Annotated in this window: 55 protein-coding genes and 1 tRNA gene (1 of these 56 running past the window's edge); 28 read left to right on the forward strand and 28 right to left on the reverse strand. The window is 39.5% G+C overall.

Annotation, left to right across the window (positions count from 1 at the left end; translation table 11 throughout):
* Positions 1–258 (reverse strand): hypothetical protein (locus JWR61_RS20265; RefSeq protein WP_301929544.1); only part of this gene is annotated, 258 nt, incomplete at its 3' end.
* A gap of 16 nt (positions 259–274) precedes the next feature.
* The gene (locus JWR61_RS20270; protein ID WP_301929545.1) at positions 275–610 is read right to left on the reverse strand and encodes a hypothetical protein; all 336 of its coding nucleotides are present in this window, start codon (positions 608–610) and stop codon (positions 275–277) included.
* 84 nt (positions 611–694) lie between these two features.
* Between JWR61_RS20270 and JWR61_RS20275 the strand changes: the two genes are divergently transcribed.
* Positions 695–1,597 carry a hypothetical protein gene (locus JWR61_RS20275; protein WP_301929546.1) on the forward strand — a complete coding sequence of 301 codons (903 nt, stop codon included), beginning with the start codon at positions 695–697 and terminating at the stop codon, positions 1,595–1,597.
* Positions 1,598–1,667: 70 nt separating this feature from the next.
* On the opposite strand, the gene JWR61_RS20280 is transcribed toward JWR61_RS20275, so the two are convergent.
* Both JWR61_RS20280 and JWR61_RS20285 read right to left on the reverse strand, forming a co-directional pair.
* Positions 1,668–2,213 (reverse strand): YceI family protein, encoded by a 546-nt coding sequence (locus tag JWR61_RS20280; protein WP_290338906.1) that lies wholly within the window; start codon positions 2,211–2,213, stop codon positions 1,668–1,670.
* Between the two features lie 30 nt (positions 2,214–2,243).
* Positions 2,244–2,693 carry a hypothetical protein gene (locus JWR61_RS20285; protein WP_301929547.1) on the reverse strand — a complete coding sequence of 150 codons (450 nt, stop codon included), beginning with the start codon at positions 2,691–2,693 and terminating at the stop codon, positions 2,244–2,246.
* A 325-nt stretch (positions 2,694–3,018) separates the two neighbouring features.
* On the opposite strand from JWR61_RS20285, the gene JWR61_RS20290 reads away from it, so the two are divergent.
* Positions 3,019–4,020, forward strand: a complete 1,002-nt coding sequence (locus JWR61_RS20290; RefSeq protein WP_290338904.1) for a fatty acid desaturase — start codon at positions 3,019–3,021, stop codon at positions 4,018–4,020.
* 74 nt (positions 4,021–4,094) lie between these two features.
* A complete protein-coding gene (locus JWR61_RS20295) occupies positions 4,095–4,322 on the forward strand; it encodes a CDGSH iron-sulfur domain-containing protein (RefSeq protein ID WP_290338903.1) in 228 nt (75 codons plus the stop codon).
* Positions 4,323–4,327: 5 nt separating this feature from the next.
* Here JWR61_RS20295 and JWR61_RS20300 read toward each other — a convergent pair whose 3' ends face one another.
* Positions 4,328–4,921 (reverse strand): pentapeptide repeat-containing protein, encoded by a 594-nt coding sequence (locus tag JWR61_RS20300; RefSeq protein ID WP_301929548.1) that lies wholly within the window; start codon positions 4,919–4,921, stop codon positions 4,328–4,330.
* A gap of 19 nt (positions 4,922–4,940) precedes the next feature.
* Positions 4,941–6,269, reverse strand: coding sequence for a DEAD/DEAH box helicase (locus JWR61_RS20305; protein WP_301929549.1), 1,329 nt, complete (start codon positions 6,267–6,269; stop codon positions 4,941–4,943).
* 228 nt (positions 6,270–6,497) lie between these two features.
* Here JWR61_RS20305 and JWR61_RS20310 point away from each other — a divergent pair, with 228 nt between their 5' ends.
* The 15 genes from JWR61_RS20310 (at position 6,498) to JWR61_RS20380 (ending at position 23,232) form a co-directional block, all read left to right on the forward strand.
* Positions 6,498–7,106, forward strand: a complete 609-nt coding sequence (locus JWR61_RS20310; RefSeq protein WP_301929550.1) for a pseudouridine synthase — start codon at positions 6,498–6,500, stop codon at positions 7,104–7,106.
* A 44-nt stretch (positions 7,107–7,150) separates the two neighbouring features.
* On the forward strand, positions 7,151–7,885 hold the full coding sequence (locus JWR61_RS20315; protein WP_301929551.1) for a class I SAM-dependent methyltransferase: 735 nt from the start codon (positions 7,151–7,153) through the stop codon (positions 7,883–7,885).
* A 181-nt stretch (positions 7,886–8,066) separates the two neighbouring features.
* Positions 8,067–9,044, forward strand: coding sequence for a PhoH family protein (locus JWR61_RS20320; protein WP_290338898.1), 978 nt, complete (start codon positions 8,067–8,069; stop codon positions 9,042–9,044).
* A 140-nt stretch (positions 9,045–9,184) separates the two neighbouring features.
* A complete protein-coding gene (locus JWR61_RS20325; RefSeq protein WP_301929552.1) occupies positions 9,185–9,598 on the forward strand; it encodes a DUF4878 domain-containing protein in 414 nt (137 codons plus the stop codon).
* A 121-nt stretch (positions 9,599–9,719) separates the two neighbouring features.
* On the forward strand, positions 9,720–10,268 hold the full coding sequence (locus tag JWR61_RS20330; protein ID WP_290338896.1) for an inorganic diphosphatase: 549 nt from the start codon (positions 9,720–9,722) through the stop codon (positions 10,266–10,268).
* A 20-nt stretch (positions 10,269–10,288) separates the two neighbouring features.
* Entirely contained in the window at positions 10,289–10,705 is a 417-nt protein-coding gene (locus JWR61_RS20335) for a sulfite exporter TauE/SafE family protein (protein WP_301929553.1), read from the forward strand.
* 234 nt (positions 10,706–10,939) lie between these two features.
* Positions 10,940–12,373, forward strand: coding sequence for a tRNA (N6-isopentenyl adenosine(37)-C2)-methylthiotransferase MiaB (miaB, locus tag JWR61_RS20340; RefSeq protein WP_301929554.1), 1,434 nt, complete (start codon positions 10,940–10,942; stop codon positions 12,371–12,373).
* A 117-nt stretch (positions 12,374–12,490) separates the two neighbouring features.
* Positions 12,491–13,729: a sigma-54-dependent Fis family transcriptional regulator gene (locus JWR61_RS20345; RefSeq protein WP_301929555.1), complete on the forward strand. Its 1,239-nt coding sequence runs from the start codon at positions 12,491–12,493 to the stop codon at positions 13,727–13,729.
* 96 nt (positions 13,730–13,825) lie between these two features.
* Entirely contained in the window at positions 13,826–14,386 is a 561-nt protein-coding gene (gene lptE, locus JWR61_RS20350) for an LPS assembly lipoprotein LptE (protein ID WP_301929556.1), read from the forward strand.
* Positions 14,387–14,429: 43 nt separating this feature from the next.
* Positions 14,430–15,731: a hypothetical protein gene (locus JWR61_RS20355; protein WP_301929557.1), complete on the forward strand. Its 1,302-nt coding sequence runs from the start codon at positions 14,430–14,432 to the stop codon at positions 15,729–15,731.
* Positions 15,732–15,786: 55 nt separating this feature from the next.
* Positions 15,787–16,140, forward strand: a complete 354-nt coding sequence (gene secG, locus JWR61_RS20360) for a preprotein translocase subunit SecG (RefSeq protein WP_301929558.1) — start codon at positions 15,787–15,789, stop codon at positions 16,138–16,140.
* An 83-nt stretch (positions 16,141–16,223) separates the two neighbouring features.
* Positions 16,224–17,270, forward strand: a complete 1,047-nt coding sequence (gene mltG / locus JWR61_RS20365) for an endolytic transglycosylase MltG (RefSeq protein ID WP_301929559.1) — start codon at positions 16,224–16,226, stop codon at positions 17,268–17,270.
* Between the two features lie 80 nt (positions 17,271–17,350).
* A complete protein-coding gene (locus JWR61_RS20370; RefSeq protein ID WP_290338888.1) occupies positions 17,351–18,319 on the forward strand; it encodes a YihY/virulence factor BrkB family protein in 969 nt (322 codons plus the stop codon).
* 198 nt (positions 18,320–18,517) lie between these two features.
* On the forward strand, positions 18,518–19,909 hold the full coding sequence (gene lpdA, locus JWR61_RS20375) for a dihydrolipoyl dehydrogenase (RefSeq protein ID WP_301929560.1): 1,392 nt from the start codon (positions 18,518–18,520) through the stop codon (positions 19,907–19,909).
* A gap of 167 nt (positions 19,910–20,076) precedes the next feature.
* Complete coding sequence (locus tag JWR61_RS20380) at positions 20,077–23,232, forward strand: T9SS type A sorting domain-containing protein (RefSeq protein ID WP_301929561.1); 3,156 nt, start codon at positions 20,077–20,079, stop codon at positions 23,230–23,232.
* Between the two features lie 86 nt (positions 23,233–23,318).
* Here JWR61_RS20380 and JWR61_RS20385 read toward each other — a convergent pair whose 3' ends face one another.
* Positions 23,319–23,747 (reverse strand): DUF6526 family protein, encoded by a 429-nt coding sequence (locus JWR61_RS20385; RefSeq protein WP_301929562.1) that lies wholly within the window; start codon positions 23,745–23,747, stop codon positions 23,319–23,321.
* Positions 23,748–23,838: 91 nt separating this feature from the next.
* Complete coding sequence (gene dacB, locus JWR61_RS20390; RefSeq protein ID WP_301929563.1) at positions 23,839–25,257, reverse strand: D-alanyl-D-alanine carboxypeptidase/D-alanyl-D-alanine-endopeptidase; 1,419 nt, start codon at positions 25,255–25,257, stop codon at positions 23,839–23,841.
* Between the two features lie 43 nt (positions 25,258–25,300).
* Between dacB and JWR61_RS20395 the strand changes: the two genes are divergently transcribed.
* Together JWR61_RS20395 and JWR61_RS20400 are read left to right on the forward strand one after the other, a co-directional pair.
* Complete coding sequence (locus JWR61_RS20395; RefSeq protein WP_301929564.1) at positions 25,301–26,557, forward strand: competence/damage-inducible protein A; 1,257 nt, start codon at positions 25,301–25,303, stop codon at positions 26,555–26,557.
* 180 nt (positions 26,558–26,737) lie between these two features.
* Positions 26,738–28,093 (forward strand): dihydrolipoamide acetyltransferase family protein, encoded by a 1,356-nt coding sequence (locus tag JWR61_RS20400; RefSeq protein ID WP_301929565.1) that lies wholly within the window; start codon positions 26,738–26,740, stop codon positions 28,091–28,093.
* A 3-nt stretch (positions 28,094–28,096) separates the two neighbouring features.
* Here JWR61_RS20400 and JWR61_RS20405 read toward each other — a convergent pair whose 3' ends face one another.
* On the reverse strand, positions 28,097–28,750 hold the full coding sequence (locus JWR61_RS20405; protein ID WP_301929566.1) for a murein L,D-transpeptidase catalytic domain-containing protein: 654 nt from the start codon (positions 28,748–28,750) through the stop codon (positions 28,097–28,099).
* A 213-nt stretch (positions 28,751–28,963) separates the two neighbouring features.
* Between JWR61_RS20405 and JWR61_RS20410 the strand changes: the two genes are divergently transcribed.
* Complete coding sequence (locus JWR61_RS20410) at positions 28,964–29,536, forward strand: RNA polymerase sigma factor (protein ID WP_301929567.1); 573 nt, start codon at positions 28,964–28,966, stop codon at positions 29,534–29,536.
* Positions 29,526–29,969 carry a hypothetical protein gene (locus JWR61_RS20415; RefSeq protein ID WP_301929568.1) on the forward strand — a complete coding sequence of 148 codons (444 nt, stop codon included), beginning with the start codon at positions 29,526–29,528 and terminating at the stop codon, positions 29,967–29,969. The genes JWR61_RS20410 and JWR61_RS20415 overlap by 11 nt, the downstream gene beginning before the upstream one ends.
* 36 nt (positions 29,970–30,005) lie before the next feature.
* Here JWR61_RS20415 and JWR61_RS20420 read toward each other — a convergent pair whose 3' ends face one another.
* From JWR61_RS20420 to JWR61_RS20435, 4 genes are all read right to left on the reverse strand, one after another.
* Positions 30,006–30,350 carry a hypothetical protein gene (locus JWR61_RS20420; protein ID WP_301929569.1) on the reverse strand — a complete coding sequence of 115 codons (345 nt, stop codon included), beginning with the start codon at positions 30,348–30,350 and terminating at the stop codon, positions 30,006–30,008.
* Between the two features lie 125 nt (positions 30,351–30,475).
* Entirely contained in the window at positions 30,476–31,780 is a 1,305-nt protein-coding gene (der, locus tag JWR61_RS20425) for a ribosome biogenesis GTPase Der (protein WP_301929570.1), read from the reverse strand.
* Positions 31,781–31,888: 108 nt separating this feature from the next.
* Positions 31,889–32,755: a GTPase Era gene (gene era, locus JWR61_RS20430; RefSeq protein WP_301929571.1), complete on the reverse strand. Its 867-nt coding sequence runs from the start codon at positions 32,753–32,755 to the stop codon at positions 31,889–31,891.
* A gap of 163 nt (positions 32,756–32,918) precedes the next feature.
* Positions 32,919–32,990 (reverse strand) — tRNA-Met (locus JWR61_RS20435).
* A gap of 64 nt (positions 32,991–33,054) precedes the next feature.
* Here JWR61_RS20435 and JWR61_RS20440 point away from each other — a divergent pair.
* Positions 33,055–33,912, forward strand: coding sequence for an esterase family protein (locus JWR61_RS20440; RefSeq protein WP_301929572.1), 858 nt, complete (start codon positions 33,055–33,057; stop codon positions 33,910–33,912).
* 4 nt (positions 33,913–33,916) lie between these two features.
* On the opposite strand, the gene JWR61_RS20445 is transcribed toward JWR61_RS20440, so the two are convergent.
* The gene (locus JWR61_RS20445) at positions 33,917–36,616 is read right to left on the reverse strand and encodes a 4-alpha-glucanotransferase (RefSeq protein WP_301929573.1); all 2,700 of its coding nucleotides are present in this window, start codon (positions 36,614–36,616) and stop codon (positions 33,917–33,919) included.
* Positions 36,617–36,812: 196 nt separating this feature from the next.
* Here JWR61_RS20445 and JWR61_RS20450 point away from each other — a divergent pair, with 196 nt between their 5' ends.
* The gene (locus JWR61_RS20450; RefSeq protein ID WP_290338873.1) at positions 36,813–36,968 is read left to right on the forward strand and encodes a hypothetical protein; all 156 of its coding nucleotides are present in this window, start codon (positions 36,813–36,815) and stop codon (positions 36,966–36,968) included.
* A gap of 14 nt (positions 36,969–36,982) precedes the next feature.
* Here the strand turns inward: JWR61_RS20450 and tpiA are convergent, their stop codons facing one another.
* From tpiA to JWR61_RS20470, 4 genes are all read right to left on the reverse strand, one after another.
* Entirely contained in the window at positions 36,983–37,744 is a 762-nt protein-coding gene (tpiA, locus tag JWR61_RS20455; protein WP_301929574.1) for a triose-phosphate isomerase, read from the reverse strand.
* 12 nt (positions 37,745–37,756) lie between these two features.
* Positions 37,757–38,776, reverse strand: coding sequence for a putative sugar nucleotidyl transferase (locus tag JWR61_RS20460; protein WP_301929575.1), 1,020 nt, complete (start codon positions 38,774–38,776; stop codon positions 37,757–37,759).
* A gap of 120 nt (positions 38,777–38,896) precedes the next feature.
* On the reverse strand, positions 38,897–39,151 hold the full coding sequence (locus JWR61_RS20465) for a type B 50S ribosomal protein L31 (RefSeq protein WP_290338870.1): 255 nt from the start codon (positions 39,149–39,151) through the stop codon (positions 38,897–38,899).
* A gap of 138 nt (positions 39,152–39,289) precedes the next feature.
* Complete coding sequence (locus JWR61_RS20470) at positions 39,290–39,781, reverse strand: YajQ family cyclic di-GMP-binding protein (protein WP_301929576.1); 492 nt, start codon at positions 39,779–39,781, stop codon at positions 39,290–39,292.
* Positions 39,782–40,022: 241 nt separating this feature from the next.
* On the opposite strand from JWR61_RS20470, the gene JWR61_RS20475 reads away from it, so the two are divergent.
* Positions 40,023–41,438 (forward strand): sensor histidine kinase KdpD, encoded by a 1,416-nt coding sequence (locus JWR61_RS20475; protein WP_301929577.1) that lies wholly within the window; start codon positions 40,023–40,025, stop codon positions 41,436–41,438.
* 123 nt (positions 41,439–41,561) lie between these two features.
* Here JWR61_RS20475 and JWR61_RS20480 read toward each other — a convergent pair whose 3' ends face one another.
* From JWR61_RS20480 to JWR61_RS20490, 3 genes are all read right to left on the reverse strand, one after another.
* A complete protein-coding gene (locus JWR61_RS20480) occupies positions 41,562–44,006 on the reverse strand; it encodes a TonB-dependent receptor family protein (RefSeq protein WP_301929578.1) in 2,445 nt (814 codons plus the stop codon).
* A 129-nt stretch (positions 44,007–44,135) separates the two neighbouring features.
* Entirely contained in the window at positions 44,136–45,464 is a 1,329-nt protein-coding gene (locus tag JWR61_RS20485) for a prolipoprotein diacylglyceryl transferase (protein WP_301929579.1), read from the reverse strand.
* Positions 45,465–45,578: 114 nt separating this feature from the next.
* A complete protein-coding gene (locus JWR61_RS20490; RefSeq protein ID WP_290338864.1) occupies positions 45,579–45,995 on the reverse strand; it encodes a BrxA/BrxB family bacilliredoxin in 417 nt (138 codons plus the stop codon).
* A 240-nt stretch (positions 45,996–46,235) separates the two neighbouring features.
* Here JWR61_RS20490 and JWR61_RS20495 point away from each other — a divergent pair, with 240 nt between their 5' ends.
* Both JWR61_RS20495 and JWR61_RS20500 read left to right on the forward strand, forming a co-directional pair.
* Entirely contained in the window at positions 46,236–46,676 is a 441-nt protein-coding gene (locus JWR61_RS20495; protein WP_301929580.1) for an Hsp20/alpha crystallin family protein, read from the forward strand.
* 137 nt (positions 46,677–46,813) lie between these two features.
* Positions 46,814–48,076 carry a hypothetical protein gene (locus tag JWR61_RS20500; RefSeq protein ID WP_301929581.1) on the forward strand — a complete coding sequence of 421 codons (1,263 nt, stop codon included), beginning with the start codon at positions 46,814–46,816 and terminating at the stop codon, positions 48,074–48,076.
* 71 nt (positions 48,077–48,147) lie between these two features.
* On the opposite strand, the gene JWR61_RS20505 is transcribed toward JWR61_RS20500, so the two are convergent.
* The 6 genes from JWR61_RS20505 to thrS form a co-directional block, all read right to left on the reverse strand.
* Positions 48,148–49,554 carry an arginine decarboxylase gene (locus JWR61_RS20505; protein ID WP_301929582.1) on the reverse strand — a complete coding sequence of 469 codons (1,407 nt, stop codon included), beginning with the start codon at positions 49,552–49,554 and terminating at the stop codon, positions 48,148–48,150.
* A 140-nt stretch (positions 49,555–49,694) separates the two neighbouring features.
* Complete coding sequence (gene rplT, locus JWR61_RS20510) at positions 49,695–50,042, reverse strand: 50S ribosomal protein L20 (RefSeq protein WP_290338860.1); 348 nt, start codon at positions 50,040–50,042, stop codon at positions 49,695–49,697.
* Between the two features lie 58 nt (positions 50,043–50,100).
* Positions 50,101–50,301, reverse strand: a complete 201-nt coding sequence (gene rpmI, locus JWR61_RS20515) for a 50S ribosomal protein L35 (RefSeq protein ID WP_301929583.1) — start codon at positions 50,299–50,301, stop codon at positions 50,101–50,103.
* 179 nt (positions 50,302–50,480) lie between these two features.
* Positions 50,481–51,224, reverse strand: coding sequence for a DUF4114 domain-containing protein (locus tag JWR61_RS20520; protein WP_301929584.1), 744 nt, complete (start codon positions 51,222–51,224; stop codon positions 50,481–50,483).
* Between the two features lie 311 nt (positions 51,225–51,535).
* Complete coding sequence (gene infC / locus JWR61_RS20525) at positions 51,536–52,117, reverse strand: translation initiation factor IF-3 (RefSeq protein ID WP_301929585.1); 582 nt, start codon at positions 52,115–52,117, stop codon at positions 51,536–51,538.
* Positions 52,118–52,184: 67 nt separating this feature from the next.
* Entirely contained in the window at positions 52,185–54,125 is a 1,941-nt protein-coding gene (gene thrS, locus JWR61_RS20530) for a threonine--tRNA ligase (protein ID WP_301929586.1), read from the reverse strand.
* 165 nt (positions 54,126–54,290) lie between these two features.
* On the opposite strand from thrS, the gene JWR61_RS20535 reads away from it, so the two are divergent.
* A complete protein-coding gene (locus JWR61_RS20535; RefSeq protein ID WP_301929587.1) occupies positions 54,291–55,388 on the forward strand; it encodes a hypothetical protein in 1,098 nt (365 codons plus the stop codon).
* A 3-nt stretch (positions 55,389–55,391) separates the two neighbouring features.
* On the opposite strand, the gene JWR61_RS20540 is transcribed toward JWR61_RS20535, so the two are convergent.
* Positions 55,392–57,671 carry the 3' portion of a TonB-dependent receptor gene (locus JWR61_RS20540; protein ID WP_301929588.1) on the reverse strand. Its footprint extends 75 nt past the window's final position, so 2,280 of the gene's 2,355 nt are visible here — the last part of the coding sequence; its start codon lies beyond the right edge, outside the window — the gene reads right to left on this strand; it ends in the stop codon at positions 55,392–55,394.

The raw sequence follows: 57,671 nt of genomic DNA on the forward strand, positions 1-57,671 counted from the left end.
CTTAACGGTTACATATGAACATACGACTGGTGTTACCGTCCCGCTGCCCTGTTCGGTGATGTGATAAAAAATTCCACTCGGGTGTGCCGTATAAGTGATAGAATTGGAATCCAGGTAAGCTTTCAGACTGGCAATTTCGGTGGCACTTGCGACTGCAGTAGGCGGCTTATAATTGCATGTGTAAGAAGAGGATGATTTGTTGCAGGCCGTTAATAATAACAAAGGCAAAACCAGTAGAAGCAAGATCTTTTTGTGCATGTTTTTTAAATTGGTGTTAGTTGATTATGTGTGTTTTATTTTGTTTAGACTTTATTTCATTGTAGAGTTGTTCATTCATTTCCCATTTATACTGCATGCGGAAATAGGCGTAAAAAATAATGATAATCATCATTGCAATGATAATTGTAATAAATGCGCCTGGTGAAGTTGCGGACATCTTCATATACCAGTCCGGCGCAAATAAACGCACAACTATTACTGAAAGAATGATAGGCAAACCAAATAAAAAGGCCATCGGCAAACCGCGGCCTATCTTGGTGGCAAAAGTATTTTCACTGTCCCTTACCTGCTCCCAATAAGTCATAAATTGCTTGTCTTTTTCACTGATCATGCGGCAAAGTTAACCAATAATTAAGTTGTTGTTTTGCTAATTGAGCAATATTAGTTAGGTTTGTTTTAGCCAAATATCTTTATTTTGAAAATAGAACAGTTAATTGTACAGTTTTTATACGTTCATAAACAGGTTTCCCTTCAGGGCATTGGTACCATTAAATTAAAACCCAATGTAATTTTACCCACCGAGGGTGATAAAGATTATGTGATGCCTCCCGATGCCTTTTCTTTTGAGTATAATTTAAAAACCGGCCAAGATGAACAGCTGGTAAATTATATAGTTGAACACACCAATAAAATAAAGCCGCTGGCATCATCTGATTTAGAAAGTTACGCCATACTGGCCAAACAATTTTTAAACATCGGCAAGCCATTGGTTATGGAAGGTGTTGGCAGCATTCAAAAAAGCCAGCAGGGTATATATGAGTTTTTCCCGGGACAATTGATCACCCCAAAAATTGGTGATATCCCTAAATTACCGAAAGAGAAGAAAGAAGATGTTGTTTCTTATGAAACTGAAGTACCCGCTTCAAAAAGCAGTAAAGGGTTAACCATCGGCCTGGTTATAGCAGGTGTATTATTGGTTTCCATGGTAGCATACTATTTTTTGGTTCTTCAGCAACCTTCAACAGCACCACCAGTAACAGAAATACCGGTTGAGGTGCCTGCAAAAAAAGATACAGTTACAACTTTAACGGCAGTTGATTCAGCAAAAAAGGATTCATTGGTAACTACTATCGTTCCCCCCGTTACAAAAACAGACAGCACCACTTTTAAAATTGTATTGAAAGAATATTCGTCAGAACAGGCCGTTCAAAAAGCTTATAACCGTCTTACGAGTTATGGCCATAAGTTAATAATATTAAAAGCTGATTCTGCCAGGTTTAAACTGATGCTGCCATTTTATAAACCATTATCAGATACTGCTATGGTAAGAGATTCAATTAAAGAATTTTTTGGCGGAGCCCCCTACGTGCAATTGTAAAAACGAATTTTAAAAAAGTAAGGCGCCTGTTTTGTCTACAGGCGCCTTACCTTTTTAATTGTTATACAGCTTAGTTAAAACTTACTGCAACAGAAACTTTGGGTTCCTTATTCACTTTGCCAGCTTCGATGGCTTTGCCTGTGATGCCGTAGTCATCTACTTTAACAACAAAGGCTGCCGTAGCAGAAATCATTTTGCCTGTTACAACTATTGTTCCTTTGGTACTAATTGTTTTAGTTACACCATGAATAGTCAGGTCGCCGCTAACCTCCGCAGGATAAGTGCCATCTTTACTGAAATTAACAGCCGCCAAATTCGTTATTTTGCCCTTGAAAGTCGCAGTGGGAAATTTATCTGAATCAAGCCAGTTAACGCTGTTGAAATGTCCCTGCATCATGGGGTTCACAAAAGAGAAACTTTTGATAATCGCTTCAAACGCTATTCCGCCTGTTTTGGGGTCCAAAGCTGCTACTACTGTTTTATTTTCAGCCCTTGGCAAAGCATCCAGGCTGGTTGTGGCATCAAAACTTATTGTACCAGATGTGGTGGTTCTTTTTTGTGCAAATACACTTGCTCCGGATATAAGCAGTGCAAAAATCAGGGTTGTTTTTTTCATCGTACTTTATTTTTCTTGATGGTTAAATACTTATTTACTTATAGCACATCTTTTAAAAGTAATGTACTCGGTTTCCAATATTTCGCTGTAAGCGCCTCCGCTGCAGGATCCCTTTACCGATAAACTATCACCAGCCTTTACCCTTCTTGCATCAGCAAGATGCTGTTGTTGAAAAGCAAAAATAACATAAGATCCTGTGCTGTCGGCCATTTTAATGTTTACCGTTGTATCTGCCGGCTCTACTGCTGTTACAATCCCGGTAACTTCAATCATTCTTTCTGCATATTTTTTATTAGCTAGACTGTCACTTTTCTTAAACTCTGCTATCAGGTTCTGCGCTGACATTGTGTAATCAGCTTTCTCTTTACGGGTATCCCCAAATTTTTCTGTAAAAAGATACCATAACACTCCCGCACCGGCGAGTGCAATCAGCAAAACTGCGATCAAAATATTTTTACGCCTGGTTTTACTGATGACCATGATAATATTTTTAAGTTCGTTTTGTTCAAATATACAATGAGAGCACAATGAAATTTTAAATCAGATAATATTTTATGTTAAAATTCTGCACGCTCTCACATGAAGACGTTTTTAGAATTTAATTTATTGTTGTTGCCACTGCGTTCCGGTTGAGAAACCGAACTTTTTTAATTCCTTTTTGTTACTGCGTAAATGTTGATTTATGGCAGTTTGAGATATATGATTGCGTATAAATACTTACATTGCGCAAGTATTACAAGTTTGACCACAAAGACGGCTTATACATTTTTAAATTAATAATACGCCTGTATAATTTTTTTCTCTTATGACTCAAAAAAACTCGTTTGTATTTTCAAATACTTCTGAACCCCATCGTATCAGGACAAAGGAAATACTAAAAAGCCACCCTGACATCAGAAACCTGATTGGTAAAAATCCTTCCACTATTTTCGTAATTATCGGACTGGTTGCACTGCAAATTGTTATGGCATGGCTGGTAGCCGACAAATCCTGGTGGATTGTTGCGGGTGCCGCATATTTGATCGGTGCTTTTGCTGATCATGCTTTATTTGTGATGATACATGAATGTGCTCATCGGTTATTGTTTAAAAAACCTGAAGCCAACCGGCTGGCAGGTATACTGGCAAACATTCCGCAAATTTTTCCAAGTTCGGTTTCTTTTGAACGGTATCATATCAAGCACCATTCTTTTCAGGGCGTTCATGAACTGGATGGTGATTTGCCAAATAAATGGGAAGCTAAGCTCATAAATAACTATTTTATTGGTAAGGTAATATGGTTGTTATTTTACCCATTTTTTCAAATTTTTCGTATTGCCCGTTTAAAGGAAATTAAACCTTTCGACGGCTGGGTAGCTTTAAACTGGGCTGTTCAGATCGCTTTTGTGGTTGGCATCTCTTTTTTACTCGGGCCAAAGGCAATTGCATTTTTACTGATGAGTTTCTTCTTTTCAGTTGGTCTGCATCCGCTTGGAGCAAGATGGATACAGGAGCACTATTTAACACACGGCGAACAGGAAACATACAGCTACTATGGTGTATTGAATACAGTGGCGTTTAATGTTGGATATCACAATGAACACCATGATTTTCCGTCTATACCATGGAACAAGCTGCCACAAATCAGGCAAGGCGCCCCTTCGTTTTACAACAGTTTATATTACCACACTTCATGGACAAAATTATTCTTCCGTTTTCTTTTTGATAAAGAAATTTCTCTTTACTCCAGGATTGTAAGAGCGAATCGCGGTAAGGTAAAACTTACGGACGAATCGAAACCAGATATAGAACTGGTAAACCATAATTGAGTAGCAGGATATGCTATTTCAGGGGTATTAATTTCTGTTTAACTTTTTTCATTTAATTACACATCAGCAACTGCATGGCTAGTACAAAAATTACCGTTAATAATAACGGCTCTCTTAAGATAGAAGGTGATTTTGAAATAGTAGATAAAAGTGGTGCAGTCTACCACCTCGGCGGCAGAGAAATTATCTCAATTTGCCGTTGTGGTTTATCCAAAAATAAGCCATTTTGCGATGGCTCTCACAAAGGACATTTTGAACATGAAGCGGTTGCTTTTGATCTTCCTCCCAAAAAGCAGGATTAGATTGTTTACAGTTCCTGATCAACCAAAATAATATCCAGGCTATGTAAAAAAGAAAGCGCTTCGGGAAGGCTGAATTTTGCTTTTTTGGTTTTATTATTTTGCAGGTTGATACTGTAGTTGGTGGCGTTAACAAAATTGGCCTGGGACATATCTGTGTTTATAAAAATCGCATTCATTAAATCTGTTCCGGCAAAATTCGATTTAATCAGGTTGCAGTTAGTGAAATCTGCTTCATCAGCAATACAATCTACCACCTGCATTTTCTTCAAGTTTTTGCCGTAAAAACTGCTGTAACTTATTCTTGAATTTTTAAAGTTGACAGACAAAGGATTGGAAGCGGCATGCCACACAATACCAATTGCTTTTGAACCATTGATCTGTGTATTGCTGAATGCGGTTTCCTTCAATTTGATCAGGGATAAATCGCATTCTTCAAACACACAATTTTCAAAATTGCAATCCTCAAAAACAGATCCTTTTAAACTGCACTTGTAAAATGCGCAATGGTCAAAATACCTGCCGGTAATTGTTTTTTCTTCCCAGGTAATATTTTCAAATTTTTTTTGGTGATGGGCAGTTTCCTCTTCGCTCGTTTTCATAAAAAATATTTTAAACCCATTACTTTTTCTGTCCGCGGCTGATTGGTTTACCATACTTTTTCATCATCCGGTCTTTTTTCCTCACAATAAAATTTACCTTTTTATTTTTGGCGGATTTTTCATGAAAACTGGGGCCTGCAGCATCTTTGGCAGGTGTTTTTAACTGGATGATTTTCATGAAAACCTTTGGCTTTTCGTCTTCCGTCAAAACATCCGATATGATCAATTCTGCAGGCAGGTCAGCAACAGGTATTGTGTATTTCATCAATGCTTCAACGGCAGCCTGGTTGGGCTTTTCAGCTTCTGTAACAAAGGTTATCGCAATGCCTTTTTTATCTGCACGCCCTGTACGTCCTATGCGGTGAATATAATTTTCCGGTACTTCCGGCATGTCGAAATTAATAACATGCGTTACTTCCGAAATGTCAATTCCCCTGGCAACAATATCTGTAGCAATAATAAAGCGATAGTTGCCTTCCTGGAATTGTTTTACCGTGTTAAAGCGATGATTCTGTTCTTTATTGGAATGTATCACGCCTGCAGTTCCGGGATATTTAGCTTCCAGCTGTTCATATAATTCATCCGCCAGTTTTTTTGTTGCCACAAACACCAGCACTTTGTTCATCTCAGCATTGGTCGCAAGCAATAATTCCAGCAGGTTAACCTTGGTATAAAAATTAGGGACGTTATAAATGGTCTGCACAATATTCTCCAGCGGTGTGCCCGTTGGCGCAGCCTCTACCCTTACCGGGTTATTAAAATAAGTGCTCATCAACTGTTCCACTTCCTCTGTAATGGTGGCGGAAAACATGAGGTTTTGCCTTCTTACGGGTAACAGGTCCAGTATATTTTTTAACTGTGTTCTAAAGCCAAGGTTCAGCATTTCATCCACTTCGTCAATTACCAGCTGCCGGATAGATTTTGTTTTAAAAGCACCATTCATTGCAAGATCATACAGTCGTCCCGGCGTAGCCACCAATACGTCCAGGCCTTTCTCAACCTCCGCTTTTTGCGTATTGATATTTACTCCGCCATATACGCCTACTACAACAAGGCTGGTGTACTTGCTTAAGGCTTTTACAGCTTCTACCACCTGTGCTACCAGTTCTCTGGTAGGTACAATAATCAGTATCTGCGGATTTTTATCCTTTGTAAATTTCCATTGCCGCAGGCAGGGTAATAAATAAGCAAAGGTTTTACCGGTGCCGGTTTGAGCAATACCACACACATCTGCACCAGACATTACCACAGAAAAAACCTTGCGTTGAATAGTGGTTGGATTGGTATAGCCAAGGTCATCAAGCGCACTTAACAACGGCGTATTTAAATTTAAATCATCAAAAGTCATATTGCTAAAATTGGCTGCAAAGGTAGTGGTAATATGCCGTAAAACCCTTGCTAATGCTACATTTGAACATCCAGCTGCAATTGGATACAAAACCTTGTTCATTAAGGACGAAGCCAGTTTCTGACTGGTAAGTCATGTTGCTTTTTCTGAATGTACAAGACTTAAAATATTTTTATTCCGGATAATTAAATGAAATTGCAGCCGTACAGATGACCTTTTTTCTTTATTATGACGCCGGAAGCACACCGCTATTTTATCATCAATAAGCCATACAACATGGTATCGCAGTTTGTTAGTCCTGACAAAGTTGGTTTGTTAAAAGACGTGCCGTTTGCCTTTCCCGAAGGCATTCATGCAGTTGGCCGGCTGGACAATGACTCGGAAGGATTATTGATTTTAACTACCAATAAAAAAGTAACCAAACTATTATTTGAAAGCAAAGTACCCCATAAGCGAACGTACCTGGTGCAGGTTAGGAATATTGTAACACCGGAAAAATTATTGTTGCTGCAAACCGGGGTAACTATACGAATTAAAGGCGGGGAATATTATACCACCAGCGCCAGCGATGTGCTGCTCGTAGAAAAACCAGCCAATTTATTTGGCCGTGCAGATGAGTTTAAAGAAGGATTGCCAAACACCTGGCTACTTATAACACTTACAGAAGGCAAGTATCACCAGGTAAGAAAAATGACTGCCGCTGTAAAGCATCGCTGCAAACGTTTAATCCGTTTATCCATTGAAGATTTAACGCTGGGTAACCTTCAACCCGGCGAAGTAAAAGAGCTTGAAGAGCAAGATTTTTTTAAGCAATTAAAAATAGACTGGCATCGGTAAATATATTGGCACTGTTTTTATTCTGACTAACATGAATAGTTTACATGAAAGATAATTTTTCCACACAGTCAGCTTCGTATGCGACCTTCAGGCCCTCCTACCCGGATGAACTATATGACTTTCTTTTACCGCTTGTTGCGTCAAAACAAAACGCCTGGGATTGCGGAACTGGCAATGGCCAGGTGGCAAAAGTCCTGTCCCATTATTTTACAAACGTCTATGCTACTGATATCAGTAACGAGCAAATTGATCATGCGGTTAAGAAAAGCAATATTTTTTATTCAGTAGCGGAAGCTGAAAAAGCAAAATTTGACGATGCTTTTTTTGGTATGGTAACCGTTGCCCAGGCTATACATTGGTTTGACTTTAATGCTTTTTATAATGAAGTAAAAAGAACATTAAAACCGGGTGGTTTACTGGCAGTAATGGGCTATGGCCTGCTGAAAATTAACGATGAGGCTGATCAAATAATTAATCACTTTTATACTGAAATCATTGGTAAATACTGGGATAAAGAAAGGAAGTATGTTGATGAAAATTATACTACCATTCCTTTTCCATTTAAAGAGATTAATTGCCCGGCATTTAAAATAATATTTGAATGGACACTGGAGGAACTAACCGGCTATCTTACAACCTGGTCTGCTGTTCAGCATTATATAAAAGCAAACAACAGTAATCCGGTAGAAATTATTGCGCTGCAACTGGCCGGTTTATTTCCATCAAAACAAAAAATAAAGGGACATTTCCCTGTGTTGTTAAGGGCCGGACTCAGGTGATTGCATTAAGTATAATAACTGTAGTAAACATGGATACCTGCATTATTTATTTTTATTTTTTTAACAATGTGTGAATAACTAAACGGCGGCTTTGTCAGTTGCAATTCAGTAAATTTGAATAACCAGTAAAGCATTAAAAGTACCAGGCAATTTCATTCGAAAACTTAAAACCAACAGTACATTGACAGACACTATCATCAACCTCGAGTCAGTTAACCCGATTGAATTTTTTGGTGTTAACAATGGTAAGCTCGACATTCTGAAAAAGAAATTTCCCCTTTTAAAAATTTTAAGCAGAGGCACACAAGTAAAACTGAGCGGAGCTCCCGAGCAAATTGTAGATGCCAAGGAAAAAATCAACCTCATTGTTCAATACATTGAACAGAATGGCCACATGAGTGAAAATTATTTTGAACAGATTTTAGGCGGTGATGATCAGCAGGTGGTAGACAACTTTATTGATCGTAACCCCAATGATGTACTGGTATTTGGCCCCAACGGTAAAACTGTAAGGGCACGTACCGCCAATCAAAAAAGAATGGTTTCAGCGGTTGACAAAAACGATATTGTTTTTGCAATCGGGCCGGCGGGCACGGGTAAAACTTATACCGCGGTGGCGTTGGCAGTGAGAGCTTTAAAAAACAAAACGGTTAAAAAAATTATTTTAACAAGACCCGCAGTTGAAGCCGGCGAAAATCTTGGATTTTTACCGGGCGATCTGAAGGAAAAAATTGATCCGTATCTGCGGCCTTTATACGATGCGCTGGACGATATGATACCTGCTGATAAACTAGGTTATTATATGACCACACGCACGATAGAAATAGCGCCCCTGGCGTATATGCGGGGCCGCACACTTGACAATGCTTTCATCATTTTAGATGAAGCCCAGAATACAAATGATGGACAATTAAAAATGTTTTTAACCCGTATCGGTGCTAATGCAAAAGCGATTATCACCGGGGATCCCACACAGGTTGATCTGCCAAAAAACATGCGTAGCGGTATTGAAAAAGCCTTGCGCATTTTGAAAAACGTAGATGGTATAGCACATATAGAACTGGATGAAGAAGATGTGGTACGCCATAAACTGGTAAAGGCAATCATTAAAGCATATGACAAAGACAAAGAATTTGACATGGCCAATGAACGCAGGTAAAGCAATTATTTTTTTGAAAGAGGTAGCCATCAACTACCTCTTTTTTATTACCTGCACAATTATTACCTGGCTTATCTTCAGGTGCCAAGTAAGATATGCTTTTTTAGCTTGCATATTATAAAGATGGTTTACCTTTAATTATGAAAATAAAATCGTTCATTATTTTTCTGGTTATTGCCGCATGCGCCTCCTGCAATAACAGCAGGACTGTTCCTAACACCGACATTGATGTTGCCAGGGCTTTCATAAAAGATGTGCTGGACAATAATTTTGCTGAAGCTAAATCGCTGGTGCTGGATGAAGATATAAACAATCAATATTTTGATTTGTCACGCAAAAATTTTGAAGAGAAAAATAAAGAAGAGCTGAAAAAATACAAAGAGTCTGACATAATCATTAATGAGCTGAAAAATGTAAATGACTCTGTAACCATTGTAAATTACTCAAACAGCTACAAAAAAGATATGCGCAACGAGATAAAGGTGGTAAAAGTAAATGGCAAATGGCTTGTTGATTTAAAACATACTTTTCAGGAAGAACCAAAAGAAAAATAATATTACTATCAGATAATCCTTTCAACAGCAACCCTGATAGTAGTTTATTCATTCTATTCTAGGTATCGCTTTAATGGATTTGCAATTTTAATTATTCTGTAACAACCCAAAAAAATTATTTATGTACGTATTACACCCATGGCATGGTGCCAGTTACGGCGACAAAACTCCAGAAATCGTTAATGCTTTAATTGAAATTCCACAAGGCTCCAGGGCAAAATATGAAATTGACAAAGCTACCGGTTTGCTGATACTGGACAGGGTAATCCACTCCTCTTTTCATTATCCTATTAATTATGGTTTTATTCCTCAAACGCTCGGCGACGACCATGATCCTTTAGATATCCTGGTGATGTGCAGCGAAAGTATCCAGCCACTTTGCCTGGTTGAGGCAACAGTAATTGGTAACATGCAGATGATTGACAATGGCGAAAGAGATGATAAAATAATTGCCGTGGCTACAAACGACCCTACAGTTAATCATTTTACCAGTGTGAAAGATTTACCTACCCACTTCATTGCCGTACTTAAAAATTATTTTGAACAATACAAAGTGCTGGAAAATAAAGTGGTTGAAATTGATGAGTTCCAGGATAAAAAAGCGGCTTATGAAGTAATTACCCATGCCATTGCTTTTTATACAAGAACCTATCCCAATCATGGCAAATAATGATTAATAAAAAAAATACCATGGATCTGCAAACTTTGGGTATTCTAATACTGATCGGTATTCTGGCTGGTATGCTCGGGGGTATGGTTGGCGTTGGCGGCGGAATTATCATTGTTCCGGCTTTGGTTTTCTTTCTTGGCTTTTCACAAAAAATGGCACAGGGAACTTCACTCGGCATATTGCTTTTACCGGTAGGTTTGCTGGGCGTTATACAATATTACAAACAGGGCTATGTTGATTTAAAAATCGTTATGATCATTTCAGCCGGGTTTTTCGTGGGTAGCCTGCTGGGTAGCAAACTAGCCCTCAGTATATCCCAGGAAACCATGAAAAAAATATTTGCGGCTATTCTGATCCTGGTTGCTGTTAAAATGCTTTTTTTCGAAAAGCCTGTTTCAACAACTCATTCTGCCCTGGAAATAAAAAATAAGCCCTGAATAAAATTTGCAAATCAACACCACTACAGAGCAGCTTCTTCCAGGAAGCTGTTTTTATTAGGTCATGCTGCTCTGCCACCATGCGCTCAGGCAAAGGCGGCCGGCTCGTGTGACATTGGCTAAATGACCATTCGCATTTTTGGCCGGTCTCAAATAGATTATTTCTTTTAAACTGCTATGTCAGATTGGCATATTTAACTGGTAATTACTTATTTTTGCACCCTAATTTTAATAATGGATACACTGTTAAATATCAATACAAAAGAGCACGACGAGAAAAGACAGGGAGAAGCATTCGCCCCTTTGGTGTTAGATGGTAATGAATATAAAAAATTATTTTACATAGAAAGCTATGGCTGTGCCATGAATTTTGCCGATAGTGAAGTGGTTGCTTCTATTTTACATAAAAATGGTTTTGGTGCGACGCTGCAATTCGAAAACGCCGACCTCATCCTGGTAAATACTTGCTCTATCCGTGAAAAAGCGGAAGCTACTGTGCGTAAACGGCTGACTGAATTTCGTAAATTAAAAAAAGCCAATCCCGGACTACTTGTGGGTGTTTTGGGATGCATGGCAGAGCGGCTGAAAGAAAAGTTTATTGAACAGGAAAAACTTGTTGACCTTGTTGTAGGCCCCGATGCTTATCGCAGTTTACCATCACTGATTGAAGAAGCAGAAACCGGTCAGAAAGCCGTAAATGTTTTATTGAGCAGGGACGAAACCTATGCCGATATTGCGCCTGTGCGTTTAAACAGTAACGGCGTGAATGCTTTTGTAAGCATTATGCGTGGCTGCAATAATATGTGTTCGTTTTGCGTGGTACCCTTTACAAGGGGAAGAGAAAGAAGCCGGGACGCCGGTTCTGTAATTGCAGAATGCAAAAGCCTTTTTGAGGATGGATACAGGGAAGTGACTTTGCTTGGACAAAATGTTGACAGCTACCACTGGGTGGGTAATGAAAGCGGTGGCGGTTATGAAGAACCGGTAACTTTTGCCAACCTGCTGGAAAAAGTGGCTTTGATTTCTCCCCTGCTCCGTGTTCGGTTTTCTACTTCTCATCCAAAAGACATTACGGACGAAGTGCTGTTTACCATGGCCAGGTATGATAACATCTGCAATTATATTCATTTACCGGTACAAAGCGGCAGCAGCAGAATATTGCAGCTGATGAACAGAACTTACACAAGAGAATGGTATGTTGCCAGGGTTAACCGGATAAGGGAGATTTTGCCGGATGCCGGATTATCTACTGATATGATCACCGGATTTTGTACAGAAACTGAAGAAGACCATCAGCAGTCACTGAGCCTGATGGAATATTGTAAGTATGACCTGGCCTATATGTACTTTTACAGCCAGCGGCCCGGAACCCTTGCCGCCAGGAGATTTGAAGATGATGTTCCTGAAGAAGTAAAAAAAAGAAGGTTACAGGAAATGGTTAAACTGCACCGGAGAAATACATTGTTAAGTATGCAGCGGGACGTTGGCAAAACTTTTAAAGTGCTCATAGAAGGCTTTTCAAAAAAAACACCCGAAGAATTACAGGGAAGAAATGACCAGAATAAAGTGGTGGTTTTTCCAAAAGAAAATTTTAAAAAAGGTGAGTATGTGTCAGTTAAAATCACCGCTTGCACGGCTGGTACATTAATTGGTACCGCCTTGATATAGAATACTTTTCGCTGGTAAGAAATTTTCACAACGTTAATTTTTACCCGCGGTAAAATCATTTTTAATAACGGTTGCCGCTTTGCGGATACAAAAATGCAGTTGCACTGATAACTATTTATGGATTTACAATCAATTAAAAATCGCTTTGCTATTATAGGAAACTCTCCTGCCCTTAACCATGCACTCAATATTGCAGCCCAGGTGGCCAATACGGATTTAAGCGTACTAATCAATGGAGAAAGTGGTGTTGGTAAAGAAGTGTTTTCGCAGATCATTCATGCATTAAGTGCCAGAAAACACAACCCGTTTATTGCCGTGAACTGTGGCGCTATTCCGGAGGGTACCATCGATAGCGAATTGTTTGGCCATGAAAAAGGTTCGTTTACCGGAGCAGTGGATAGCCGCAAAGGCTATTTTGAAACTGTAAACGGCGGTACCATTTTTTTGGATGAAATTGGCGAATTACCATTGGGTACGCAAGCCCGGCTATTGCGTGTATTGGAAGCCGGAGAATACATTAGGGTGGGCAGCAGTAAAGTACAAAAAACAGATGTAAGGGTAATTGCGGCTACCAATAAAGAATTGATAGAATTTACTCAAACCGGGCGGTTCAGAGAAGATCTGTATTACCGTTTAAATACAGTCCCGATCAGAGTCCCGTCGTTAAGAGACAGAAAGGAGGATATCCCATTATTATTCAGAAAATTTGCAGCTGATTTTTCTGACCGGTACAAAGGTGCGCCGATCCAACTGGAGGAAGATGCCAAAAATTTATTAATGAATTATCCCTGGCCAGGCAATGTAAGGGAACTTAAAAATATTGCCGAACAGATATCCGTATTATCGAAAGAAAAAAATATTACGGCAAAAGAATTGCAAAACTTTTTACCAGACCATAATTACAATCGTTTACCAGTTTTAGCCGGCGGTAAATCTGCCGTAAGTCAACAGGAATTTGCCAATGAACGGGAAATATTGTACAAGTTGTTTTTCGACATGAAAAAAGATGTAAACGAACTGAAGAAAATGTTTTTTGATCTGCTGCAAAATCCCGGTCTTACTTCACATATGCCCATTTACAACAATACAGATAACTCGTTGCCTGAAATAAAACACGGTGGCGCACCGGGTAATTATCCATCTTCCAGCATGCCTGTTTTTATTAATCAAAATGGCAATGAAATACACCAGCATGAACAGGTGGAAGAATCACTAAGCATTATGGATAAAGAAAAAGAACTGATTATTAAAGCGCTGAAAAAACACAAAGGTAAACGCAAGGATGCCTCATCCGACCTGGGTATAAGTGAAAGAACCCTTTACCGGAAGCTGAAGGAATACGATATAGAAGAATAATAGAGTGGAATTTAGCAGAGACTAATTGGTAAAAAGTACACCCGCGCCGCTTATTTTTAACATCAACAGATAAATAAAAACAGGTTAATTTGCAATATGAGGCAATCATTATTTTTAAACAAAACAGGTAGACAAAGCAACTGGTTTAGCCGGATTGGTTTGATAATAGCCTGTTTTTTTACAATAACCATTTTCAGTTTTAACACCTGTAAGTATTCGTTTAAAGATACCTCTCCTATACCACCCGAGATTAAAACTTTTCGTGTTAACTACCTTGAAAATAAGGCCAGGTACGTCAACACGCAGTTAAGTCCTCAGCTAACGGAAAAATTAAAAGATAAAATCAGGAGCAATACCAGGCTTCGCCAGGTTAATGAAGACAGCGCCCATTACGACATCAGTGGTTATGTTTCTGATTACAGTGTAAGTACAAGTGGTATTTCAGGTACTACCGCAAGCAGCAACAGGTTGTCTGTTACATTTCACCTTATCTTTAAAAATAATTTAGATCTTTCTAAAAATTTTGAAGCTGATATATCCACCAACTATGATTTCAGTGCGTCTCAAAACCTGCCTCAGGCTGAGTCTACACTAACTCCGGATATTATTAAAAATACCATTGACGGTATCTTTAATAAAATCTTTTCCAACTGGTAAAAGACCGCCTGATAACAATTTATAAAAAAAACAGTTGTAAAATATGCAGACTAACGATCAGCTTTTTGAATCTATATTTAAAAGAAACTTTCGTTCGGTTGATACAAAAGCTTTTCTTACTGCGCTTACAAAAGAGTGCCCGTATTTTACTGTGGCCCAATTTTATTTATCAAAGCAGCTGTCCACAGACAGCAGGGATTTCGCCAGCCAGGCGGCCAAAACTGCACTTCTTTTCAATAATCCTTTTTGGCTCAATTATCAAATGACCAGTGATGAGCAAACAGCCTGGCAACCTGAAAATGCAAGTGAAAGCAAGGACGTTGATATTGAAGCCACAAAAAACACGGTATTGGGCCCTGTTACAGAACCAGGAGAAAATTCTATTGAACAGGCGTTATTGGAACACACGCCAATTGTCGGCGACAGTTATAAGGAGAACACCGGCAATGAAACAGCTGTAGAAAATTCAGGTTTACCGGCTGATAATTTGTATGCCGAAAAAAACAAACCGGAAGACTTGCAAACTCCGGAACTTAGTCGGGTAATGCCGGTAAAAACGGATGAAGCATTCAGTGTTGCAGCTTTACCGGTTACTGAAAATAGAAAGGAAGAGGAACAGGATTTCAATTACGCCCAGGATGCTTCGCTGCAGACGGGGCACGTTGAAAAAGACAGCCAATATCAAGTTGGTGAGGAAAAGACACTTACTGGCGATGTTCAGTTGTCAACTGGACAAGTTGATGACGGTGCAAAGACAGCAGTAAACGAAAACCTTTATAAATCCGGATTCCCAGGCGAAAGCAATGCAACACATACGAACATAGAAGAAACAGAAACTCCGGTTGCGCCAACAATAGTCAATACAGAAGACACAGAAGATGACGATATAATTAATGACACGGACAACACCTTTGAAAAAGACATGCAACCGATGATTTTAAATTTAACTTTTGATGCAAAGGCCACCACTACTGAAGACACTATTTCTTACCAGCCACTGCATACATCTGATTATTTTGCAAGCCTGGGTATTAAACTCAATGAAAATGGGATACCTGTTGACAGGCTTGGCAAACAGCTAAAAAGTTTTACAGACTGGCTGAAAGTGATGAAAAAAATACATCCCGATCATCTGCCCCAAACGGACGAACTGACGGAACATTCCATCCAGGAAATAGCGGAAAAATCGAACAAAAAAGGAGACGTGTTAACAGAAGCTATGGCTGATGTGTTAATACAGCAGGGCAAGCTGAATAAGGCCATTGAACTTTACCAAAAATTAAGTTTGCTCAATCCTTCCAAAAGCGCTTACTTTGCAGCCAAAATTGACAATATCAAACGATAGGTCAGTGAGAGAAGAAAAACAATTTGAAAAATCATTTTAATTAAAGCATACTACTATGTTAATTGTATTTGGAATTTTAATCATCCTGTCTTCAGTGATTTTAGGATTAATTGTATTGGTTCAAAATCCTAAAGGCGGGGGTTTATCCGGCAGTTTGGGCGGTTTCAGCAACCAGTTAATGGGCGTTAAACAAACTACCGATGTATTGGAAAAAGGTACCTGGGTTTTTGCAGCAGTTGTTGCAATTCTTTGTGTAATGTCTCCTGTGTTTATCCCTTCCGCCAGTGGTACTTCATCTAAAAATGATGAACTGATAAAGAATGCACCGGCGACTGCGCCAACAACCAACCAAACCAATACGGTTCCGATGACTGCTCCTGCGGCTGCAGATACAACAAAAAAGCCATAAAATATTTTCAAAAATATTTGAACCCCGTCTGTTTATGACGGGGTTTTTATTTTACTTTGATTATCCAATGAAACAGGATTATTATGACCTCCCGCAAAAAAAACTTCTTACTCATCCTTTCTATAATTTTTTTGATTGCCATCTTATTGGCCTGGCGAATATTTGGCAGCAACACCAATTTTACAGAAAATAAAAAAAGTTTTTACATCAAAACAGGCAGTAGTTTTAATAGTGTTATTACGCAGCTGGAAGAGCAAAAAATTCTTAAAAACCCAGGCACATTTAAATTGATTGCACACCAGCTTAAATATGATCAAAACGTAAAAGCCGGCCGCTATGTAATTGAAAACGGTGCCAGTATTTTTAACGTGATAAAAATCTTAAAGGCAGGAAGGCAAACGCCGGTAAATTTAATCATTACAAAACTGCGTACCAAAGAAGACCTTGCACAAAAAATAGGTAACAATTTTGAATGTGATTCCATCGCTGTAATCAGTCTGCTAAACAACAATGATTCGTTATTGCAATATGGGCTGGATACCAATACCGCCATGACTGCTGTGATACCAAATACCTACGCGATATTATGGAATACATCTGCCAATAAAATTTTTAAAAAACTATTTACCGAACACGAAAAATTCTGGACGGCAGAAAGAAAAAAGAAAGCTGACGCATTGCATCTGTCAGCAACACAAGTGTATACTTTGGCCAGTATTGTCGAAGAGGAAAGCAATAAAGATGAAGATAAGGGAAAGATTGCGAGTGTGTATCTGAACAGGTTGCGCACAGGCATGCGGTTGTCGGCAGACCCAACGGTAATATTTGCACTGAAAGACTTTTCGATCAAACGTGTTTATAAAAAATATACTGAATTCCCTTCTCCTTTTAACACTTACCTCAACAGCGGCTTACCACCAGGGCCCGTTTGCACACCATCCATCAAAACGATCGATGCAGTGCTGAATGCACCTGCTACCAATTACCTGTATTTTGTTGCACAACCGAATTTAACCGGCTACTCCAACTTTGCCACTACTTACGAAGAGCATCTGGCGTTTGCAAAACAATACCAGCAATGGCTTACAGGATATTTAAAAGCAAAAGAAGATGCAGACAGTGCAAAGTGATTTGATTTTTTAGCAGCTTAATCAGTAGTTTTGATTGCATCAAACGCTTTTCTCATAAAATATTAACAAGGTTCAACAGTTTGAATAAGTTAGAACGCATTATAATTACAAAAACACCAGTCGGCTATTTTTTTCAAAAGAGTAAAAAATGGCATCTGCCAGGTTTTGAAGGTGTGCCATTATATGACGTAATTGTATTTTTCTACAAACAGGTAAAAACGGTCGGACTTACCGAAAGAGCTTCTGCGGTGGCCTACAATTTTATAATGGCCATTCCCCCTTCATTTTTATTTTTATTTACGCTGATACCAAGCTTGCCTTTTATATCCAAAAAAAGTATTAAGCTGCAGTTACATGGATTAATTACAGATGTAATTCCACTAAAAGTACACAATGAAAACCTGATAAAATTTGTAGACAGCTTTATTGATGGTTCTAAAATTGGTCTTATCTCTTTTGGTTTTATTACAGCTTTGTATTTTGCCTCCAATGCAATGATGGGTATCATGCGCTCTTTCAATAAAAATTATATTGGCTTTGCAAAAAGAAAAGGTTTACATAACCGGTGGATGGCAATTAAACTGACGATGTTGTTGTTTCTGGTGGTACTTGGCAGCCTGCTCATGCTGATAACACAAGGAGCTGTTTTAAAATGGATGGGTATACAAAGTGAAACCATCCGCAACATCATCTATTATGTAAGATGGATTTTTATTGTGGCGATGATTTTTTATTCAATGGCTTTTATTTACAAATATGCACCGGCAGTTCAAAAGCGCTGGAAACTGGTAAGCCCTGGCGCTATACTGGCCACATCACTGAGTATACTTGCTTCTGTTGGCTTTTCTTATTTTGTAAATAATTTTGGGCGGTACAATGCCCTGTACGGTTCTATCGGAACCATCATCGTTTTAATGGCACTCATCTACATCAACTCACTCGTACTGATGATTGGTTTTGAATTGAACGTAAGTATCAAAAGCCTTAAGTCTATTGCAGAACAAAGAGAGAAGGAAGAGAAAAATAAAAAACCCGTACCGGGCACTTGATATTGCTGGTTGATAAGCCACATTATCTGCAAAAATTATCATCTTAATACAGGTTAGTAAGCTAAAAAGCAGGCCATCTTGTAACGATAAATTATCCATTTGGCTAATCCCCTATTTCAGATTATTTTTGCTGCGCTAATCGTTCAGACGATTATCTGTTGTTATCAATAAATTCAATCAATAAACAAATAATTAAGTATGGCATACGATGTAATTGTGTTAGGCAGCGGCCCTGGTGGATACCCGGCAGCAATCAGGGCAAGTCAGTTGGGTAAAAAGGTTGCTATAGTTGAAAAGGAAAGCCTCGGTGGCATATGCCTTAACTGGGGTTGTATTCCAACCAAAGCATTGTTGAAAAGCGCCAACGTTTATGAGTATGCCAAACATGCCGCAACATACGGAATCAAGGTAGATAATCCGGGGCATGATTTTGATGCGGTAATTAAACGCAGCCGTGGTGTGGCCGATAAGATGAGCAAAGGTGTTCAGTTCTTAATGAAAAAGAACAAGATTGATGTAGTAATGGGCTACGGTAAACTGGTAGCGCCGACAAAATTAGAAGTAACTGCTGCGGATGGTACCAAACAAATTTTAGAAGCTAAGAATATTGTAATTGCGACAGGTGGCAGAGCCCGTCAGTTACCCAGCATGCCGATAGATGGAAAAAAAATAATTGGTTACAGGGAAGCAATGGTATTGCCATCACCGCAACCAAAAAGCATGATCATTTGCGGCAGCGGAGCTATCGGAAGTGAGTTCGCGTATTTCTATAACACGATGGGGACAAAAGTTACGATCGTTGAGTTTATGCCACGCATTGTGCCGGTAGAAGATGAAGATGTGAGCAAAGAACTGGAAAAACAATTTAAAAAGCAGGGCATTGAAATAATGACCAACAGCGAGGTATTGAGTGTGGATACCAGCGGGGAAGGAATTAAAGCAAAGGTAAAAACGCCCAACGGCGAAGTTGAATTAAGCGCTGATGTTTTATTAAGTGCTGTAGGTGTTATCGCCAACCTTGAAAACATTGGTTTGGAAGAACTGGGTATCAAAACTGAAAAAGGAAAGATTGTACGGGATGTAAACGGTCTTACCAATATTCCCGGCGTGTATGCTATTGGTGATTGTACACCAGGCCAGGCATTGGCACACGTTGCAACCAAAGAAGGCATCAGTGTAGCAGAGCATATTGCAGGTCATCATCCAGAACCAATGGATTACAACAATATTCCTGGTTGTACTTATTGCTCTCCTGAAATAGCTTCAGTTGGCTACACAGAAAAAGCAGCAAAGGATGCCGGCTTCGAAATTAAGGTAGGTAAGTTTCCATTTATGGCAAGTGGCAAAGCAAGTGCTGCCGGTGCTACAGAGGGCTTTGTAAAAGTTATTTACGACGCAAAATACGGTGAATTTTTAGGTTGCCATATGATAGGAATGAATGTTACCGAAATGATCGCCGAAGTGGTAGTGGCACGGAAACTGGAAACAACCGGCCATGAAATATTGAATGCTGTTCATCCCCATCCAACTATGAGCGAAGCGTTGAAAGAAGCCACAGCAATGGCTTATGGAGAAGCGACTGATATTTAATAAACCGACCGTTTAATAAAATATAGAATAAAAAAAAGACTGTGAATTTTCACGGTCTTTTTTTATGGATCAAATAATTAATATAAATCATTACTGCTTTTATAGTAAGGTGACTACATCGCCTTAGTATTATTTTTCTTTCTTTTGTTTATCCCAATTTAATATTCATGAAAAATTTATTGTTTACCATTTCACTCTGCTGTCTCTCGACGGCTTTCAATTTATTCGCCCAAACACCTGGTATAATCGTACGACCCGCAGGCAGCAATGGCCCTGCGGTTTTAGATCCCAATGCCGACGCCTATACATCGAAAACAACTGCAGGTTTTGGCACGGATGATATCTTAAACAGCGAAATCCCTTATAAAATAGTTCCACCGGTAATAGCTGAACCAACCGGTGATCTTTTAAGGGGACCGGATGGAAAATACAGCGATATTGTAAAAACAGTCGACGGCAGCGGGTTCTACCTTTTCAATGATGGAACCAATCTGCTGTGCAGAATCAGGATGGGAGGCATAGTGAGTGGCTCCAAAGGCTATAGCCTTTTGCTTGATACAGACAATAAATTTGGAAATACCGGGGCTACAGCAGATCCTAATTATGTGCCCGCAACTACCGGTGTAAATGGCAATCCCGGATTTGAACTGGAGATTGTGTTTGAATCTAATTTCAGAATAGCAGTTTACAATGTAGACGGAACAAGCACTCCAGTACTGGTCACCTCCTATCCCATCAATACCAACTCGCAGATTTCTGTTGCAGCCAGCACTGACGGTGGAGATGCCGACTATTTTTATGATTTCTATGTACCATTTTCCGTGCTGGGTATTTCAGCATCAACTCCCATCAGGGTTTCAGCAACAACAGTGATGTCGCCACAAGCTGCCATCGGCGGTCCAAAGTCAGATATTTATGGCATTGCAGGAAACGATTACATGACGCAGTGGACCACGGCCATTTCCTCTCAACCCTCCTTTACATTCAATAGTTTAAGCAGCGGCGGATCTGGTTTGGGTGCGATTTGTACAGATGCACCTGTTTTAAACGGACCAATTACACCGTCAGCAACTACAGTAACAGGTACCTGGACCAAAGCAACATCATCCCCTCTTTCTGCGGCAACGATTACTTTATACAAAGGTGTTTCTGCAATTGGTACCACTACGGTTTCTTCCGGAGCTACCTGGTCCATCAATGTTTCTGGCCTTGCCAACGCAGATGTAATCACTGCCAAAGCCCAGGCATCCGGCGAATCAATGTGTCTTTCAAGTAATGCTGTTACGGTTAGTACGTGCAACTCATCCAACATACCTGCTACTCCATTACTCAGTTGTACAAGCGGCAGTAAAGGGGTTGGTGGTACCAACTTTGCAACTGGATGGACAATACATGTTGATAATATCACGAGAAGTACCGCTGAAAACAGTGTTGCCAATACAGGCGGATTTTTCGGCGCAAATACCGGCACCAGTCCAAACATTACCTGGCAATATTCAGGCGGTTGCAGTTCAGGTTCTCCCTTAACTTCAGGTTCTTACAAAATATATTATACAGATAATACCACGGGATGTAACTCTCAGCCAGCCTATTTTTGTGCGGCTGGTAATGGAGGAAATGCGCTAGGCGGCTCACTGGCTGTACCAACCATTACATCTCCGTCTGATGGCGTGTACACGCCTGCTACAACTTCTATCACAGGTTCAATAACAACTGGTGCAACCCTTACCTTATACATCAATGGTATTGTTGCAAAAACTACCACAGCAGCTGCCGGAACATTTACTTTTTCTGGTCTTACATTTTTAACCGGTCAGCAGTTTTATATCGTGTCTGAATTAAATTCAGGAACTATAGGTACCAGTTATTGCGCCAGTCAAACAGCCCCTGCAACAATTACCTGTTTTACAAGTGCGCCTGTGATAACTACCAGCAGCAGCAACCAGCTTATTACGGGCGTTGCCATTACCGGTACTGCTGCGGAACCCACCGGCACAATAATAAAAGTATATACATCAGCCAATACACTTGTTGCTACCACAACTGTTCAGTCAAACGGCACATGGTCAACCACTAACGCTGGCACCACTCCTGCTGCTTACACAGCTGTCGCTGCCACAAGCTATTATGCAAATGCCCAAAATGGCACCTGCGGACTGAGTAATAATTCAGCAACAATAGCAACTGTTAGCGCTACCAGTTCCGCACGTTGCGGAACTATCACAGGCCCGGTAACAGAATCCGCAACTTCAGTTTCCGGTACGTTGAGCGGCACAACCTTAGCCGGAACAGTGGTTACTTTATATGCCGATGGAAACTCAGTAGGAACTTATACCACAGCCAATAATGCATGGGGGCCAATTACGGTAAATACTACAATAAACAACAACGTATATGCGGGAGCTGCCTTAACGATCGGTATTGCCGAGCCTTCTAAAAATGAGGTCATTTGCGTTACCCAGTTAACCGTAACCTGCACCACCCCTACGGCCCCCGCAGCAAGCCCTGCAAGCACTACCATCGCTGTGGGACAAACGGTTACTTATACTATTGCTTCATCTCAATCGGGGATATTATACTCACTCAGGGATAATGCAGATGCGATTGACATAGGAGAATCTAAATTTGGAACAGGTGGAACAATAACACTTGTATCAAATCCTTTTAACACCGCGGGCACCATTCCTGTAAATGCAAAAGCTACTTCGTTCTCTGGTGCCAATTGTTTAAGTCTGTCTGCTGCGTCAGTTATTGTAACTACACCGTTACCAGTTAGCCTTGTTAATTTTCAGGGCAGGTATAACAACCAATCGGCGATTCTTTCATGGATTACGGCATCTGAAATAAATCTGAAAAACTTTGAATTGCAAAAAAGCTATACCGGCGACAAGTTTAGTGCCATAGCCACTATAGCATCCTCCGGCAACACTCAGCTTACTCATAATTATGGCTTTACCGATGCTTCCATTCATTCAAATGTTGTTTACTACCGGCTTAAAATGGTGGATAATGACAATGTTACTGCCAGGTACAGTAAAGTGATCGTATTGCATGCAGACAAAGGAATTATGGTGAACAATATCAGCCCAAATCCCTTTGCCTCAACAATAAAAATAAATGTCAATGCAGCTAAAGAGGCAAAGCTTGATATTTCAGTAAATGATTTATCCGGCAGAAGAATTAAGACGATCCATTACATAGCAAAAGAAGGTATCAACAACATTACTATGTCTGGCCTTTCCGGCCTTGCCAAAGGCGCCTATATTGTTGAACTCAATTCAGCAAATGAAAATATCAGCAGGCAAATGCTGATTAAGCAATAGCCAGGAATGATTGATCCGGCTTTATACAAATAGCGGCTACCCAAAGTTTCGGAAAGCCGCTATTTGTATGTTTTACCCTATTTGAATTAAGCCCGGCGGTAATCTCCCTTCCAATTTTGTATCGCCATTTTAATTGCTTTTGCAGACAGGTTTTCGTCTACCGCTCTTTTTGATAAGGCTACATATTCATCATCGCCTGCAAAACGCAGTGCAATTATTTGCGGAACAGTGAGACGGTTGTCTTGCGGTTGCCCGGTAGCAATGTAATGCCTGAAATTTTCTTCTGCCCTGATGGCCCTGTCCTGTACTTTCAGTGCAGAGAGCCTGGTAATAAAAGCGAGTAAGAGCGTCGCGAAAGACAGTGCTACCAGTAATGAAGCTGAATAAAAATTGCCAGGAACAGAATGTACCAGGTTTACAATTGAACCGATAAAAACAAATAACAAGAGAGGAACTGTAACAAAGTGAAAAGCAGGAACCAGCTGAGTATGGTTTTTGTAATTTTGTGTGGACATGTAAATTAGTTTAGCAACGAAATACCGGTTTTCATTCCATTAAAAAAAATAAACCTTTTCCTTAACCTGTATTAGCTCTATTTCGCTGCTATCATTTCATCATATCCAGTAGCTTCCAAATTTTTTCTCTTACTGTTCCTGGATTACCATCAAAATTATTTACTATAAAAGCAAAAGTGTATTCTCTGCCATTGCTACTTTTTATATAGCCGGTATAACTTCTCACGCCACTGATGTAACCATCTTTCATTCTAATTCCATTTGCCTCCGGCAATGCATTATAAAAGGATGTGAACCATTTTTGCTGTCTTGCAAACTGCATTACAGTTACCAAAGCTTGTGTGGTAACGCGGCTGGCTGGCGAAAGACCGCTGCCATCCAGGATGTTGATGGCGGAAGTTTCAATACCTTTTTTGCTCCAGAAATCCTTGATTATTTTAATGCCGTCTTCGGTTGAAACGTTTTCGCTTTTGGATACGGCAATTGTTTTTACAAGGACCTCTCCAAACAGGTTTACACTTTTTTTCAGAAACCAGTGGTTGATAGAATCCAGTGGCGGTGACAGGATTGAGTCCATTGGCAAGCCTGTTGAAATATCCAATGGCCGGTTAGCGATTAACCTTTCAGAATAAGTTTCGTTATTACCACCAACTGCTATCCCGCCAGCTCTTAGCCCATCAGCCAACACCTTCAGAAAAACTGCCGGCGGATTGGGTAACGAACCGGAAATAGTGAAGCCATTTGCAGACGGCGGCACTGTTCCCTTCGCAATAATATTTTTTGCAAAAGGTGCCGAAAAAAGGTACCCGTTATCACCACTACCCCTGGCTCCTGTTGTAATAAAATTGCTGAATTGATACATTGTCAAAACGCATGGCGGCACTGTAGCAATAATATTGGTGGAATCGCTTTCCTTTGCACCCGTTTTAAAACTAACATCAAACTGATTTTCACGCCAGTTCAATCCCCATGCACCCGCCCCGTAATAATTGCCGATATCTTCCCAAACCCAGCCACGGGGCACAGCGTCTGTTGCAAATAAATGATCATCTGCCACCAGGCTGCCGGCAATGCTTTGTATATTGTTTTTTTGCAGTACGGCTGTTATTTTTTTAATCACGCCATCTTCCGATGTGCCCGTCCAGCGTGAACTTCCCAGCGTAGGATCTCCGCCGCCGGCAATATACAAATCACCCTGTAATGCGCCGTCCGTTATCGGTTTATTGCGGGTCAGGTATGTCTTGTACCTGTAATCATGTCCCAATAATTCAAATGCCGTTACGCTGGTGATTACCTTCTGGCAACTGGCCGGGGCAAGTCCAATTTGTGCATTGTTATCAAAAATCAATTTCCCTGTCTTGGCGTCCACTACGTACATAGCTATAACTGCATGTTTAAATTGTTCATCGCCCTGCAAATTTTTTATACCGGCTGCCAGTTGAATTGATATATTTTGCGCAGGCAAAACAAACGGCAGCAGGCAGTAAATAAATAACCAACCTTTTTTCATACATGAATTATCTTGCGGTAAAATTAACCCTTTTACCAGGAGTATGACACAGGCAAGCATCATAACAATAGGTGACGAATTATTGATTGGACAGGTAATTGACACCAACAGCGCATGGATGGCGCAAAAATTAAATCTTGCAGGTATTAAAGTGCTGCGGCGTGTAGCCGTGGGTGATACCTGGGATGAAATATGGAAAGCGCTGGATGAAGAAAGTAAACATGCAGACATCATTCTTATTACCGGGGGCCTTGGCCCAACGGCTGATGATATTACGAAGCCTTTGCTCACCAAATATTTCAACGGCAAGCTGGTTACCGATGAAGGAGCTTTGCAGAATGTAAAAGATATTTTTCAGCGGGTGCTTAGCCGCCCCATGATTGAAAGCAATTTAAAGCAGGCAGAAGTACCCGACACCTGCACGATAATACAAAATAAAAGGGGAACAGCCCCGGGTATGTGGTTTGAAAAAGAAGGAAAAGTATATGTGAGCATGCCGGGCGTACCCAACGAAATGAAGGGTATGATGGAAGATGATGTGATTCCAAAACTAAGCACACATTTTATTTTCCCGCACATAACGCACCGCACTTTACTAACGGCTGGTATTGGCGAATCTTTTTTATCGGAACATATCAGCAATTTTGAAAGCAGTTTACCGGAACATATCAAACTGGCTTACCTGCCCAACTATGGCATGGTACGGCTTAGGCTTACCTCCGTCGGGTTCGATCATATAGCCATCGAAAAAGAAATACAGGATTATTTTGAGGCACTTCAGCAGCAGGTAAAAGAATGGCTGGTTACCAACCTGGACGAGCCCATGGAAAAAGTGACCGGCAAATTACTGGCAGCAAAAAGCAAAACCATGTGTACCGCTGAAAGCTGCACAGGTGGTTATATTGCGCATTTAATCACTTCCATTCCGGGCTCCTCCGCGTTCTATGATGGCAGTGTCGTGAGCTACTCCTACAAAGCCAAAGAAGATCTGCTCAATGTGTCCAAAGAAACATTGGCAACAAAAGGAGCGGTAAGCGAAGAAGTTGTAATTGAAATGGCAAAAGGTGCTTTAAGTACCATACAATCTGATTATGTGATTGCGGTATCCGGCATCATGGGGCCTGACGGCGGTTTACCCGATAAGCCCGTAGGCACGGTATGGATTGCAGTAGGCAACAAAAATACCATAGAAGCGCATAAATTATATTTTCGGTTCGACAGGGAGCGAAATACCCAGTTAACAGCCACCAATGCACTCAATTTGCTGAGAAAATTTATACTTGCCGATACAGCACTTTAGCCAGCAGTGCATTACACAGAAATAATTATCTTTGACGCTTAAAACAGTGATTGCTGTATTGCAGGATGTTGGTTACAGTTTTTGTCCGGGCATTTGCTTTTCAATTGATCATCGTTGCATCGCCCTCTTGTACCATATACCGGTTGGCATCATTCAGTTCAAATCTTTAATATAAATAGCATGGCACTTGTAGATTTAATAATGCCCAAATTAGGTGAAAGCATCATAGAAGCTACTATTTTGAAATGGCATAAAAAGCCAGGCGATCCCATTAATGAAGATGAAGCCGTGCTGGATATTGCCACCGATAAAGTGGATAGTGAAGTGCCCTCTACAACTGCCGGCGTACTGGAAGAAATATTATTCAATGAAAATGATGTGGTGCCAGTTGGTGCCGTTATTGCTAAAATAAGAGTTGGCGCCGGATCGGCCGTAACACATACCCCACCGGCTTCGCCGGATGTACAACCTGAATATGAAGAAGCTAAGTTAATAGAAGAAGTCCCTTACCAGCCAACACAATTTGTGGTGAATGCATCGCAACCCGGAAACAAATCTGTTATAAAATTCTATTCTCCTCTTGTACTGAACATTGCCCAACAGGAAGGTGTATCCATGGCCGAACTGGAAACAATTGAAGGTACCGGCCAGGACGGAAGGGTAAGCAAAAAAGATATTTTGGCGCATGTGGCAGCAAAAGCATCCGGAAGTTACCAGGCGCCCATTGCCAGTACAATTACTCATGAACCGGCGACACAAAGTGAACCTGTAAAAAATCAGCTGGCTGTAAGCAATGGCAGCCAGGCAATAAGTTCCGGCTACACGGGCAATGTAGAAATAATTGAGATGGATCGTATGCGGAAGATGATTGCCAGGCACATGATTGACAGTCAGAATACCAGTGCCCATGTAACCAGCTTTGCTGAGTGTGACGTAACCAACCTTGTTTTATGGCGGGAAAAAGTGAAAAAAGATTTTGAAAAAAGAGAGGGTGAACGGATCACTTTTACACCGTTGTTTATTGAAGCTATTGTAAAGAGCATTAAAAAATATCCGCTGCTCAGCAGCTCTGTTGAGGGGGATAAAATCATTATAAAAAAAGATTTAAACATTGGTATGGCTACTGCCCTACCCAATGGCAACCTGATTGTACCTGTCATTAAAAATGCAGATCAGTTAAATCTAACCGGTTTAACCAAACAGGTAAACAACCTGGCTAATGCAGCAAGAACAGGCAAATTAAAACCCGACGATACCAATGGCGGCACATTTACTTTAACCAATGTAGGCAGTTTCGGCAGCATCATGGGCACGCCCATCATCAACCAGCCGCAGGTGGCTATTATGGCTGTTGGTGCTATTAAAAAAAGGCCCATGGTAATAGAAACGCCCCAGGGCGACAGCATCGCTATACGTCATATGATGTATATTTCCTTAAGCTATGATCACCGTATTATTGACGGTGCATTGGGCTCTACGTTTCTTAATACAGTTTCAAAAGAATTGGAAAATTTTGATGGCAACAGGAGTATTTAAAGCTTAATAATAAATATCAAGCAGCACCGGCTTTTCAGACTTATCAATGTATTGTTTTAGTTGGTTTAAAAACAAGGGAGCAACCGTCGGACAACCCCAGCTTTCACAAATCGGCAACGGCGCAGTTTCTGCATTGGGTATGCACGGATGTGCATGTAATACAACAAAGCGGTTAAAAGCGTTGCTGTTGGTGGCATCAAGTCCATATAATTTAAAAGCAAGCCCGAATTTACCATTGTAACTATTGCCTATTTTATATTTACCCAGCGAAGTACATAAACTGTTTGCGTTGTTTGAAAACTGAACAGAATCCAATGTATTTCTTCCGCTGCCATTTGCTACCAGGCCAGCCATTTCAATGGAATCTTTTTTAAGATTGTAAATAAAAAACCTGTTTTTGCCGGAGGCTATTTTCATGTCAACCATAAAACAATAGTCAGAATTGTATTGGTTTAGTTTACTGTATTCCTTTACAGATAAAGCCTTTTGCTGAAGTCGCTGCGATACAATCACGTCGCCGGCCGTTGTTTTATAAACAAACTTACCTGCATTTCTTGTCGAATTAAATTTCGGTTTATACCACAAAAAGTAGCCCAGGGCAGTAATGGCAATTACTAGTAACAGCAGTGTTGCTGATAATTTTAAAAATAATTTCATGCTGTTTTTGGTGAGGTAAGATGCGGGGCAAAATTGTTTCCATAAATATATTTCTTGTAGTGTTAAAGAAATATCAATTGATTAAGGCAAACGCATTTACCTAATTATCCTTAAGTGGTTTATATAAATGCAGCTGTATAAGTAAAACATTTTACTTTATTTCTGTTTATGGAATTTTACTAAGTTTACATCTAATCAGTACACCTGACTACTTTGAACCCGGACAAATACAAACATATCGAAGACAGCGAGTTGCTTAAATATTTTTATGCCGATAAAAATAATGAGTGGCTGGGCGTATTGCTACAACGCTACACGTTGTTGTTACTGGGTGTTTGTATGAAGTACTTAAAAAATGAAGAAGAGGCGAAAGACGGCGTGCAACAGGTTTTTTTGAAGGCCATTACCGAATTGCACAAGTACAAGGTAGATTATTTTAAAAGCTGGTTGTACATGATTGCTAAAAACCATTGCCTGATGAAACTGAGGGACAAAGGAAAAATCCCGGTTGAAATAAATGAAAGACTGCTGGCTACACCGGATGACACCGCAGATAAAAATGACTTTGTAGCAAAGGACACAGCGCTTAGGCAAATGGAAATTGCCTTGCAGCAATTGAATGCAGAACAGCAACAATGCATAACTTTGTTTTATCTCCACAAAAAAAGTTATCATGAAATTACTGCAGCAACAGGTTATACTTTATTGCAGGTAAAAAGCAGTATACAAAATGGAAAACGCAATTTAAAAATAATGCTGGAGCGGTTACAACAAAATGAACAATGATATAAAAAACATATTATCCAACAGCAATAAAGATATTGACAACCAGCAGTTGATGGATTACCTGAGCAAACATGCGTCAGAGGCGGATATACACGATCTTGAACAAAGTATGGTGGAAGATGAATTTTTGAATGACGCGGTGGAAGGATTGCAGGAAATTGAACCTGCCAAAAATCTGGAATTGTATGTAGAGCAGCTAAATAAAGAGCTTCAAAAACAGCTTACAAAAACAAAAAAACGACGAGACAAGCACAGGATAAAAGATAAGCCCTATGCTATTTTCGCTATCATGCTTATTTTGCTGCTGGCAATTGTTTGTTATATAGTTTGGAAAAAGTCTTCCCGGCACTTGCCTGCCGTACATCCCGTTACTGCAACTGTACAAACCAAGACACTGCATACACCAGATAGCTTACATAAAAAATCCTCCTGAATATTCAGGAGGACTCGTATACATATTTTACAATGCTTAGTGTTTTACAGCTTCTTTAGCTTTATCAACCATTTTATCAGTGCCAGCTTTCATTTTGTCTGCGCCTTCTTTAGCTTTGTCCACCATTTTATCAGCAGCTTTATCTACCATTTTGCTTGCACTGTCGGCAACTTTATTCAACATTTTGCTTCCGCTGTCAGCAGCATTGCTGATCATTTTGTTAGCAGTATCAACTGTAGCAGCAGCAGCTTTTGTGGCAGAATCAGCGGCAGAAGTTGCAGCTTTTGCAGAGTCAGCAGCAGATGCAGCAGTAGTTTCACCACTATTGTTACAAGCAGTTATAGATACTGTAACGGCAAGAATAGCAATTAATTTTTTCATTGTATTGTTTTTTTGTTTTAAAATTTGTGCGAATATACTCTCTTTTTTGAATTGATCAAATATATTTGCCGGTTATTCAATTTTTTCCATAAACGGCCTGTTGGCTAAAAAAGTATATATAGCGATTATTTTTTTCTGAAAAATATTCTTACCGGTACACCAGTAAATTTAAAATTTAGCCGTAGCTGATTTTCCAGGTAATTTTTATAAGGTGTTTTAACGTCGTCGGGATAGTTGCAAAAGAAAGCAAATGAAGGAACCACTACCGGCAACTGGGTAACATATTTTATTTTAACCTGGTTACCTCTTACCACAGGAGGATGATAGGCTTCTACCGCCTTCAGCATTTTATCATTTAATTTGGAAGTGGCAATTTTTTGTTTGCGGTTATCATACACTTCCAGCGCAATTTCCATCGCCCTGAATATCCTGGTCTTTTCCAAAGCTGAAATAAAAATGATCGGTAAATCGCTAAACGGAGCGAACCGCTTTTTTAATTCCACTTCGTAATCCCTGGCTGTATTCGTCTCCTTTGGCATTACATCCCATTTATTTACCAGCACAACAATACCCTTTCCCTTTTTTACCGCCATAGCAAATATGGACAGATCCTGGGCAGCTATTCCTTTTTCTGCATCCAGCAACAGTAAGCAAACATCGGCTTCGTCTACCGCCTTGATTGCCCTGATTACCGAATAAAATTCTAGATCCTCATTCACTTTGGCTTTGCGCCTGATACCCGCTGTATCTATCAATACAAATTCTTTATTAAATAAATTATAGTGCGTATGAATGGTATCTCTCGTGGTACCCGCTATCTCACTTACGATGGTACGCTCCTGCCCTGTTAAAGCATTCAGTAAAGATGATTTACCAACGTTGGGTTGGCCGATAATAGCGAATTTGGGCAATGTTTTTTCTTCAGGTTCAGGCTCTTCTTCAATTAAAGCGGTTATCTCATCCAGCAAATCGCCGGTTCCGGTTCCGCTGATAGAAGACAAAAAGTGTATCTTATCAAATCCAAGGCTATAAAATTCGGAAGCTTCCAATAACCTGTCATGGTTATCTACCTTGTTTACCACTAAAAAAACAGGCTTCGTTGTTTTACGTAACATCTGGGTCATCGATTCATCCAGGTCAGTAATTCCTGTAGCGACATCTACCATAAAAATAATTACGTCCGCTTCTTCTATCGCTATTAAAACCTGTTTACGGATTTCCTTTTCAAAAATATCCTGGGTTTTTGGTACAAAACCACCTGTATCTATTACGTTGAATAATTTACCGTTCCATTCGGCAATACCATACTGGCGGTCACGGGTAACACCACTCACATCATCCACAATGGCTTTACGCTCTTCCAGCATCCTGTTAAAGAAAGTACTTTTGCCAACATTGGGCCGGCCTACGATTGCTACTGTAAAACTCATTTCTATTAATTGATAATTTTTTAATTAATAATTGATAATTACTACTACCTGAAAAATTCTCGGATTGAAAAAATTATCCATGAGTAAATTATCATTTATCCATTTAATCTAATAACCGTACTCTTTCAATTGCATTTCATTGTCTCTCCACTTGGGTCTTACTTTTACAAACAATTCCAGAAAAACCTTGCTGTCTAAAAACGCTTCAATGTCTTTCCTTGCGAGCGTTCCCAGCTGCTTGATCATTTTGCCACCTTCGCCCAAAATAATTCCTTTTTGTGTATCCCGCTGAACAATGATGTCTGCAACAATTTTTATCAGTGTAGTTTTCTCTTTGAACTCCTGTACCAACACAGTGGCATGATAAGGAATTTCCTCACCATACAATAAAAATATCTTTTCCCTGATCAATTCACTTACAAAAAACTTAGTCGGCAAATCACTGATATCATCTCCTTCATAAAATGGCGCACCCTCGGGCAGCAATTCAATTATTGTAGCGAGTAATTTTTCAATTCCTTTTTTCTTCAATGCAGAAATAACGACTACTTCTTTGCAGTAAGGTTGTTGTTTAAAAAAGTCGACCGCCTTGTCAATATCTTCATCACTCACAGCATCCGCCTTATTTAAAACTACCAGTGCCGGAACTTTTAATTTTAAGGCTGAAAAAATCACATGACTTTCTTCCGGATTTTCCCTTGCATCGGTAATTAATAATGCTATGTCGGCATCTTCCAGGCTTCCTTTTACAGCCTGCATCATTTTTTCGTGCAGTTTGTATCTGGGCTCAATTATGCCGGGCGTATCAGAAAAAATAATCTGGTGATCTTCGCCGGTTAAAATGGCTTTAATGCGATGCCTGGTAGTTTGCACTTTGTGCGAAACGATAGCTAGCTTTTCGCCTATAAGAGCATTGAGCAAAGTACTTTTGCCTGCATTAGGCTTACCAAAAATATTTACGAAACCGGATTTCATGTATGTAACCTTTAGATAGCAAGTCTATAAAAGACTTTGATTACCGCATACAAACAGACGACTGGAGGAGGTGATCAAATTCATCAGCAACTTGCCAAGAATAAATTTTAAAGAGACATTCTCTTAAAATAAAATGGGCTCAAATGAGAGCCACATTTATTAGTTGCGAAGAGAGGGATCGAACCTCTGACCTTCGGGTTATGAGCCCGACGAGCTACCGCTGCTCTACTTCGCGGTGCAAAACTAAGGGATTACACTTTTGCCGCCAAATAATATACATTCGTATTTCAAATTAATTTATGAAACAAAAGTTAAAAAATGTAATAATGCCAGTGGTAGCCTGCTTCTTACTGGCCGGATGTCACAAAAAAATAAAACAGCAGGAAGACGAAATATACAGCCGGCACCTGCAGGAACACATCAAATTAACAATAATCAGCACACCAATGCCCGATAATAATAGCGATATGAACCTGCTTTTGTTAAATGACGGGCAGGATGTTGATCAATTGCGAATTAAAAACATCACCGACAGCCTGTATAAAAAGAAATTGATTTTACCGTTGCTGATTGTTGCCATCCACGCAGGCAACCGGATGGAAGATTATGGTGTAGGTGGTTACCCTGATTTTAAAAACAATGGAAGCAAGGCCGATAAGTACGATGCCTTTATCAGTGATGAACTGTATGATTTTGCAAAAAAGAAAACGGGTGTAAGAAAATTTAATTCCATTGTAATTGCAGGCTGTTCATTGGGCGGTTTATCTGCTTTTGATATTGCATGGAACCATGCAGACAGGATAGACAAAGTGGGTGTCTTTTCTGGTTCTTTCTGGTACCGGGACAAAGATACAACAGGGGCAGATTATGCAGACGACAAAGATCGCATCATGCTAAACAAAATAAAATCTTCCCGGAAAAGGCCAAAGCTTACCTACTGGTTTTATGCAGGGGATAAAGAAGAAGCCGGCGACCGTGATCATGACGGGATAACGGATGTGGTGGACGATACAAAGGACCTGGTGACCATAATTAAAAATAAAAATGTTTGCCCTCCGGGTGACATTGTATTTACAGAAACGCCGGAAGGCAAACATGACTACGCCAGCTGGAGCAAGGTTTTGCCGGACTTTTTAATATGGGCTTTCGGAAGATAAAAAATTATCTGCCGCTTGCAAGTACGTCTTTTTTAAAATCTTCATTGAAGCCTTTTTCTTTGATCAGGTCTTCGAGGTTAAGGTGCATCCTGTACCTCCAGTAATGCTTAGGGTCTGCCGGAATGTTGATGCGTTCATCGTTGGGATTATTTCTACGCAATTTTTCACTGCTGCCTAAAATATCCTGCAACTGAAAAATGCTCCACATAGCCGGTGAATAAATATGCTGCAACACGATTTCCTTATTGATATACGGTTCGCAGTAAAACGGAGCTGCACCATAATGCCCCAGCATATTGTTATAAAATTGCTGCGTTTTAGACTGGTCTTCTTCCCACCAGCCTCTTATGGTACTCATGTCGTGTGTGCTCGGTGTCACCACGCTTAAGTAAAGCGCATTTACCGGGTGAAAAAAAACATCTGTTGTTTGCTTGGGCATGCGCTGAATTTCCAGGCTAAGCATACCTAACTGCCTCATAACATCAGGCACGCAGGCGGGCACCATACCCAGGTCTTCGCCACAAACCAGCATATCTGTGCTGCGCTTTAATTCGGGCAGTTTTTGCATGGCCTGCTTTCTCCAGAAATCATCCTGCCTGCGAAAGAAATAATCTACATACAATTCTTTCAACTTTTGCTTGCTGTAGTCGTCCAGATCTCTGAAAGAAGTTGTGTTTTCCATTCCTATGCGGAAATGAAATTCCTGCATCTGCGAGCCCGGCTCTTCTATAAAAATGATATTGCTGATCAAATCGAAAAGCCCTCCTTTAATCAGTTGAGTAAAATCGGTTTCGGGTAAATGACTGAAATAATCTGCAACTTTTCTTTGTGTATTAAAAGCAGGTTTTAATTCATAAAAGCCATCGGCCGGGTTTAAAAAATTCTCTTTTACAAATGCAGCCTGCTCCCTGAATTTTTCCTGCAGCACATACTCCGTGATGTAAGGCTTACAATACCGGTGGTATTGAAAGGAAATATTGTTTTGAAAAAGTTCGTTGATATGTACTGGAATTGCGGGAACAAAGCGTCCCAGAATTCCTTCAACTGCATCCAAAGGAATACTCCAGATTCTAAAAAATCCAAGTATATGATCGATGCGAAATACATCGAAGTATTCGCTCATTTGTTCAAAGCGCTGTCTCCACCAGGCAAAGCCGTCTTCCTGCATTTTCGTCCAGTTGTAAGTAGGGAAGCCCCAGTTCTGCCCCTTCACTGCAAAATCATCCGGCGGTGCACCGGCCTGGGCATCCATATTATACAAACCAGGCGTCATCCACGCATCGCAGCTGTACCGGTAAATGCCTATCGGCAAATCTCCTTTAACTACAATGCCATTTTTATGTGCGTATAAGGTGGCCGCTTTTAACTGCTGGTGTAAATGATACTGAATAAAGTAATGGATGGCCACCGCATCATAGTGAGGCTGGTCGGGCGATGCCAGCTCCTGTATTTCGTCATCTTTAAATATACTGTAAGCGGGCCATGAATTATAATCCGCTGTTTTGTACTCATCTCTTAAATAACAAAATGCCGCATAAGGCACCAGCCAATGACGGTTTAAATCAAAAAATTCGAAGTATTTTATGTCGTTGCTGAATGCTTCCTTTTGATCCTGGTACAATCTTTTTATAGTGGCAAACTTATACTTCATGACTTCTTCATAATCTACCTCTGCTAAACCATTTAATTCTTTTTGCTTTTGTTTAAGCGATTTTAGAATAGCTGAATTTTTATCACCCGCTACTTTACTGAGGTTTAAAAATAATGGGTGTAATCCGAAGGCCGAAACTGCTGCATAGGGATAAGAATCAGTCCAGGTATGTGTAGCGGTAGTATCATTTACCGGAAGCAACTGTATTAATTTCAAACCTGTTTCTTTAGCCCAGTCTACCAACAATTTGATGTCAGTAAATTCGCCTGTTCCAAAACTGTTTTCACTGCGCAAACTGAACACTGGAATAGCTACCCCTGCTCCTTTCCAATCCGGTGCAGCAGTACGTACAAAACCATCATGAGAAATGGTGTATTTACCGTTGCCGCCGTCGCCGGGCAACAGGCGGTTGTCACCAGTCTCAAAGCGAACAAACGATTTTTCTACTGCATTGTAAATACCATATTTGTAAGAAAGCGGGAAGCCACCGTTTGCAATACTTATGCTTATCTTCCACCAGTCGTTTTGTTTGGTGAGCAACAAGGGGCTCGATACATCCCAGTCACCTAAAACTTTTCCGCTACCGGTTATACAAATTACTTCATTGGTTTTAAGCAGCGGACATTTCACTTTAAATTCATGTGTATACTTACCTGCTGACGTATCTGTCGAGGTTGCAGCTGTCATCTGCTTCAACAATACTTCCTTAAAAGGTTTTGTATAAAATGCATTCTCGATAGTTCCTGCATAATTCCAGGTATCAACCAATATCAGTTCTGCAATATTCTTATTGGCACAATCAATTTGTTTGTTGTCTTTCCATTCAGCAATAACATTACCTGGAGCGTCTTTTAAAATATAGTAATATTCTATGTTCCCTGATTCAATATCTATATCAGGAATTTCAATTTCGCAATGACAAAACTGGTCGTTGAGGTATTGCAGGGGAATCGCCTGATTTTGATCATAATCACCCAGGGCAGAACAGTTACCGGTAACATAAAGGGTTTGGCCGAACCGGGTATAAAAACGCAAATAAAAGTGAGTGGTCATTTTATGGCAAGTTAATTTGCGGCAATATAAAACCTTTCAATCACAATGTAAAAAATACACAATGAAATAAGTTTAATACTTTGTGTTTAATAGGCTTAAATACTTACACAGTTAGTTAACTATTTAAAATAGCAGATAAAAAATAAGGCAAAACATTTTATGTATGTTTTGCCTTATTTTTGCAAAAAAAATTTCAATGGAAACAACTAAAAAATCAACCGGTCTTTATTGGGTATTATTCCTCGTTTCTATCGCAGGCCTTGTGGTAACCTATAGCTATGCCGGTGGTTATGCTTCATTAGTTTTACCTTTTAACTTCACCTTTCTTGCAAAGGCGTTGGACCTTATGTAAATTTTATACCAAACTTATTTTAAACTTCTTATAATGGCTGCAAACTCTGTGGCCATTAAAGAAGCTCCCCCTACAAGTCCTCCGTCCACATCAGGCTGGCTGAATATTTCTTTTGCATTAGCAGCTTTTACACTTCCGCCATACAAAATAGAGATACTTTCTGCTACTTCATTACCATAACCTTGTGCCAGTACGCTGCGAATATAAGCGTGTATTTCCTGGGCTTGTGCACTGGTGGCGGTTTTGCCTGTTCCAATGGCCCAAATTGGTTCGTAGGCAATAACAAATCCCGTTAACTGTTCTGCTGTCAAGTGAAACAAACTTTCCTTTATCTGTGATTCCACAAAACTGTTCTGAGTGCCTGCTTCTCTCACTTCCAGCGCTTCTCCGCAGCAAAAAATGGGTTTTAAGCCATATTCAATACACAAGTCAATTTTTTCAGCCAATACCTGGTTACTTTCGTTAAAATATTCCCTGCGTTCACTGTGTCCCACGATCACATAATCGGTACCAATACTTTTTAATATTTCTACACTCACTTCTCCTGTAAAGGCACCAGACACTTTATTGTAACAGTTTTGTGCTGCGACAAAAACGTGGCTTTTGCCTGCAAGTATATTTTTTACATTCACGAGGTAAGGAAAAGGAACTGCAAATACAGTTGCCTGGGTCTCATTTAATTCCCTGGTTGCTTCCATCAGCTCGTTTACCAACGTTTCGCCTTGCTGAATTGTGAGGTTCATCTTCCAGTTAGCCGCAGCTATTTGTTTTCTCATTGTTTTAAGTTTTTATTGATTGTAAAGTTGTTCTAAATTTTTCTTTTCATGAGGAGTCAATACAGCTCCTTTCAGCTTTTTCCAGTTACTGATATCCTGTAAAGCTTTTTCAAAACTGTAACGCTCCTTTCCCCATGAAAAATCATTTACCAGTTTTGGAGGAAACCCTTCCCCAAAAATATTGCAGCAAACTCCCACCACTGTACCAGTGTTAAAAGATGTGTTGATAGCCGCCCGGCTGTAATCACCCATTAACAAGCCACATTTCAATCCCATACCAACGTAATCCCTTTCTTTATTACTCCATACCCTTACATTGCCGGCAGTATTTTTTATATTAGATGTAGTGGTACCTCCGCCGAGGTTACACCATTCACCAATTACACTATCACCAAGGTAACCATCATGGCCCTTGTTGCTGTTTGCAAACATGACTGAATTTTTGATTTCGCCGCCTGCTGTACAATAGGGGCCAATGGTAGTGGCGCCATAAATTTTACTGCCCATCTTAAGTACGGCGCCTTCGCACAGCGCAAATGGACCCCTTATCATACATCCTTCCATTACCTCTGCATTTTTACCAATATATACCGGCCCTGTGGTAGCGTTGATGATGCTGTGCTCTATAACAGCCCCTTCCTCTATAAAAATATTGGAAGGCGATATAGCCTTGTTAGAGGTTGAAAGGCGTGACGAATATCTGCCTCTTGTAATGAGTTCAAAATCTTTCTGCAGTGCCCATCCATTCAGTAAAAAAATATCCCAGGGTCGCTGGATGCTTTTTATATTCTCGTGTTCTGCTAATATTTTGCCAGCAGCATATGAGGTTGCAATTAAACTGGCTGTATCTTTCGTTGGGATAATATTGGATGGTACCAGCGAATATTCAATTGGTGCATCATATTGTGCTTCTATCAATGACCATTTTTCGCGGATAGTTAGTATACCTACGCGAATATCTGCTACTGAACGTGTTGCAGTGAAGGGGTACAACTGTCCTTTTAGTAAATCATCACCTGGTTTCGCTGTCATGGAATGTAAATTACAAAGCAAAAAATTATCAGCATATTTATCATCCGATAAAAAAAATCCCCCCGGGGAAACCGAAGGGACATAAAGTATTTACAAGTAAACAAATAATAGTAAAATATACTAGTTTGCTTTCTTTTCGTAACGCTTCTTAAATTTGTCAATACGTCCTGCAGTATCCACCAGTACATTTTTACCAGTATAAAACGGATGAGAGGTGTTTGAAATTTCCAATTTAATTACTGGATATTCCTTACCATCTTCGTGCAAAATAGTTTCATTTGAATTGGCCGTAGAACGACTCAAAAATGTGGTTCCATTACTCATGTCTTTGAAAACAACAAAACGATAATTTTTGGGATGCAAATCTTTTTTCATAATTGTAAAGGTTTGTGCATGGATTTTGCCATGCGATTTTTAAAGAGTGCAAAAGTAAGGCAAATAATTTAATAATGGGCCACTAAAATGAAACAATGGACTAAAAGACTTCAGTTACCGCTTCCTGTCAAAGGAACACTAGCTCTTCATATTGGTTTGCTGTAACGCTATGCCGATATTCCATCCCTTTGACGCCTGTATGACTTCCTGTAGATCGTCTATTTTTTTTCCTGTAATACGGATGATATCGTCCATAATGGCGGCCTGAACTTTAAGTCCGCTGTCTTTAATCAACTTCACAATTTTTTTTGCATCTTCCTGCTTGATACCATTTCTTACAGGTATTTCCTGCTTCACAATTTTCCCGCTTTGATGCGGCTCTTTAGAAAGATCGTACACCTCCGGTGCAAGCCCCTGCTTCATACTTCGGCTAATCAGCACATCTATAATCTGGCTCAATTTCATCTCACTATCTGCTTCGAGGTTTACCTTAAACTCTTTTTTATTAAGTTCAACTACTACATGACTCCCTTTAAAATCAAAGCGGTTGATAATTTCTTTGCTTACAGTGTTGATGGCATTATCTAACGTTTGCAAATCAACTTTACTGGCAAAATCAAATGATGGCATAAGTGACAATTTTTAAAAATATTCAGAAAATGATTAGCAAAACTAAGTATTTATCTTTTGCCTCACCACTTTTTACACCAGTGCAAAATGCAATTGCACTAGCGGACTTTTTTCAAAGTATCAATTTGCTTGAAGTATTTCTTAAATTTTTTCATCGGTAATTATAAAAAGGGTATATTTATTACACCATTGTACTCTGTGTAAGCTGCTGTTTGTTCCAATAACCAATGCGTTTACCGGTATGATTTTTTTGCAAAACTTTGTCCATAAAATTAAAAATATAGGGTATACTGATTACCTGTCCGATTATGAGAAGAAACGACTGGTTATTTTCAACATCCTCAACTTTACAGGTTTTTGCCTGGCCACAATCAGAACTTTATACACGTTATTACTGGCACCTACCTGGTATAATTACTGGACAGTAGCTTCAAATTTTGGACTAGTATCTGCATTTTTGGTGCTATTTGCAGTAATACATCGTCATTTGTACAGTACGGCAACAGTAGTGTCTTTTGCAACTATTCCGGCTTTGCTGGCATTTTCAAGTTTGACGACACCTGATTCCGGCACAGAAATTTACCTCATACTTTACATGATGCTGGCCTTCTTTTTTCTTCATAAAATAAGAAATATCATTTTTGCTTTCAGTTACTCTTTGCTTCTCTATGTTGGTTTACATTTTTATTTTAAAAATAACCCTGCCGGCACAGCGTCGAGTTCAATGGCTATTTATTATACCAGTTTTAATTATCTGTGTTCCTTTTTAATGATATTTATTACAATGTACCTGATTAAATTTCAGGTATGGAAGTATGAAAGATCAATTAAAGCAAAGAAGGAATTAATCCGTCTGTCCAATAAAAATATTTTGTTTAAAACGAAGCAAATAGAACAACAATCAGCACTGCTACAGAAGAAAAATGCGGAGTTAACCGAACTTAATAATATTAAGATCAAACTATTTTCTATCATCTCGCACGATCTCAGAACATCTATTTATGCATTGAAAAATATAATGGATGCCTTTGCCAAAGGCGCCTTTTCAAAAGAAGATATGTTGATGAGTTTACCTGGTGTAAATGCAGAAGTGGACAAATGTGTAGAACTGATGGATAATCTGCTCAGCTGGGCACGCAACCAGTTAAACGAAAGCAAGGTGACACTGCAAAGTCTTGAACTGAGCAATATTACCTCCAACACGTATAAACTTTTTTCAAAAAAAGCGGCTGAAAAAGGAATTACCCTCATCAATAACATTGAACCAAATACCTGTGCGTATGCAGACGCCGACATGATGAAAACAATTTTGCGCAACCTTATTGGCAATGCGTTGAAATTTACCAGGGCTGGTGGCTGTGTTGAAATTTTTTCGGAAAAAAATAATGAAACGGTTAACTTAATGGTGAAGGATGATGGTGTTGGTATCAGTGAAGAAGCACTGACCAAAATATTCAGTGAAAAATACTATACAACATTGGGTACGGGCCAGGAAATGGGTACAGGGCTGGGACTGATGATCTGCAGGGATTTTATTAAATCCAATAATGGAAAATTTACGGTCAGCAGCAAAACCGGCGAGGGATCCTGCTTTACCATTACATTACCCATCTATAAGAAAAACCTTCAAATGCAGGAAGCATCAGTTGACTATTAATTTAACTGGCTTTCGCGTAACCAGTTTTTTGGATTATTCATCATATATAATTTGGTATAGTCTATCTATAAAACAAAAAACGCAGCCCTTAAAGAACTGCGTTTTTGAATATTCAATCTAAAATTAATTTACTCCTTTTATCCTGTTCTGTTCATCTCCGGCACCGCCAGTATTTCTTTTTTGAATTCCCTTGATTGGTTTACCAAACCGGTAGGTAAAGTTGACTGATACAACTCTTGAATCTCCATACTGATGAAAACGGGCATCGGTATTAAGAATGTCAATTTTACCATTTTGTATCATGGAGAAAAATGCATCCCTTACATTTAACTTAATCGTTGCCTTCTTTTTTAAAATCTCTTTCTGTATGCCTGCATTTACCTGGCTTAAAGGATTGATTGATATCTGGCCCTCAATTCCTTTGGTACGATAAAAGCCCGATAATTCTGCACTCCAGCCCTTGTTAAATTTAAATTGGTTGTTAATATTAATCAGGTAAGTAGCCCCTGTTCTTTTTTCGCTATTGCCAAATGTCAATCCTTTGTACTGGCTGTAATTGGCTTCTGAATAAACAATCAGTGTCCAGATTTTTGTAATTGCTTTTTGAGCATTGACAGATATACTTCCATTGTCAGAACTGGCAAAATTACCTTGCTTAATTACCGTTGCATAGCCTCTTGGTTCAAAGGTTTCGCTAAACAAATCTTTTGTGTGAGCATAGTTGATTGTTGTAGTCAGCCATTGATTAAAAGTGTGCGACATCTCCAGTACATTGGCATACGAGGGACGTAAAAAAGGATTGCCTTCACCGTAGGTATATTTATCCAAATAGAACATAAAAGGATTCAGATCTTCATATGCCGGACGATTGATCCTTCTGCCGTATGAAAATGTAAACTGATTTTTTTCATTGGCATTGTAGCTTACAAACATAGTCGGAAACAATCCGGCATAGCTTTTTGTAAAAGAGCTGTCTGGTCTTTGCGGATTACCAAACTGGTCTCCTGAATAATTGGTATTTTCCAATCTAAGCCCTGCCTGGAAGCCCCATTTTTTAATTTCTCTACTTGCATTTAAATATGCGGCATTGATGTTCTCTTTATATCTAAAGCGGTTTGTTTTTTCATAATCCGGATGCTTTACATCGTTGATGATATTAAAATAGCCAGCTGTATTATCTGTATTTACAAAACTTGTTTTTATACCGGTTTCAATTTTTACGCCTTTCTTTAACGGGTGCGTATAATCTGCTTTCAGAGAGTAAATTTTTATCACCGATGGCAGCTCTCCTACAAGTTTGTTACTGTTGGAAACAGTTCCATCAGGCAAATAAGTGATGTTACTAAAAGGTTGCGTTTTAGTGGCATTGTAATCCATATAATCTGCATCCATTGTAAACTCTCTTCCTGTAGAATCAAACTGATGACGAAGGTTAACATTCACTGCACCATTTTTCCACCGGCCATCTTCTGAACCTTCGGAAACTGCCACAGAGTCAACAACACCTAGTTTGCTTTTTAAATAACTTGTATTAAGATTGGATTGCTTTTCAGGATTTACAAAACCAGAAACCACCACTCCAACTGTAGTCTTTTTACTCGCGTAATAGTCAACGCCAAGTTTTGCGTTGTTGCTCCCATTGTTGTGTAACATCCTTGCATTCTGATCAAAAATGGCATTTACCGACTGATCTGAATTTTTATAAATACGGTTGATATCCAATTGCTGAAAATTTTTGCGGTGATTAACACTTAGTGTGCTAAACACATTGAATTTGCCGTTGCGGTAATTTAAGTTAAGGCTGTTATTTGTTTTACCGTAAACGCCCTGGCCATAACCAACGGTAGCACTGCCGTTGAACCCTTTTTGCTTGTTCTTTTTTGTTTTGATATTGATAATCCCAGAGTTGCCAGCAGCATCATATTTTGCAGACGGATTGGTCATTATTTCGATCTGGTCTACATTGGTGGATGACATACTCCTCAACAGGTTGGCCAGTTCTGCACCGTTTAGGTAAGAAGGCTTTCCGTCCAACATTACCATTACGCCCTGTTTTCCTTTCAGACTAATATTGCCGTCTTTGTCCACTGTAACGCCCGGGCTTTTCTCCAGCACTTCCATCGCGGTGGTACCAGCATTCGTTACAGAAGCATCAACATTCACAACTGTCTTATCAATTTTTCTTTCGGTAAAAGCCTTTTTGGAAACGATTGTTACATCCTTCAATTCTTTTCGGGCGGGCTGCAATTGCAATACCTCTACAATAATGGTGGGCTTTTCAACTGAAAGGATAAGCAGTTTACTGTAAGCTGTAGTATGTCCTGCTGAGCTTGCAGCTACCAGGTAATTACCTTCGTTAATATTTTCAAAAGAAAAATTGCCGCTTTTATCAGCAACAGCTGCCTTTACAAGACTGCTATCATTACTATGTAATAGTGATATAGTTGCTGCGTCAACTATTTGCTGATTGCCACCATCTTTAATTGTACCCGAAATTTTTCCGTTTAGCTGCGCAAGGCTGACGATACTTATGCTCATAGCAGTCAGCAGGATTAATAAATGTTTCATATTCATTTGTACCTTGTTTTGAATTGTACATAACAAAAATAGGTACTTTGCATTGCAAGGAACAGTATTATACACAAACGGTTATTAGCTACCATGACTGGTAAAAGAATTTACCGGTAAAACGGTTGATTATGCAGATCTTGAAAACCTCATTTTAGCTACAACAATTAGTATAACGCCGGACAAGATGAGAAATACAGCGATTATTTCAGCTTGGCTAAGGTGAAAACCAAGTACAGTATAAAGGTGATTTACCCGTATTTTTTCAATAAAGAATCTTTCAAACCCATTCAGGATAAGATATAAACCGAACATTACACCTGGAATCTTTAGTCTTTTTCGATAAGCCCACATCATCAAAAATAATAGGGTGCACATAATGGTCTCGTAAAACGCAGTCGGAAAAACAGGTTGAGGCAAAGCACGACAGTGCTCTTCATTACAACCAGGAATCTTTTTGCCGTCTTTATTTACATTCATTGGGTAAGAATAGGCAATCATCCATTTTGGTAAAAAAGAAGGTCCTTTTACTGCCAGTCGTGGTACTGCTTCCAGGCTGGTGAAAGTTCTGGCAGTTGGTATGTAAGTGAACACGTTTCCACTATCCAGCACCCGGGCCTTCAGATGATAATTGGCAAATTTTCGTAACTCCTGATCAAATTCCGGCTGCGTGCATTCCTTTACCTTACCGTAATCGTCGCTTACGTAGGCGCTGTTATAAATTCCCCAGTCGCCATCTCCGGATACCTGGCATCCGATACGGCCAACGGCATACGCGATCATCAAGGCAGGCGCCGCAGCATCCGTCAAATGAACGAGTTTAATGCCTTTTCTGTAAGCAAACCAGCAAATCGCAATCGTGGCTAAAATCAATCCGCCATAAAATGCAAGGCCGCCCCCAGAAAAAATGGTTCCAATTGGGTCGGCAATCAGTTCATCCAGGTTTTCCATAGCATCAAATAACTTGGCGCCCAAAATGCCGAATATTAATCCTAGTATGATTATATCGCCTACCCTGTCATGCGGCCAGATTCTTACATTTCTTTGCTCTGGTTCTTTAAGTTTATGTTTATTTTTTTCCCACCACTTTACACCTATTAATATCAATCCCAGTATTATGCCAGCAAATAAATTACCCTCACGTGAGAAAATATATGTCTGTGCGCTAACCTCATCAGGTTTGTTAAGCATTAAACCAAACAATTTATAGCCAAATAAAAAACCGGTAACAAAATTTACAAAAAGATCAAGGAAGGAAGCGGGCATCCCAACTGTTATGGCTTCCTCCCTTGGTAACAACAGACCTTGCTTTTCCTTCCGTTTTAGTTCGCTTGACAAAACTATTGCGGCAGACACGAACCCCATTGCCACCATTAAGCCAAATGTATTAAACAGATTAAGCGCTTTCCACTGAACTCCAAACAGGTCTTTAAAAAAATAATATAGATTGGGATACATACTTTAAAATTAAGTGTTGCAAGATATTCAATTATTCTTTGCAGTAAATTAATAGTATGCTTAAATAAAAATCCCGAAACTGAACGCTTCGGGATTGACAATTAAAATGTTCTTTTAGTTACAGTACTGCTCAAATGCACCAATTAAATTTTCAGCAATCATTTGGGCACTTCTTCCTTCTATATTGTGCCTTTCAATAAAATGAACCAACTGGCCGTTTTTAAATAAGGCAATTGAAGGGGATGATGGAGGATAAGGCAACAAGTGCTCCCTGATTTTTTTAACTGCGTCCACATCAAAACCTGCAAAACTGGTTGCCAGGTTATCAGGCTTTTTTGCACTGTTATGCACGGCCATTAAAACACCAGGTCTTGCTGTTCCGGCACTGCAGCCACAAACAGAATTTATCACCACAAGCGTAGTTCCTTCATTGGCTAACCTGTTATCTACCTCTGCGGCAGTCAACATTTCTACAAAGCCATTTTCAGTCAGCTCTTCCTTCATTGGTATTACTATTTCTTCCGGATACATAGTTTTTTGTTTTTAGAAAGCAAATTTACAACTTAGTTTGAATTAATATTCAAGTTTATCAATACGTTTTCACCGGTACACCCGACGAAAGAAAACGACATCCCGTCATACGTATTTAAAATAAAGTGTCAGTATGGCTTAAATGTCTATAACAAAAGGTCATATTTTCTAAAAAAGGGCGCTGGAACAACTTTTGAACAATCAAAACAAACAAATTTTAAATCTAAAAAAATTATAGACATGACATTCGTAAAAGTAAACAACCCGGCTGTAAGAAATTTTGATGGTTTAATGAAAGATATTTTTAACGAGATCCCGGCTTCTTTTGGAAAAACTTTCCGGGAAGATGTTTTAGGTTTTCCTCCGGTAAATATCACAGAAAACGCAAAGGCATATCAGCTGGAAGTTGCAGCACCCGGTCTCGAAAAAACTGATTTCACAATTAAATTAGATGATACTTTATTGGTAATCAGTGCATCAAAAAAGGAAGAAGCAACAAATGACGACGTAAAAAGCATCCGCAAGGAATTTAGTAACAAAGGATTTAAAAGAAGTTTTACGCTGGATGAAAAAATTGATGCGGCAAATATAGCGGCCAAATATGAAAATGGTATTTTGAAGTTGACACTTCCCAAAAAAGAAGAAACAGCTCCGGCAAGCAAAGAAATAGCGATTCAGTAAGGTTAGAGTAAAAATAGAGTTTGTTTTGGTTAAGAAAAGGCTATTCTGTTAATGCAGGATAGCCTTATTTTGTTTAATTACCTGTTAGCCTTATTTTTATGTTTTACCTTTGCCGGTATACCTCTTAAAAGAAAAACATGATCAAAAAAAATTGTTTATATCTCCTGATTTTCTTCACCATTCCGGCAACACTTTTTTCACAGGTTAAATTAGATTCCATTCCGGTAATATCTAACCCGGCTGATACGGCTTTGCGAATAAAAAATCTTAATCCCTATTTTAGCCTGCATGTTGACTCTACGCTAAGATATCCGCTGATCATTAATAAAGACATTGCTAAATATTACTGGTTTTTAAAGAACTCTCCCGTAGGCTTAAAAATCAATAAAGACAATGGTGAACTTACATTTAAAGCTGAAAAATCATTTTTCCTTTCGGGGAGATTAAAGTATGATTACGAATATAAAGTATCGTTAAGCGTCCAAAACCTCGACAATCCGGAGGAACGCGTCGACACGAGTTTTGTGCTTTTGTTTTACAATACAGAAATTATACCTTCCAAGGTAAAGCCTACGGTAACAAATACTTTATTTATTGATGAAGGCGATACTGTGAGTTTTAAATTGCAATGTGACAACGGTAATTTTCCGATTGAGGAAATTACCTATTTCAGTAATTATCCGATAAAATCGCTGACTCCCGTTACTAAATGTAATGATGATTTTACCTGGCGGGCACCCTTTGATTTTATTAAGGACACAGATAAAGATAAAATAAAGAAACTGGAGATCTATTTTATTGGTACCAATAAGTTTAATAACCGTGATACCGCCATCATTAATATTATTGTAAAAGAAAGTATCAATTACCCGCAGCAGGTTATTGAATTTGAAAAACTGAGGACAGAAATCGACCATTATGTATTGCAGCTTAAAAGTAGCTTTAGACTGGTTGACAAAAAGATAAAAAAGACGAAAGGCACCAGAACAAGTTTTGATCTTGCATCTGCCTCAACAGCGCTTGGGGGAACAGTATTTTCTTCTTTACCGGGCAGAAGTGAGCAAACTGCAGGCAAAATTTTACCAAGTGTAGGCGTGGCGCTGGTGCCGGTAAAAGAGGCATCTGCACCAAATAGTTCATCCGACCAAAATACGGCTACCTTAATTAGGAACAGTATAAAAAGGCTTGAGTATTTACTGGCAGACAACACATTGGCGGGAGAAAAAGATCCTAATATTTTAACGAAGTCAAATAAATTAAAAGAAGAATTAAAACAGAGTCAGGTACAGTTAATTGATATTCCAATAGCGGAGGAAAATTTAAGCCAAAAAGAATTGGATGATTACTTCAACAATCCCAAAGTAAATAAGAAATATAAAGTAAAACATAAAGCCAATTAAGGTGACATCGTTATAATAAAAAAAGTGGCAGTTGCCACTTTTTTTATTATAACTCTTTAACCCGGATAAATTTACATATAGCCTAAAATCTTCAGCATACTTTGTGCGGTTTGTTCCTTTGCATACACCCAGTCAACCAGTTTACCATTTTTGTCCCGTTCTACAATAATATGTTTTGGAGACGGTATCAGACAGTGCTTTATACCGCCGTATCCACTTATCTGGTCCTGGTATGCTCCGGTATGGAAGAAGCCCACATACAGCGGTTCTCCACCTGCAGTCAGCTTCGGCAAAAATACTTCATTGATATGTTCCTCAGAATCATAATAGTCATGACTGTCGCAAGTAATGCCCCCCAAGGTTACCCGTTGGTATTCATCCTTCCATTTGTTGATTGGAAGCATCAGAAATTTCTCCCCAATCCCCCAGGTATCTGGTAATGTCGTAATAAAAGAAGAGTCGATCATGTACCATATCTCCCGGTCATTCTGCATCTTTTCTCCAATTACACTGTAAATGTGCGCCATGCTTTCGCCAACGGTGTAGCTGCCGAATTCGGTAAAAATATTAGGCATCTGCACTTTATTTCTTTTGCATGCAACCTTGATATTACGCACAATTTCATTGATCATGAACTGGTAGTCATATTCAAAACCAAGCGAGTGTTTTATAGGAAAGCCCCCGCCGATATTGATTGAATCCAGTTCAGGACAAATCTTTTTTAACTGGCAATAAAGGTTAATTACCTTGTTTAATTCACTCCAGTAATAGATATCGTCTTTTATCCCCTTGTTTAAAAAAATATGCAGCATCTTCAACTGAAACTTATGCTCAAACCCTTCAATTTCATCTACATAAAATTCCAGGATATCTTTCGCCCGCATGCCCAGCCTGGAAGTGTAAAAAGGGAAATTCGGCTCTTCCTCTGCAGCCACCCTTATACCCACTTTAAAAGGAACTTTTACCGATTTATACGCCTTCAATTCTTCCTTATTATCCAGAATAGGAATTACATTTTTAAAGCCGGTATTCAATAAGCGGGCAATACGGCTTGTATAGGACTTTTGCTTGTAACCATTACAGATGATAAAGGTGTCCTTATTAATCTTCTTGCGTTCATATAATTTATTTACAATTTCTATATCGTAGGCGTAGGAAGTTTCTAAATGAATATCATGCTTAAGCGCTTCTTCCACAATGAAAGAAAAGTGTGAGCTTTTTGTGCAGTAACAATAATTGTACTTTCCTTCGTACTGGTGTTTCTTAAAGGCCTTGGCAAACATATCTTTTGCCTTATTAATCTGCATACCTATTTTTGGCAGGTAGGTTAACTTGAGCGGCGTTCCATATTTATCAATCAGCGATTTTACATCCAGCCCATTGTATTGCAAATACTCGTTTTCAACTTTAAAATCATGTTGAGGAAAGTTAAAAGTCTGATCGACCAGATCAGCATAAGTATTGTTCATGTTATTCATTGACTGCAATGGGTTTTATTTATGAAATGCAAATGTACTTGAATGAGAAATGTAATGCATAAAAAACCGGCTATGATTTTGTCATAACCGGTTTTTCTTTGTTGAAAGGTTCAACTATTCGTTTTAAATAAAAGTATTTGTTATCCTTTTACCTGCGCAACAAGGCTCTTAAAACTTTCTGGTTCATTCATTGCCAAATCGGCCAGCACCTTGCGGTTGATGTCGATATTTTTAACGGCTAACTGGTGAATGAATTCGCTGTAAGTTAACCCTTCGGCCCTTACGGCGGCATTGATACGTGCAATCCACAACGTGCGGTATTCACGCTTCTTTAATTTACGGCCAACATAACTGTATGTTAACCCCTTTTCCATTACGTTTTTGGCGACGGTATAAACGTTTTTACGTTTTCCGTAATAACCTTTGGCGGCTTTTAGTACTCTTTTTCTTCTGGCCCTTGATGCTACTGCATTTTTTGAACGTGGCATATCTTAATAATTTTGAAATGTTAGTGTGTTGAAATGTAAATTGGTTGTTGAAACTGATTTAACCTTTCAGACGTAATAAACGCAATACGAAATCATGGTTGGTAGAATGCACTACCCCATCTTTTCTTAAATTACGTTTGCGTTTTTTCGATTTTTTTGTTAAGATGTGACGTTTAAAGGGCTTTTGAAAAGTAATCAGGCCGGTTCCTGTAACTTTGAAACGCTTCTTTGCGCTCGAGTTGGTTTTAACTTTTGGCATTTAATAACTTATTATAGTTACTCCCTGCTGGCGTTCCGAACAGACGGACACTTTTTGAGCCATGTGGGAAATGATCAAAAAAGAAAGAGCTCTTTTTCGGGCGGCGAAGGTAGGAAATAAATCATAGTCTTTGAAATAAATTTATAATTTTATATCAGACTGTGTTTGAAAAATAAAAGTTAAGGCACTACTGTGCAGTAAAACATCATGTCGTTAAAATCATTATCGCATAAACTACTAGTTCTATCAATATCTTCAAATCCAATCAGAACTTTGTTTTCTTCAGGGTAATTGATTAATACCGCGTGCTTTTTCAGGCTTGGTGCTACTTCCGGATTTAAAATATCATTAGAACAGAAATGTACTGCAGAGCTATCAATCGTATGAGTATTCCTATTCCATCCGTTTTGCAATATGACAAATCCAAGTGAAATTCCTGCATCAAATCTTCCCAGATGAACTTTAGCGCCCGGCTGCAGTGTGGTATAAATTCCCGCATTGGGGAAAATATAAGTTATATTTTTTATATCTTTAGCACTCGCTGGCGACTGTCCCGTAGTATAGGTATAAAAACCAAATGTATTAGTGTAGCCTGTACCATTCGATACATAAGTTATATAAACGTCTGCAGAAGTGTGAATAGGAATATCAGCAATAGAATTAGCATTGAGTAACTCGGGATGAAGATTTCTCAAATCCTTGCTTTCAGGAAGAAGGTTTGTTATATAAGTACGCAATGTAGAAGAAATGGTATCACTGGCTACGAGGTAGTCTGGTTTACCGTCACTGTCATACCCTCCCAAGGGTTTGTAGGTTGTTGACGTAAAGGTTACTGGAATTGTAACTGCTTCCTTTTTGCATGATACGATAATTAATAGACAAACCTGTAAGGATGTCAATTTCAAGAGTTTCAGAAGTTTCATTATATGTGATTTATGAAGTGGTAAAACAACCTAATCAAATAATGCGCCGGTAAATATTTCCACACAATTCAATTGGGGCATTATTTAAAAAAAGCATCAAAATAGCTACTACGCGCTGGCATTTCATGTCAATTCTACTTAAAAACAGAAGCTTACATTACTTAAGATTTAAACATGATTTCCAGCAAATACTTGATGAAAACGAAAAAGGGAAACATTTGTTTCCCTTTTTCAATTTATTTAATTTTTCTTTTTCAACTCCTGTACCCAAGAGGTACCGATATTGGCTTACCCTTCATTTGCAATTTCACTTAATTCTTCGCCTTTTTTTGACTCTTAGGGGCAAACATAACCAACATTCGCTTACCTTCCATTTTAGGCATGCCTTCGAGCGCTCCTACATCCTTCAAACGGTCAGCGAACTTTAATAACAATAATTCTCCTCTTTCCTTAAACATTATGGCACGGCCTTTAAACTGAACGTGCGCCTTTACTTTATTGCCATCCTGCAAAAATTTTTCTGCATGTTTGCATTTGAATTCAAAATCGTGATCATCTGTATTGGGCGTAAAACGAACTTCTTTAACCTCACTGGTTTTTGATTTCGCTTTCATTTCCTTCTTCTTCTTCTTTTCATCGTACAAAAATTTATTGTAATCGATGATTTTACATACCGGTGGGGTTGCACCCGGAGAAATTTCTACCAAATCCAACTGCTGATCCTGCGCCATTTTTTGTGCATCGGCAAAGGAATAAATGCCTGGCTCAATATTTTCGCCTACCAGCCGTACTTCCGGTACCCTGATCATGTGATTTGTACGATGTTCCTGTTGTTGTTCTTTTTTAAAACGGGGGTTAAATGCGCCGCGGGGGGCTCTTGGTGGAAATGCCATTAATTGATTTTATATTTAAAATATGGGGCAAGCAGCCCTTGTTTTGATTTAAAGTTAATAATATTTTCTATTCAAACGCTCTTTTACTTTTTACTTCTTCGTTAACAGCAGCAATGAATTCATCTATTGTCAGCACCCCTGTGTCTCCTTTGCCTTGTCTGCGGGTAGCTACTTTATTCTCATTCATCTCCTTCTCTCCTATTACTAACATCAAAGGAATTTTAGCCAGTTCGGTATCACGTATTTTCTTGCCAATTTTTTCGTTTCTGTCATCTATCTCTGCACGAATATCAGCATTTTTCAATTGCTGTGCCACATTTTCTGTATAAGGCAAAAATTTGTCACTGATAGGCAACAGTTTTACCTGGGTGGGCGCCAGCCATAAAGGAAACTTACCGGCACAATGCTCAATCAACACTGCAATAAAACGTTCCATACTTCCGAATGGTGCCCTGTGAATCATAACTGGCCTGTGTTTGGCGTTATCTTCACCGATATAGGTAAGGTCAAAACGCTCCGGCAAATTATAATCTACCTGAATGGTGCCCAGCTGCCATTTACGGCCAATGGCATCTCTTACCATGAAATCTAACTTAGGGCCATAAAATGCCGCTTCGTCATATTCAATGACAGTGTTTAATCCTTTTTCGGCAGATGCTTCAATGATGGCTTGTTCTGCCAACTCCCAGTTTTCATCGGAACCTATGTATTTCGCCCGGTCGGTTTTATGCCTTAACGAAATCTGTGCGGTATAGTTTGTAAAACTCAGCGAGTTAAAAACATACAATACCAGGTCGATCACTTTTTTAAATTCATCTTTTACCTGATTGGGCATACAAAACAAATGCGCATCATCCTGAGTAAAACCACGCACCCTGGTAAGCCCGTGTAATTCTCCATGTTGCTCGTAACGGTAAACTGTTCCAAATTCGGCCAGGCGTAAAGGCAGGTCTTTATAACTGCGGGGTGACGTTTTATAGATCTCGCAATGGTGCGGACAGTTCATCGGTTTTAAGAAGAACTCCTCACCTTCCTGCGGGGTTTTAATTGGCTGAAAACTATCCTTTCCATATTTTTCATAGTGACCGGAAGTGACATATAAATTTTTGTGACCGATGTGCGGTGTTATTACCGGAAGGTAGCCAGTATCCATCTGCGCTTTTTGCAAGAACTGTTGCAGTCTTTCTCTTAACATAGCACCTTTGGGTAACCACAAAGGCAATCCCATGCCCACTTTTTCTGAAAAAGCAAACAGCTCAAGCTCTTTACCCAGCTTCCTGTGATCTCTTTTCTTTGCTTCTTCTAACAAAACCAAATACTCATCCAGTTCTTTTGCAGAAGGAAATGTAACCCCGTAAATGCGGGTAAGCATTTTATTTTTTTCATCGCCTTTCCAGTATGCGCCTGCAATGTTGGTAAGCTTTATTCCTTTTATAAAACCGGTGTTGGGAATATGTGGTCCACGGCATAAATCGGTGAATTTGCCCTGGGTATATAGTGTAATTCCTCCGTCCTGTAAATTGCTCAGCAGATCCAGTTTATATTCATCTCCTTTTTCAGTAAATAGTTGTACAGCGTCGGCTTTGGAAATTTCTTTGCGTAAAAAAGGATTGGCCTGTTTTGCCAGTTCCGCCATCTTTACCTCCAGCCTGCGAAGATCTTCTTCGCCAATCGAATTATCTCCCGGATCTATGTCATAATAAAAACCAGTTTCAAGCGGGGGCCCTACCCAAAACTTTACGCCGGGAAATAAGGATTCAATCGCCTCTGCCATCAGGTGAGCGGAAGAATGCCAGAATGTTGATTTGCCATTTAAGTCATTCCATGTCAATAATTGCAGCGTTGCATCTTCTGTAATAGGTCTTTCAGCATCCCACACCTGCCCGTTAACACTTGCTGCCAACACTTTACGGGCCAGCCCTTCACTGATTGACTTTGCAACTTCCATCGCAGAAACCGCCGCTTCATATTCCTTTACCGCCCCATCTGGTAATGTAATCTTTATCATATTGTAATAGCTTCCTTATTTTTAAGTTTGCAAATTTAACGAAACTATTAGGTATAGAAGAAGTTATCTAAAATATCTTTGTATTGTTTAAATATGCCGTACCCGTTGTGAACCACCCCTCTAATTTTTACAAATTGTATTAAGGTTGAAAAAATAATTTTACGGATGAAAAAAATTTTAGGCGTTGCTGCATTGTTGTTTTTAATAAGCGTAACAGGATTTGCTCAAAAATTAAACGGTCAATGGCGTGGCTTTTTTAACAGCAAAGGAGATATTGTTTTAACCGGCGGCGACAATACAGAATATGTGCTTGAGCTGGAGGTTAACGGCACCGAGGTTACCGGTTTTTCGTATACTTATTTCCAGGATAGAAAATATTACGTGATTTGTTCACTGGCAGGCAATTACTACAAAAGCACCAAAAGTCTACGGGTTACTGAAACAGCCAAAGTAAAAGGATCAACCCCACTTGGCTGGAGCGATTGTTTGCAGACGCATATTTTAACTTACGATAAACAAGATGGCGAAGAAGAACTTAAAGGATCGTGGAGAACAGCGCCGGGGCAATTGGGAGAATGTGGAACAGGTACAACAACGCTTACCAGAAGAACGCTTAGTAAAAACCTGGCATCCTTTAACAAGCCGGTAAAACCAACTCCTTTTTCCAGTCCAAAACCAACCACAAAAATTCCTGATTTATCAGATAAAAATAAGAAGACTGCCGCTCCACCTCCGGTAGCCAAAACGAAACCAGCGCAGCAACCGGCCAAAACAACCCGGCCGCCATTGACCAGCAGGGAAGTGGCGATAAAACCTGCCCCATTGGTAAAAACAACCCCGGAAAAAATTGCTCCGGAAGTAAAAAAACAAACACCCGTAATTCCGCCGATTGCTGATCCAAATTTTGAGAAAAGAAGCGCCGACGTTTTAAAAACAATAGAAATCGGAAGCAATAATTTTAAGGTAGATCTTTATGATAATGGCTCGGTTGATGGAGATAGTGTATCACTCTTCTACAACGGTAAACTGATTTTATCTCATAAAATGCTGAGCGAAAAACCTATCACGTTAACCCTGGATGCTACAACAGATTATTCCATTAATGAGCTGACGATGTATGCAGATAACCTGGGCTCTATTCCACCCAATACGGCGCTGATGGTGATTACCGATGGAGACAAGCGGTATGAAGTGCGCATTTCCTCGGACCTGAAAAAAAGTGGTACGATTCGTTTTGTGCATAAGACCAAAACGGATCAGTAATTATTAAAATTTGAAGTTCCAGGTAACAGCCGGTATAATTGGGAACAGGCTAACCTGTTTTCCCTGCACTTTCAGCGTGCCGTCATAAGCACTTCCTGATTGATCAAAATAAATAAAGTAGGGATTTTTTCTACTGTACACGTTGTAAATGCTGAATACCCATTCAGAATGCCAGGTACGTTTCTCATTCTTTTTAGGAGAATAGATCGCTGCAAAATCAAGGCGGTGATAAGCAGGTAAACGATATTCATTAATGCGGCTGTATTCTTGCGTAAGAATACCATTTACAAGATAAAAACGTTGCGGCAATGTGGTGGCATTACCACTTCCATAAACAAAAGTTGATGATAGTTTCCAGCGTTTATTCAACTCATATAAAGCCACTACACTCAGGTCATTTCTTCTGTCGTATTTGGCCGGATATTTTTCACCAAAATTAAGCCCCGGAAATTTACGCCATGTATAACTCAACGTATATCCAATCCAGCCCGTAAGCCTCCCCTTGGTTTTATTGATAAAAAATTCGCTTCCATAACTCCAGCCCTTGCCGAACGTAAAGAAATTCTCGGTGTCTTCCAGCGTGTTGGGTGTATAGCCTTCCTGGTATTCAATCTGGTTTTCCATACTCTTGTAATACAGTTCTACAGAAGTTTCAAAAGTATTATTATTGAAATTTTTGAACAGGCCCGCGGCATATAACCAGCTGATTTGTGGTTTTACTTTATAGGTACTCGGCACCCATAAATCTGTAGGCAAGGTACTGCCGGAGTTACTTACAAGGTGGATGTACTGCAGGTTTCGGGTAACAGATGCTTTTAAAGATGTTTCATCGTTCAGCGCATACCGCATGGTTAGTCTTGGCTCCAGTCCGCCGTATGTCTTTACAGGTTTTCGGGAGCCATATTTTGTACTATCGGTTCTGTTGCCATTGGCATCGGTTGTATAAATATTATATGGACCAACCTGCTGAAACAAGCTGTAACGAAGGCCTGCATTGATTTTAATTTTATCGCTCAGGTCCCAGTCATCCTGCAAATACAACGCTGCCTCGTGTGCAAATTTTGTTTGTGGATTTTGTGGTTTAAAAATAACACTGTCCTGTGTTCCGCTTACTACCGACGGCGTAAATTTATGGTAGGTATACAATCCGCCAAATTTGATTTTATGCCCGGTAAAAGGATACAGATCAAAATCCTGCTTTAAACTAACATCCCTGATACCGGAAGCCAGTTTAACATCAAAATTATTTTGAGCAGCCTGGAAGGAGAAATTATAATTATTAAATACTACCGAAGTATTGCCGAACAAACGCTTATTAAAAACATGGTTATACCGCAGGGTGCCAGTGGCATTTCCCCATGGAATTTTTACATCCAAACTTCTTTTTCCATTTACAAAATCAAACACATCCCTTCCGAAATACCCGCTGATATACAACCGGTCCTTTTCAGAAAATTTATAATTCATTTTTGCATTCAGGTCATAAAAATAATAACCCGAACCATAAAACTGGCTCGTCTTTTTAATAAATGGTTTAGTGAGCGCATCAATATAAGTACGTCTTGCTGAAATAATAAAAGATGCCTTGTTTTTTTTAATGGGTCCCTGGATAGAAATGCGGGATGCAATTAACCCTATCCCCCCCTCAACCTGGAGCTTTTTGTCATTGCCTTCCTTCATGGAAATATCCAGCACGCTTGACAAGCGGCCACCATATTGCGCCGGCATGCCCCCTTTTATTAAGGAAACATTTTTTATAGCATCTGAATTAAAAATAGAGAAAAATCCAAAGAGATGACCTGTGTTGTAAACAATGGCATCATCCAGCATGATCAGGTTTTGATCGGGACCGCCACCACGAACATAAATACCAGCACTGCCTTCGCCGGCATTTCGGACGCCGGGCAAAAGTTGAACGGTTTTTATCAGGTCTACTTCCCCCAGGAATGCCGGTATCGCCTTAATTTGTTCAATGGGCAGTACAAATTTTCCCATCTGGGCTGTCTTGACATTGGCGTCTGTTTTTTTAGACATAATCACCACCTCCTGTAAAGCTGACCTTGTGATAAGGTCAAAGTTTATTTGCTGGTCGGCGTTTAATTTTATGCTTGCAATTTTTGGCTGGTAACCGGCATAAGAGCAAATCAGTTCATAATCTCCTTCCAGTAAAGTAATAGAGTAAAAACCGTATTGATTGCTGGTGATGCCTTTGGAATTTCCCTTAACTGTAATGGTAGCGCCAATGAGCGTTTCGCCATTCTGAACATCTTTGGCGTAGCCACT

This window comes from Ferruginibacter sp. (assembly GCF_028288465.1).
In the GTDB taxonomy this organism is placed as follows: Bacteria; Bacteroidota; Bacteroidia; order Chitinophagales; family Chitinophagaceae; genus Ferruginibacter.

Excerpts from the sequence above, each read along its gene's own strand:
- lptE (WP_301929556.1), top strand. The coding sequence starts at position 13,826 with ATGAGGCAATCATTATTTTTAAACAAAACAGGTAGACAAAGCAACTGG.
- rpmI (WP_301929583.1), bottom strand. The coding sequence starts at position 50,301 with ATGCCAAAAGTTAAAACCAACTCGAGCGCAAAGAAGCGTTTCAAAGTT.
- JWR61_RS20385 (WP_301929562.1), bottom strand. The coding sequence starts at position 23,747 with ATGTCCACACAAAATTACAAAAACCATACTCAGCTGGTTCCTGCTTTT.
- infC (WP_301929585.1), bottom strand. The coding sequence starts at position 52,117 with ATGGCATTTCCACCAAGAGCCCCCCGCGGCGCATTTAACCCCCGTTTT.
- tpiA (WP_301929574.1), bottom strand. The coding sequence starts at position 37,744 with ATGAGAAAACAAATAGCTGCGGCTAACTGGAAGATGAACCTCACAATT.
- JWR61_RS20450 (WP_290338873.1), top strand. The coding sequence starts at position 36,813 with ATGGAAACAACTAAAAAATCAACCGGTCTTTATTGGGTATTATTCCTC.
- JWR61_RS20490 (WP_290338864.1), bottom strand. The coding sequence starts at position 45,995 with ATGTATCCGGAAGAAATAGTAATACCAATGAAGGAAGAGCTGACTGAA.
- rplT (WP_290338860.1), bottom strand. The coding sequence starts at position 50,042 with ATGCCACGTTCAAAAAATGCAGTAGCATCAAGGGCCAGAAGAAAAAGA.
- JWR61_RS20290 (WP_290338904.1), top strand. The coding sequence starts at position 3,019 with ATGACTCAAAAAAACTCGTTTGTATTTTCAAATACTTCTGAACCCCAT.
- era (WP_301929571.1), bottom strand. The coding sequence starts at position 32,755 with ATGAAATCCGGTTTCGTAAATATTTTTGGTAAGCCTAATGCAGGCAAA.
- JWR61_RS20395 (WP_301929564.1), top strand. The coding sequence starts at position 25,301 with ATGACACAGGCAAGCATCATAACAATAGGTGACGAATTATTGATTGGA.
- JWR61_RS20460 (WP_301929575.1), bottom strand. The coding sequence starts at position 38,776 with ATGACAGCGAAACCAGGTGATGATTTACTAAAAGGACAGTTGTACCCC.
- JWR61_RS20420 (WP_301929569.1), bottom strand. The coding sequence starts at position 30,350 with ATGAAAAAATTAATTGCTATTCTTGCCGTTACAGTATCTATAACTGCT.
- JWR61_RS20380 (WP_301929561.1), top strand. The coding sequence starts at position 20,077 with ATGAAAAATTTATTGTTTACCATTTCACTCTGCTGTCTCTCGACGGCT.
- JWR61_RS20295 (WP_290338903.1), top strand. The coding sequence starts at position 4,095 with ATGGCTAGTACAAAAATTACCGTTAATAATAACGGCTCTCTTAAGATA.
- der (WP_301929570.1), bottom strand. The coding sequence starts at position 31,780 with ATGAGTTTTACAGTAGCAATCGTAGGCCGGCCCAATGTTGGCAAAAGT.
- dacB (WP_301929563.1), bottom strand. The coding sequence starts at position 25,257 with ATGAAAAAAGGTTGGTTATTTATTTACTGCCTGCTGCCGTTTGTTTTG.
- JWR61_RS20415 (WP_301929568.1), top strand. The coding sequence starts at position 29,526 with ATGAACAATGATATAAAAAACATATTATCCAACAGCAATAAAGATATT.
- JWR61_RS20280 (WP_290338906.1), bottom strand. The coding sequence starts at position 2,213 with ATGAAAAAAACAACCCTGATTTTTGCACTGCTTATATCCGGAGCAAGT.
- JWR61_RS20505 (WP_301929582.1), bottom strand. The coding sequence starts at position 49,554 with ATGAATAACATGAACAATACTTATGCTGATCTGGTCGATCAGACTTTT.
- JWR61_RS20465 (WP_290338870.1), bottom strand. The coding sequence starts at position 39,151 with ATGAAAAAAGATTTGCATCCCAAAAATTATCGTTTTGTTGTTTTCAAA.
- JWR61_RS20270 (WP_301929545.1), bottom strand. The coding sequence starts at position 610 with ATGATCAGTGAAAAAGACAAGCAATTTATGACTTATTGGGAGCAGGTA.
- secG (WP_301929558.1), top strand. The coding sequence starts at position 15,787 with ATGTTAATTGTATTTGGAATTTTAATCATCCTGTCTTCAGTGATTTTA.
- JWR61_RS20305 (WP_301929549.1), bottom strand. The coding sequence starts at position 6,269 with ATGACTTTTGATGATTTAAATTTAAATACGCCGTTGTTAAGTGCGCTT.
- JWR61_RS20475 (WP_301929577.1), top strand. The coding sequence starts at position 40,023 with ATGATTTTTTTGCAAAACTTTGTCCATAAAATTAAAAATATAGGGTAT.
- JWR61_RS20345 (WP_301929555.1), top strand. The coding sequence starts at position 12,491 with ATGGATTTACAATCAATTAAAAATCGCTTTGCTATTATAGGAAACTCT.
- JWR61_RS20315 (WP_301929551.1), top strand. The coding sequence starts at position 7,151 with ATGAAAGATAATTTTTCCACACAGTCAGCTTCGTATGCGACCTTCAGG.
- lpdA (WP_301929560.1), top strand. The coding sequence starts at position 18,518 with ATGGCATACGATGTAATTGTGTTAGGCAGCGGCCCTGGTGGATACCCG.
- JWR61_RS20300 (WP_301929548.1), bottom strand. The coding sequence starts at position 4,921 with ATGAAAACGAGCGAAGAGGAAACTGCCCATCACCAAAAAAAATTTGAA.
- JWR61_RS20285 (WP_301929547.1), bottom strand. The coding sequence starts at position 2,693 with ATGGTCATCAGTAAAACCAGGCGTAAAAATATTTTGATCGCAGTTTTG.
- miaB (WP_301929554.1), top strand. The coding sequence starts at position 10,940 with ATGGATACACTGTTAAATATCAATACAAAAGAGCACGACGAGAAAAGA.
- JWR61_RS20405 (WP_301929566.1), bottom strand. The coding sequence starts at position 28,750 with ATGAAATTATTTTTAAAATTATCAGCAACACTGCTGTTACTAGTAATT.
- JWR61_RS20500 (WP_301929581.1), top strand. The coding sequence starts at position 46,814 with ATGATCAAAAAAAATTGTTTATATCTCCTGATTTTCTTCACCATTCCG.
- JWR61_RS20470 (WP_301929576.1), bottom strand. The coding sequence starts at position 39,781 with ATGCCATCATTTGATTTTGCCAGTAAAGTTGATTTGCAAACGTTAGAT.
- JWR61_RS20520 (WP_301929584.1), bottom strand. The coding sequence starts at position 51,224 with ATGAAACTTCTGAAACTCTTGAAATTGACATCCTTACAGGTTTGTCTA.
- JWR61_RS20330 (WP_290338896.1), top strand. The coding sequence starts at position 9,720 with ATGTACGTATTACACCCATGGCATGGTGCCAGTTACGGCGACAAAACT.
- JWR61_RS20400 (WP_301929565.1), top strand. The coding sequence starts at position 26,738 with ATGGCACTTGTAGATTTAATAATGCCCAAATTAGGTGAAAGCATCATA.
- JWR61_RS20335 (WP_301929553.1), top strand. The coding sequence starts at position 10,289 with ATGGATCTGCAAACTTTGGGTATTCTAATACTGATCGGTATTCTGGCT.
- JWR61_RS20535 (WP_301929587.1), top strand. The coding sequence starts at position 54,291 with ATGAAAAAAATTTTAGGCGTTGCTGCATTGTTGTTTTTAATAAGCGTA.
- JWR61_RS20445 (WP_301929573.1), bottom strand. The coding sequence starts at position 36,616 with ATGACCACTCACTTTTATTTGCGTTTTTATACCCGGTTCGGCCAAACC.
- JWR61_RS20355 (WP_301929557.1), top strand. The coding sequence starts at position 14,430 with ATGCAGACTAACGATCAGCTTTTTGAATCTATATTTAAAAGAAACTTT.
- thrS (WP_301929586.1), bottom strand. The coding sequence starts at position 54,125 with ATGATAAAGATTACATTACCAGATGGGGCGGTAAAGGAATATGAAGCG.
- mltG (WP_301929559.1), top strand. The coding sequence starts at position 16,224 with ATGACCTCCCGCAAAAAAAACTTCTTACTCATCCTTTCTATAATTTTT.
- JWR61_RS20325 (WP_301929552.1), top strand. The coding sequence starts at position 9,185 with ATGAAAATAAAATCGTTCATTATTTTTCTGGTTATTGCCGCATGCGCC.
- JWR61_RS20485 (WP_301929579.1), bottom strand. The coding sequence starts at position 45,464 with ATGTATCCCAATCTATATTATTTTTTTAAAGACCTGTTTGGAGTTCAG.
- JWR61_RS20480 (WP_301929578.1), bottom strand. The coding sequence starts at position 44,006 with ATGAAACATTTATTAATCCTGCTGACTGCTATGAGCATAAGTATCGTC.
- JWR61_RS20440 (WP_301929572.1), top strand. The coding sequence starts at position 33,055 with ATGAAACAAAAGTTAAAAAATGTAATAATGCCAGTGGTAGCCTGCTTC.
- JWR61_RS20310 (WP_301929550.1), top strand. The coding sequence starts at position 6,498 with ATGACGCCGGAAGCACACCGCTATTTTATCATCAATAAGCCATACAAC.
- JWR61_RS20495 (WP_301929580.1), top strand. The coding sequence starts at position 46,236 with ATGACATTCGTAAAAGTAAACAACCCGGCTGTAAGAAATTTTGATGGT.